Origin of the sequence: Streptococcus oralis subsp. tigurinus (assembly GCF_002096275.1) — a bacterium.
Taxonomy (GTDB): Bacteria; Bacillota; Bacilli; order Lactobacillales; family Streptococcaceae; genus Streptococcus; species Streptococcus oralis_CN.
Genome location: NZ_NCUG01000018.1, coordinates 461,372 through 517,959 on the forward strand (window position 1 = coordinate 461,372; position 56,588 = coordinate 517,959).

Below are 56,588 nucleotides of genomic sequence, written 5' to 3' on the forward strand. Positions count from 1 at the left end.
GCAGGTCTGTTGTTTGAGCTACTTGTCGGATGAGTTTGAGGGCTACTGGAAAAACTGCTGGACCTGACATTCCACCAGTTCCATTGGCTAGGATTGGTTTTTTGGTTTTAAGGTCAAATCGCATACCGACTAGAGTATTGATCATGGTTAAGCCACTTGCTCCTGCATCTTCTGCGGCTTTGGCGACGGTGACAATATCTGTTACACTAGGAGTAAGCTTGACATAGACTGGCACATCAGAGGCTTCCACAGCTGCCTTTACCACTTCATAAGCCAAGTCAGGATCTTGCCCAATCAAAAGTCCATGATTGCCGTGATCCACATTCGGACAAGAGATATTAAGCTCGATAGCTTTTACATTTGCTGCCTTGGAAATTCCTCGAGAAACAGCAGCGTACTCTTGTTTTGAAAAGCCTGCAACATTTGCGATGATGGGAAGCGTAGGATACTCTCTTTCCAGCCAAGGCAACTTTTCAGCTAAAACAGCTTCTAAACCAGGATTTTGCAAGCCGATTGCATTGATCATACCAGCAGGCGTCTCTGCAACTCTTGGAGTAGGATTGCCAAAACGGGGTTCAAGTGTCGTCGCCTTGATCATAATAGAGCCTAAAAGGTCTAAATCATAGTACTTGGCATATTCCTGACCAAAACCAAAACAGCCTGATGCTGGTATGATAGGATTTTTCAAATCTAAACCAGGGAGAGAAACTTGTAAACGATTTGTAGTCATGACTTTCTCCTTATAATACAACTGTTCCTGTGCGGAAAACAGGGCCATCTTCACAGACGCGTTGGCTGACGGTCTCACTATCTGGCACTTTTAGGACACAGGCATAGCAAGCCCCCATCCCACAAGCCATACGAGATTCCAGAGATAGGTAGGCTCTTGGGTGGTCATAAAAGGTTTGATTGATGTACTTCATCATTCCAGGTGCCCCACATGAGTAAACAGCATCAAATTGACTGTCTAAATCATTGATGACAACAGAAACATTTCCCTTGATGCTATAAGAACCATCATCTGTCGTTACAAATACCTGACCATATTGGGCCAATTCGGTTTCGAGAATAACAGCATCCTTAGTCGCAAAACCGAGGACTGTCACTACTGTCACCCCACGCGCATGCAATTCCTTGGCCACCTCAAGCAAGGGTGGAACACCAATCCCCCCACCAACGAGGAGAACTTGGCTCTGATTGTCTAAATCAGACAAGTCAAACCCATTTCCCTGAGGCCCCATCACATCAAGAGTATCTCCCTGACCTAATGTTGAAAAAATAGCTGTCCCAGCCCCCTCAATCCGATAAATAAGGTGACACTGCTTGTTTGCTTTGTCAATAGACGAAATTGAAATAGGGCGGCGCAAGAGATGGGCGTCATCAGGCACACGCAGATGAAGAAATTGGCCGGCTCGCATGGCTTCAACCATCTCCCCTTCTAGGACTAATTCAAAGATTGCTGGCGCAATTTCCTCCTGAGCGACCACCTTCATGGTCTCCAAACGAATGGCACCAAAACGCTTCTTACACGTGGGATTCATGACTTTTCCTCCTTAAATTTAAGGGGACCAGATAAAGAAAAGGCCTTGCTAATGCAAGGCCTCAGTTAGGTTAGGCTAGAACTCATGCGCACACTTAAAAAGTCTCCACAGAGAGTCCCCTATCCCTTTTATCTGACACCTTGTGAGTCTCTCTGGACTCCCCTTAAAGGTTAAATTTGTATTAGTATACTCTTTCAAAGAAAAAAAGTCAAGTAGAAAACGAACATTCTACTTGACTGTACTGGATTATTTTTCACGAATGACTTCGACCTTGTAGCCATCAGGATCCTTGACAAAGTAATAGTTTGGTGGGGTTCCTGGTAGGCCTTTTGGCTCTGTAACCTCATAGCCTTTAGCACTATGTTCTTGATGAAGAGCTTCAAGATCAGGTGTACTGAGGGCGATATGGGCGAAGCCATCTCCTACCACGTAAGGGCCGTGGTCATAGTTATAGGTCAATTCCAACTCGTAGTCATCACCCTCAAGTCCTAGATAGACAATGGTAAAGGCATAATCTGGAAAATCCTTGCGACGTAATTCTTTAAAACCAAAAGCGTCTTGATAAAATGCGATTGATTTTTCAAGATTTTCTACTCGCAAACACGTATGTAGCATTTTTGAAGCCATCTTTCTCTCCTTTATGTCAAAAAAGACTGGGACAATCCTGTACCAGTCTTAAAAGTGATTATTTACCAAGTTTTGCTTTCGCTGCATCTGCAAGAGCTGTGAAAGCTGCTGCATCGTTAACAGCCAAGTCAGCAAGCATTTTACGGTTAACTTCGATCTCAGCCAATTTCAAACCATGCATCAATTGTGAGTATGAAAGTCCGTTCAAACGAGCTGCCGCATTGATACGAGTGATCCATAATTTACGGAAGTCACGTTTTTTCTGACGACGGTCACGGTATGCATAGTAGTAAGAGTTCATTACTTGTTCTTTTGCAGTACGGAACAAGATGTGTTTAGCTCCATAGTAACCTTTTGCTAATTTAAGAATACGTTTACGACGTTTGCGTGATACAACGCCACCTTTAACACGTGCCATGTTTTATTTCCTCCAAATATTTCCTAGAATTGTTTACTTACTGTTAGGCTATTATTTCAAGCGAGTAAGCATTGCTTTGATACGTTTGAAATCTCCTGAATGCACCATAGATGCTTTACGAAGATGACGACGTTGTTTCTTAGTTTTTCCGTGGAAACGGTGAGAAGTGTAAGCACGGAAACGTTTAAGTCCACCAGAACCTGTACGTTTGAAACGTTTAGCTGATGCGCGGTGTGTTTTTTGTTTTGGCATGATTTTTTCTCCTTTATTTAACTTTCTGACAATTATTTTTTGTCAGTTGCTGGCGCCAACTGCATGAACATTTGGCGTCCATCCATCTTAGCTCGTTGTTCAATGATCGCAATATCTTGTGTTGCTTCAGCAAACTCGGCTAAAACTTTTGCACCAATCTCTTTATGGGTGATCATACGCCCTTTAAAGCGAATGGATACCTTAACTTTATTTCCTTTTTCAAGGAACTTGCGTGCATTGCGAAGTTTTGTGTCAAAGTCACCCTTGTCAATAGTTGGACTCAGACGAACTTCTTTCACAGTAACAACACTTTGTTTTTTACGTTGTTCTTTTTGCTTTTTCTGATACTCAAATTTGAACTTACCGTAGTCCATAATTTTAGCAACAGGTGGTTTTGCTTGGGGTTGAATCAATACTAAGTCAACATTTGCACTATCAGCCAATGCTTGCGCTTCACTGAGTGGCTTAATGCCTAGCTGTTCTCCCTCAAGACCGATCAAGCGAACTTCACGTACACGAATTTCATCATTGATGAATAAGTCTTGCTTTGCTATGGTTTTCACCTCTTTTTTATTATTAGAGAAAAACAAGAGCGGACTCGTAATGATACAAGCCCGCACGTTATGATAGCGTTTCTTAGAAACTTTTCATCCGTAGGGCCAGGCAACTTAATGTCACAAGGCGAGAAGCTCTCACTTCTGCTTTTCTCAACTTTTATATGATACCAAGTTTTCTATCCCTTGTCAAGATAAAAAGTCATTTTTTCAAAAAACTTTCTGTTTTCTTCTTGATGTCCGCATCAAAAAGAGAGAACCTAGTTGGTTCCCTCCCTCTGTTAGTTTTTTCCTCACCTTCCGTATAGGAATGCTAAGACCTATTAAAACCTTCCTTTTTACGTGAACTTCCCCATCTTTCGATAAATAGAATACCCACTAACAAAAGGATAATCAGGCAAGGAAGTAAGACAATCCCCATGCTCCAATTTAGATCTACATTATCAATCTGCTTAGGTAATCTTCCAGATAAAATCTCTACTGAACGCAAGTAAGTAAAGGGAATCAGATGTGCAATACTCTGAAGAGGCTGAATGGTTTGGATACCAAACAACAAGCCAACAATCCCAATGAGGGAAAGAAAGAGAACAGGCATTTTTTGCTTGAAAAAGTAAGCAATCAAGTAGACGACTTCCACAATGACGATAAAAGCTAAGAAAGTTAAGAGCAAGCTAGGAAATAACACATCTTGTATCTTCCCAATAGTTACCTCTTGATTCGTTAAGCTATAGAACGGGTAGGGATAATCTAACTGTCCAAAACCACTTATCAGACTTCCCACTAGAAAAGAAAATCCACAGATTCCGATAAACAGCACGGTTACATAGCTCACCCCAACTCCAAGAGAGGACATGGCAAATGTCACTTTTGAAAAGGGATATAACTGAGCTGTATCGAGATTATTTTGATATCTTTCTGCGAACAGTTGTGTTAGCATGAAAATAATAGCAATCACAAACAAGCTTGGGATGATAGCCTCTAAAATCCAGACAATCTGATCAATCCCATGTGTCGGATAATCTAAACTGTGTGCCCTTATATTCAAGGGATACAGGGCTTGGTAAATCTTTCGTTCGCGGTCAACCGCCATTTTTAAGTCAGAGCTAGAAGTCGGTTCCTTTGATACAATTTCATAACTTTTTTCTTCACTTTGCCACTGTAAATAGTAGGCTTCTTTCCAGCGTCCTTCTTTTAACAAAGCCAGAATTTCTTTCTTTTGAGTCAAAAGATTTTTTTGTATGTCTAAATTTCTTTTAACACTCTGGTATTCCTCCGAGCTGGTGTCAGAGATTTGGGAGAGTTTCACTTCATTTTCATTGATGATTCTCTCTTGTTTTACAAGACGGGTTTCCAACTCGCTCTCCAAGCTGTGTGAGTTTGCAGTCTGACTATTTAAATAAAAGGTAACACCGAGTACAGATGCAAATAAAAGTAAGATAATCCAGTTTAAACGACTTTTGAAAACTTTCTTTAACAAAAATAGGCTAATATCTTTCATAACGGAACCTCTTCTATCTGCCCCTGATGAATGGTTACGATGCTATCGCAAATCTCCATTAACTCCTCTTTGTAGTGGGAACTCAAAAGAACCAGCTGTTCTTTTCTATCGATTTGTGCCAGCCTATCAAAAAACTTCTGTCGATAATACTCATCTAAGCCATTTGTTATCTCATCCATGAGCCAGCATTTCGCCTGACTGAGAAAATATGGCAATCACCAAGCGTTGCTTCATCCCTAGGGAATACTTACGGATAGGAAGGCTGATATAGTCAGACATTTCCCAATAGGCGATTTCGTCCCCCAAGTTTAGGTCTGACTTCCAGATATTTTTTATGAGACGAAGGTAGTCCATCCCACTTAAGTTTCCATCCAGCCATTCAACGCTCTCATAATAAAATAAAGAAGGAGAGACTGCGATATGTCCACTACTGAGGGGAAGCAGCTTGCTCATAGCTCGGAACAGGGTCGTCTTTCCAGATCCATTGATAGCAAGAAGACCATAAATCCTACCTTTTTTAAAGGTGAAATCAACATCTTGCAAGATGACTTGTCGCGTTTTTAAGGTAACATGAGTAAGAGTTATCATATACAGCCCTCCTTTTTCTCACTCTTTAACGATTGATAGTTTCCTGTTTAGTAGTTAATGACCACATAGCGAACATAATACCAATCAGACCAACTTTATAGTCGTCGTAGAGTAATAAGCAGATCATCTTGGAATGTTTTCATATTTACGTCCGTGGTAATTCATACTAAACTTCCAAGCGGTATTTCAATCATACCGATAAGTTTTAAGAACACTCACAGCAGATACACTGGACTGAAAAAGACCAATAGATAACAAACTAGCTAATAAAGCGACTTTTGCTGATTTTTCATGTTTTCATTGCATTTATATCTTTACTATTGGAAACACTTTCATTATATCGTTTTTCTCAGTATTATGCAACAGATTTTTTGTTTATTTTACTAATATATAACATCTTTTCTTCCTAACGAATGCTTTCAATTTGCCAACTATTCCATCCTTTAAAGCGAATAGCTCCGTTCTGGTCAGTTCGGTAAACTTTACTATTGATAGTTTCCAGTCGTGTCAAGGTTTCCTGATGGGGAAGCTTCACACGATTGTTCTTTCCAACTGAGATGAGTGTAATTTCTGGTTTGAGTTTTTCTAGAAAAGCTGGATTTGATGAGGTTTTAGAACCATGTTGACCGACTTTCAAGACATCCACCTCTAAGTCAGGATATTGCTTTAAAAGATCCTTCTCTCCCTTCTCCTTCAAGTTTCCAGTAAAGAGAAAGTGCTTATCCAAAAGTTTCCCATAAAGAAGGAGAGAATCATCACGATCCCCATCTCCAATCTTCCTTAGAGATAGGACTTCTAAGTAACCGCCAAAAATCGGTAAACTCTCCCCTACTGTCACACTGCGTACCTTAGTTTGGCTTACTTCTAATTCTGCCACAAATTCCTTCTGTGTCAGACTTCCTTTTGATACTAAAATCTCTCCGACATGGAAAGCCTTGGTCACCTCCAGTAAATCTCCAACATGTTCCCTATCTGTGTTGGTCAAAATCAGCTTATCAATCTTATCTACTCCTCGACTTTTTAGATAGGGAATCAAGGTTCGCTGGGCATTGCTAGTCGTTGCCTTTTCTTGCCAAGCCTCGATTTTCTTATCAGATTCTGCCTTGCCCCCCACATCTATAAGCATAGTTTTACCAGTTACATCCCGTAGAAAAATGCTTTCACCTTGCCCCACATCCAGCATGGTGATTTCATTTTCCAGTGGATGCTTGGTCAGGAAAAAGAGCCCCACAATAAAGAGACTGAATCCTGCTAGTCTTTTGATGTTTTTCCTCATATCATAGACCAAGGCTAATGAAACTAAGAGAAGAATCAAAAGCCATGCGTTGGGTTGTCCAAAGACCAAGGGCCTGCTTGCCATCTGCGATACCAAGCGAATGATGTCCTCCAACCATTCAAAGACAAGGTTAAGCTGAGTGACTGGGTAAACAAAAGACAGGATAAATAAGATGGACAAAAGTGGTAAGAATACCAAGTCAAACAGAAAGGAAAAGACAAGGGTTAAGAGAATTGACCAAGGTTGAAATTCTGCAAAATAGAAGGATAAAAGGGGCAATATTCCTAAAGAAATGGCCAGACTTTCTCTGGCAACAGCCTTGAGCCCCTCCCCTTCTTTGCTGGTCATGGTCAAGATAAAGGCGTAGGCACAGGACAAAACCCCTCCAGCTGTCAAGAAAAAGTTGGGCATGATGATAAAGAGGGCAAGGACTGTTAAGGCAAAATTATCCAAGCCCTTGTAGCCATGTTGGGCCAGTAACTTTTGCAAGAGACTGCGAATGACCGATGCTGAAAATCCTGTCAGACCAGCATAGATAAGAGAAAAGGGATAAGTCAGCCACTTCAACTTTTCTTGGGTCAAGCCCAATCGTAAGAGGAGTTTCTTAAAGGCATCCATGAAAAAGCCCACCTGCATACCCGACAAGGCAAAGAGATGGATAATTCCTAGACTGGAATAAAGCTCATTCATCTCCTCAAAGTCCGTGTCCAAATGTCCCAGCAAGAGCCCCGTCATATAGTTGCGCATGGGGTCTGGAAAGTGCGTCTTGATCCAAACTACAGCCCTTCGACGTAAAGCCGACAAATTTTCACCTATATCCCAACTGCTAACTTTTTTAAGTGACTGGATGCTCTTGATAGTCAGTGTCTGGTAAATCCCTTGAGTTTTCAGATAGGCTTGGTAGTCAAATCCACCAAAATTCCTCTGCCCTTCTGGCTCGGACAGTTTTCCTTCTAGTTCAATCTCATGAAGATCTGTTAAGGCCTGAAAGTGCTCTTTCTCTTCCTCGGACTGGAGTTTATAGTAAACTTGGAAGGTGAGGCCTTCAGCCTTGCCCCGAAAGGACAGACTATCTCCATTGACCTTAATAGTGTCAGGCAAAATCCGTACCCTCTCAACAGAATCCACTAGATTTTGACTAGCTTGTGTCTGTTGCCAAGTTTGAAACAGAAACCAAAATCCAAAAACTCCACAAATAGCTAGAACTTTTCTAGCCGATTTCCAAGGAAATTGGAAAAAGAGACAGACAAGCAAAAAAACAAAACCTAGCAGTGCGAGATAGGACGCTCCAAAAATGGCATAGTAAAGCCAGAGTAACAGAAAACTCAGATAGATTAGGGGGATAGGGGAATTCTTAATCCACTGTGACATAATCTTTTAGCTTTTCTATGGTCTTAGCGCCAATGCCAGAGACTTTCTTGAGTTCATCTACCGACTTGAATTTGCCATTTGCCTCACGATGGTCAATAATATCCTGAGCTCGTTTGCCACCCAGTCCCTTGACCTGCTTGAGTTCTTCCAGACTAGCTTTATTGAGGTTGACCTTCTTTCCTTTACTTGTCGAGGGAGTCGTTTCAGAGGCAGCCTGCTGACTAGCTGCTTCTTCTCCCTTAGTTGGAACATAGACAAGAGCCTCATCACTGACTTTCTGAGCGAGATTTAGCGATTTGCTATCTGCCCCCTCTGTCAATCCACCAGCTTTCTGAACGGCATCATGAACCCGACTCCCTACTGGCAAATCATAAATCCCTGGCGATTTAACAGCACCTTTGACATCTACTGTAATCAAATCTTGTTCAGGAGACTCTTCCTTTTCTTCCTTCTTCACTTCTTTTTCAGAAGTTGAATCCTTTGAAACAGATGCAACTTCTGCCTGTAAATTTGTTTCTTTCACAGGTGTTTGTGAAGTTGGTTTTAACAAGAAAAAGCCGCCTAAGGCCAGACCCAAACCTGCACAGATGACAATGATTTTATACTCTTTGATTTTCTCGATAATTGCTTCCATATTTTCTCCTCTCTTATGTTATTCGTAAGAGTAAGAAAAAACAGTCGAAAATTTCTTTTCAACTGCTTATTTATTTGCAAAATAATCTTCCTTGGTCAAGACATAATGAACTCTTGTAACGATTCGTCCTTTTTCATGCTGGTCCATACAAGCATAAGCTTCTTCGTGGGAAAAGCGCATGCCTGATTTCTCCATGACCTTTCCTGACGCCGGATTATCCTTATCGTATAAAGCAACTAACTTGTTCATCCCAATCTTCTCAAAAGCCAGCTCAATCACGGCTCGATTGGCTTCTGTTGTCAATCCTTGATTCCAATACTTTTTATTGATAATGTAGCCAATAGCTGCTTTTTTAAGAACAGGATCAATCTTGTGCAGGTCAATGGTACCGATAAACTGACCATTGCTTTTTAGTTCGATTCCCCATCGTCCCAAGGGATTGGCCAAGTAGAACTGAGCGATGTTATTCTTGGTTTCTTCCAAGCTTTGATTGGTTGGAAAAGTGTAGCGCGTATTTTCTCTGTCTGAGGCATACTGAAACATAGCATCCGCATCATCCAAGGTTACAGGTCGGAGCAACAAACGCTCTGTTTCTATAGACGGATACTGGGCAAATTTCACAAATATTGATTCCATACTTTTCCCTCCATTAAAGCTTGATTCCCACTAGTCTAGCATAAATAAATTTTGATAACAAGTTTTTCTTGATTTTTGAAGCGGTTTCATATAAAATATAACCATCACATTTTTGATTTATGAAATGGAATGTGACATGACAACTATAATAATCCCGTCAATTGAAAGGTAGGTTATCTCTATGTTAATCGGAATTCCAAAAGAAATTAAAAATAACGAAAATCGTGTTGCCTTGACCCCCGCTGGTGTTCATAGTTTAGTTGGTCGTGGTCATCGTGTCCTCATCGAAACAAACGCTGGACTCGGTTCAGGCTTTACTGATGCTGACTACCAAAAGCAAGGTGCAGAAATTGTCGCTACTGCTGGTGAAGCTTGGGCAGCAGAGTTAGTCGTGAAAGTAAAAGAACCACTAGCTTCTGAATATGGTTACTTGCGTGATGATCTTCTCCTCTTCACTTACTTGCACATGGCCGCTGCTCCAGAATTAGCAGATGCTATGTTAGCAGCCAAAACAACAGGAATTGCCTATGAAACGGTCCGTGACAATCAAGGACAACTACCACTCCTCGTTCCTATGAGTGAAGTTGCAGGTCGTATGGCCGTTCAAATCGGAGCTCACTTCCTTACTAAGCAAGCTGGTGGCTCTGGTGTCCTACTAGGTGGTGTACCAGGTGTTTCAAAAGGAAAAGTAACCATCATCGGTGGTGGTGTCGTCGGTACACATGCTGCCCGCATTGCCCTTGGACTCGGTGCTCAAGTGACTATTTTAGATATCAGTGCCAAACGACTCTCAGTTCTAGAAGAAGTCTTTGGAAACCAAATCCAAACTCTTATGTCCAATTCATTCAACATCGAAGCAAGTGTGAGAGATGCTGATGTGGTGATTGGTGCAGTTCTCATCCCTGGTGCCAAGGCTCCGAAATTAGTGACAGATGAGATGGTCAAACAAATGCGTCCAGGCTCTGTCATCGTTGACGTTGCCGTTGACCAAGGTGGCGTTATCGAGACAGCTGACCGTGTGACAACGCACGATGAACCTGTCTATGAGAAACACGGTGTTCTCCACTATGCCGTTGCCAATATCCCTGGTGCGGTTGCCCGTACTTCTACTATCGCCCTAACAAATGTCACTCTTCCTTATATCGAAGCTCTGGCTGGCAAAGGATTCGCACAAGCAATTGCTGAAGATGAGGGCTTGCGTCAAGGTGTGACCACTTATCAAGGTTACTTGACCAGCCTCCCAGTTGCTCAAGGCCTCGATAAAGATCATACGTCTATCGACGAACTTGTTTAAATCTAGACACTCATTAAAAAGAAGAAGAGCAGTTCAAATGGAACTGCTCTTCTTTTGTTATTCTGTCTCTTCCTTCTTTTCTTCATTTTTAAGTGGAGCTGGTTCATAAGCTCGGATAATCTGAGAGACAACTGGATGACGAACCACATCCTTAGCTGAAAAATGAACAAAGTCGATTTGGTGAATATTCTTAAGCTTTTCTTGGGCATCAATCAAACCGGACTTGACATTACGCGGCAGGTCAATCTGACTGATATCTCCATTGACAATCATCTTAGAATTAAATCCTAAACGAGTCAGGAACATCTTCATCTGCATGATGGTCGTATTTTGTGCCTCATCGAGAATAACAAAAGCATCGTCCAAGGTCCGTCCACGCATGTAGGCAAGGGGCGCAATCTCGATAATTTCACGCTCCATAAGACGAGTCGTCTGGTCTTTTCCTAAAATCTGATACAAGGCATCGTAAACAGGTCGAAGGTAAGGGTCCACCTTTTCCTTGAGATCACCCGGAAGAAATCCAAGACTCTCACCAGCTTCCACTGCTGGACGAGTTAGGATAATTCGCTTGACCTGCCCACGTTTAAGGGCAGTTACTGCCAAAGTCACTGCAAGAAAGGTCTTCCCTGTCCCTGCTGGTCCGATTCCAAAGGTCACATCATGCTGTTTGACACTGTCCACATAAAGTTTTTGACCCAGTGTTTTGACACGGATAGGCTTCCCAGTATTATCCTTGATGATTTCTTCTTCGTAAAGGGCGACAAACTTATCAATTTCATCATTTTTGACCATGGTAATAGCCGTCACCACATCTGGCGTGCCAATGGTCATTCCTCGATTCACCAAGACCATCAAAGCCTGAATAACCTGACGGGCTTCCTCACAGGCAGGCTCTTCTCCGATAACCTGGACAATCTCCGTACGGGCATGAATCACCACATCGAGCTCTTCTTCCATCAAACGAAGATGGCGTTCATTGGAACCAAAAAGATGGAACAAGTCATCTGGGTGACTCAGTTGAATGTCTATTGAATGTTCCTTCAAATAAAGAACCTCTCTAATCCGTTTATTTCTTTTTATTATAGCAAAGAGAACAATAAAATACTAGCCTCATCTCATTGTCTCTAGTGTTCTGAGTATTCTTGCCAGATGGCGTCAAAGTCTCCTAGGTTAAAAGAGAAACTGGCATGCTCCTCCAAAAATCGACTCACCTCATCAAAATCATCCGTGTGTTTTGGAAAAGCTGACTCCTCAAAAGCAAGATCTGCCAAGATGGCTTTGGGGCTATTACTTTTAGGATTGCGCTCGGTCATGAGCCAAGTGTAAAATGATTTTCTCAATTCTTTCTCCTATCAAGACTTTTTTGATAAAATTTTTCTGATTCTTGAAAATTACTGGACTTAGCCTCTGAAACGTAGTGGTTTATAAAATCCGTTTTCGCATCAGTATAGGCGTCTCGATTGTGTTCAAATTTTTTCCATAAACTTAGTTTTAATTCCTGATACGCTTGGGCAATATCTGGATGCTGGCAGAGATAATCTCTAAAATAAATCTCATCATGATCTCCCGTCATTCGCAAATGTAGATGAAAGACTTTCTCAGCAAATCCCTGCTCTGTATATCCTTTATTTAGCGAAATCCTGTTAGGACTCTCCGACATCACTAGCCACCCATTCTTCACCAATAAATCCCTAACTCTTGCTAAATCCTCTTTTCTACCTACTTCTAACAGAATATCAACGATATTTTTGGCCCAAATATTAGAGATAGCAGTGCTACCGATATGTTCTATTCTTTTAATAACATTTGCACCCAATATTTTTTTCAGATTTGCTTTTTCCGATTCATACCAGTCTTTCCACTCTGACTTGTGCTCTACTAGAAAAATAGGAAAAAGTTGCCAGAGTTCCTCTAAACTCATTTCTTCAAGTTTCTTTTTCATGTCTATAAGACCTAAATCAACTCTGTACCAAACTGATCCTGCTTGATTTTGCCAGCCTTCATCAAGCCTCCGAGTGCTTTCTTGAACTGACCTTTAGAAATGCCAAAGGTTGCCTTGATGTCCTCAGGAGATGACTTATCATTCAAGGTCATAAAACCGCCATTGCTTTCCAAGTAAGTCAAAATCATCTGGGCATCATTTTCTAGCATTTCAAAAGAACGCGGTTTAAGGGAGAGGTTCAGAGTGCGATCAACCTCACGGAAACCAATGACACGCGCATCTAACACTTGCCCCAAACGTGGCTCTGCATAGCGCTCACTAGGATGGATAAAACCAAGCATGTTATTCTCTGGCAGATAGACAAAGGTTCCTGATAGCTTGAGGCGGTATACAATGGCTGGCCAGTTTTGGTTCTGCATGTTATTGTAGGCAGGACGAGCCAGACGTTGGAAGTCTTCTTGATAAGCCAAGAGTCCCCAGATACGGTCTTTCTTGTCCACTTCAAGACGGATGTAGAGTTTATCCCCCTTCTTTGGCCAGAGTTCCTTGAGTTCAGGGAGGATATCGAGTGACACAACGATTTCTTTATCAGGTAGACCTGTATCCACAAAGACACCCAAGTCTTTACGAACTTCTGTTACGGTTCCCCAACCAAATTGGTCCTGAGTTGCAGTCACTTCTAAGGTTGTCAGGCGGAGTTTTTGCTTCATATCTGTGTAGGCAAAACCTTTGACCGTATCCCCTACTATATGTTGACCTTCTTCCTTGGCAAGAGCATAGGTCTGACCATCCTTTTGCACAAAGTAAAAACGGTCATTTTCATCGATGATAAGTCCAACGATAAAACTTGCAAGATTTGTATTCATATTTCCTTCTTTCGAATAAAACTCAGCCAGCAATGCCAACTGAGTTTTTCTGTTTATTTTTAGACTTCCAAAAGTTCCTTTTCTTTATTGGCAGTCATGTCGTCGATGTGTTTCACAGCATCGTCTGTTACTTTTTGAATATCTTTTTCAAGAGTCTTCAATTCGTCTTCAGTGATTTCTTTTGCTTTTTCTTGCTTTTTAGCTTCATCCATAGCATCACGACGGATGTTACGAATAGCTACTTTAGCATTTTCACCGACCTTCTTCACTTCTTTAGCAAGGTCACGACGAGTTTCTTCTGTAAGGGCAGGGATAACCAAGCGGATCACAGAGCCGTCATTAGCTGGTGTAATACCAAGATCAGAAGCGTTCAAGGCACGTTCGATGTCTTTCAATGAAGACTTGTCAAATGGTGTCACTAACAAGACACGCGCTTCTGGAATGGTAATTGAAGCGATTTGGTTAAGAGGAGTTTCTACTCCATAGTATTCTACGTGGATACGGTCAAGCAAGCTTGCATTGGCACGGCCGGCACGGATACCACCAAATTCACGAGCAAGTGAGTGGTGAGACTGGGTCATTCTTTCTTTCGCTTTTTCAATAATTGCGTTAGTCATAATCTTTCCTATTCCTTTTCTTCGATATTGTTTGAAACTGTTGTTCCGATATTTTCACCAAATACGACACGTTTGATGTTGCCTGGTTGGTTCATGTTAAAGACAACCAAGTCAATGTCGTTGTCCATTGAGAGGGTTGAAGCAGTTGAGTCCATGATACGAAGACCTTTATTGATAACGTCACGATGGGTCAATTCTTCAAACTTAACGGCTGTCTTGTCTTTCTTAGGATCGGCATTGTAAACACCGTCAACGCCATTTTTAGCCATGAGAATGGCATCTGCTTCGATTTCAGCTGCACGAAGAGCCGCTGTTGTATCTGTTGAGAAGTAAGGTGAACCAATTCCGGCACCAAAGATAACGATACGGCCTTTTTCAAGGTGACGAAGGGCACGTCCACGTACGTAAGGCTCAGCTACTTGTTGCATCGCAATGGCTGTTTGCACTCGCGTATCAACACCAACTTGTTGCAATGAATCTGCCATCACAAGAGCATTCATAACGGTCCCAAGCATTCCAGTGTAATCTGCCTGAACACGGTCCATTCCTGCTTCTGCAGCAGGTTCTCCACGCCAGAGATTTCCTCCACCAATTACAAGGGCAATTTCGATCCCTAGACTATGAACTTCTTGAATCTCTTTTGCAATTGTTTGAACTGTTTGGATATCAATCCCTACGCCACGTTCACCAGCAAGGGCTTCACCTGATAACTTGATTAAAATACGTTTATACTTGGGGTTCGCCATTTTTACTCTCCTTTTTTCATCCTACCTATTTTATCACAATTTCTAAGATTTTTATAGTACCATGAGCAATTCTTTGAAAAAAATTAGACAGTTAAAAATTCCTCTAAGTCAGTAAGGGCACGCTCTGCAATTTTTTCATAACGAGCCTTTTTATCACGGATACGCTCGCCTTCCAATTCCTTGATAATCCCAAAATTGACATTCATGGGTTGGAAATGTTTACTGTCCGCATGGGTGATGTAATGCGCCAGACTTCCAATCGCTGTGGTCTCTGGGAAGATAGCTTCACTTTCACCCTTGAAGAGTCGAGCCGCGTTAATACCCGCAACTAAGCCTGAAGCTGCTGACTCAACATAGCCTTCCACACCCGTCATTTGACCTGCAAAGAAGAGGTTGGGCTGTTTCTTAGAACGGTAAGTCTGTTCAAGGAGATTGGGTGAATCCATGTAAGAATTGCGGTGCATGACCCCATAACGGACAAACTCAGCATTTTCAAGACCCGGGATCATTTGGAAAACACGCTTTTGCTCCCCCCATTTGAGATGGGTCTGGAATCCAACGATATTGTAGAGACTACCAGCCGCATTATCCTGACGAAGCTGGACGACCGCATAAGGTGTTTTAAATTCTCCATCACGAGGGCCAGTGTAGTCCTCTGGGTACTCCAGACCAACTGGTTTCATAGGACCATAGAGCATGGTTTTAATGCCACGCTTAGCCATGACTTCGATAGGCATACAACCTTCAAAGTACTTTTCTTTTTCAAAAGAATTGAGCGGAGCTTCCTCCGCATGAACCAAGGCTTCATGGAAATCCATAAACTCTTGCTTGGTCATAGGAGCATTGAGATAGGCTGCTTCTCCCTTATCATAACGGGACTTGAGATAGACCTTGCTCATATCAATAGTATTGACATCAATAATAGGCGCTGCCGCATCATAGAAATAGAAGCCATCACCGTCATTAAGGGCATGAATCTTTTCAGCCAGAGCATCGCTGGTCAAAGGACCAGTAGCGACAACCGTAATAACATCTGTCGGCAATTCTGTAATTTCATCACGAACCACTTCAATTAAGGGATGATTAGCTACTTTCTCAGTCACCATTTGAGAGAAACCCTCACGGTCCACCGCAAGCGCTCCACCAGCAGGAACACGTGTAGCCTCAGCAGATTTCAAGATAACAGAACCCAAGCGACGCATTTCTTCCTTGAGGAGCCCAACAGCATTTGTCAGGGCATCCCCACGCAAGGAATTAGAACAAACCAACTCTGCAAAATTGTCTGTTTTGTGCTGAGGTGTTGACTTGACACCACGCATTTCATAGAGTTTAACTGGAATACCACGTTCTGCGATTTGGTAGGCTGCTTCAGAACCTGCCAAACCTGCACCGATAACATTGATATAAGATTGAGACACGACACTAATACCTCTTTGGGAGTGTGAAGACAAGATTCACATTGAAAAGCCAACTGAACTTACGAGATTTCGAATTTCTTGGCTCAGGCTGAAAAAGTTCCCCGAACTTTTTCACTCCCACAAATCTTTCTAATTTTTCTTTTACTAGTATAACAAAAAAAGGGAAGAAGGCAAACTTCCCTGTTTAGTCATTTTCTTGATTTTCTTCCCAGTCGTGGTAGGCAGCGTAGAGCTGGCTTTTATTCCACTGGTAGAGTTTCGCAACTTCCTTAATAGCTTGATTTTTCTTCATGCCTTGCTGGATACGGGATTGGATTTCTAAAAACAAATCCTCCTCATCCTTCTCCTCCTCATCCTGACTGGCACCTTCAACGATGAGAAGGCACTCGCCCTTAAGTGGCGTTTCAGCGATGTTTTCTAATAACTCAGAGATGGTACCTCGTTGGTATTCTTCATAGATTTTGGTCAATTCTCTGACCAAGACCACCGAGCGGTCGCCATAAACTGCTAGCATATTTTCCAAAGTATCTGCCACACGATGGGGCGATTCGTAGAAAATTTGAGTTTCTGGATAGTCTTTTTTGGCTTGAAAAAATTGCTTTTGCTGGCCTGATTTTCTCGGTAAGAAACCGTAAAAGATATGTGGCTGTGGCGCCAATCCGCTAGCAATCAAGGCAGAAATCCCTGCAGAGGCACCCGGAACTGTGACAACTGCAATCTCTTCTTCGATGGCTGCCTTGACTAAATCGTGACCAGGGTCCGAGATGCTAGGCAGACCCGCATCAGAAACCTGAGCAATACTTTGCCCCGCCTTCAATAAACCGATCAAATCAGGAATTTTTTCCTTGGCATTGTGCTCATGAAAACTGATCTGTTTGGTCGGAATGTCAAAATGCTTGAGCAAAAGACCCGTATTGCGCGTGTCCTCAGCCGCAATCCAGTCCACTTCTTTTAGAGTCTGGATGGCACGAAAGGTCATGTCATCTAGATTGCCAATTGGCGTTGCCACTAGGTAAAGCTTGCCATAGGGAGACTGCCCCTTAAAACTTTTTTGAATCTGCATGCCTACTCCCTGTACAACAACTCGTCACAGAACATACATTCCTCGTCCTGTTCTCGGCGTTGTCCATAAAAATCATTACAAACGTGAAACCCGTCTTTATAGATTCGACGGACGCTTTCACGAACATGCTTGGCCTTAACAGGTGTATCTGCTTCTACCTCGCCTAAGCGTTCGCGCAACTTACTATTTTCCAAGCGAAGAGCTGTATTTTCCTCTACCAGGCTCTTGAGATTTTTCTTGATGGCTTCCACATCAGCCAAGGTCACCAATAACTGTTGGGAAAAATCGTCCAGCGCATCAAATAATTCTTTCTTGTCCATAAACCAGCCCTTTCCTTTCTTTATCCTTCATTGAGTTTATATTTCTTTCAAGACCAGATATTCCATAGCATTTTGAAAGCTGACATTAGCCTGCCACATTTTTCTAGCTTCTAGCAAATCTTGTAGAATCTGTCGAATCCTTGCTTGCAAGAGATCCTGTCCACAGAGCACTTCGAGGATTCGCAAGACCTGATCTTGTTTTTCCTTGTCATCAGCCAAGCTGGCTAATTTAGCAACTTGGAGATAACTTTCTTTTTTCTTGGCTACTAACCAAGTCAGCAGACGCTCACTTTCATCCACCAAGGTCCAAAAACTTGCTTGATTGACCAACTTTTCAGCTTCAGCTCGTGATTGACAGAACTGGGCTAAGAGAGTCGCTTTTTTCTTGACCAGACCTGCTTGTTCTAATTGATGAATGAGCTTCTCTTCTTGCTTTTTAAAGTGGAAAATCTGGGTCCGACTACGGATGGTCGGCAAAATCTTTTCCTCATCGCTGGTCAAGAAAAAAATGTAAACCTCACTCTGAGGTTCTTCGATGACCTTAAGCAGAGAATTGGCTGCGTTGGGATGCATTTTCTCCGCCTGCTCGATGATAAAGACCTGTTGCTGGCTTTCAATCCCTGCTTGGGAAAACTGAGCCACCAATTCCCGAATGCGTTCTGTCTTGATGACCTGATTGACTGGCTTAATCAAAGTGACATCGGGAAATTCTTCCTGCTCAATCAGCTTGCAGTTTCGGCATTTCTCACATGGTAAAACGCCTACCTTATCCCTACAAAAGAGGCTCTTAGCCAAAAATTGCGCCATTTCCAAGCTTCCAAAGAAACCTGAAAAAAGATAGGCGTGATTGAGCTGGTCTTGTTCTAGGATACGGACAAAGCGGTCAAACTGGTCTGGTTGCCAAGCCTTTAGTTGATCTTGTTTCATTTAGCCAAGCCCATTCTGTCAAACAAGACAGCCTTGGTAATTTCCACAACTTGGTCCAAAGGAAGACTGGCATCAATCTTGACAATACGACTTCCTTCTTTTTCCAGAAGAGAGAGGTAGCCTTGACGGACTTTTTTGTGCAAGTCCAAACCTTCCAAGTCCAAACGATTGACCTCGCGATTGCTATTAGCAGCAATGCGAGCCAGTCCTTCTTCCACCTCGATGTCAAAATAGAGTGTCAAGTCGGGTTTGAGGCCATCTGTCGCAAAGTGATTGAGCCAATCAATGGCATTGATATCTAAACCACGGCCAAATCCCTGATAAGCAAGGGAACTATCGATGAAGCGGTCCATAATGACCAACTTGCCAGCTTTAAGGGCTGGAAGAACTTTTTCCACCAAGTGCTGTCTGCGACTGGCGATATAGAGAAGGAGTTCTGTTTTAGGATCCATCTGCGTATGACTTGGGTCCAAAATCACTTCCCGAATCTTCTCTCCAATCAAGACTCCACCTGGCTCACGGGTCGTCAGCACCTCTACTCCTTTTTCCTCTAAAATTGGGAGAAGTGCCTCTAAAACACTGGTCTTTCCTGCTCCCTCCGGTCCCTCAAGAGAGACTAAAAATCCTTTTGACATGTCTAACTCATTTCTTTTTTTCTACCTTCTATTCTATCAAAAAAATAGGTTTTTGTGACAATCTTTTTGTGTCTTCTCCATTCAATCGACCATAAAAGAGGCTGGGAGTCATCCAACCTCTTATTTACCTAGTTCTTGTGTTCGTTTATAGGATTGATGAACTGCGTCCATGACTGTGCCTCTAAAGGCATGTTCTTCCAGACTTGCCACACCCGCGATAGTCGAACCTCCTGGGCTGCAAACTTGGTCTTTCAAAACTCCAGGATGTTGCTGGCTTTCGAGAACCATTTGTCCAGCACCGACTACTGTTTGGGCTGCCATTTTCAAAGCCGTTTCTCGTAGCAATCCTATCTGTACACCCGCGTCTGCCAAAGCCTCGATAAAGAGATAGACAAAAGCTGGTCCACAGCCTGCAAGACCTGTCGCCGCATCGATTAAGCCATCTCCCAGCTCAACCAAGAGACCGGCCTTAGCCAATAATTGACAAAAAAGACTATTGTCCTCAGCACGACAGTTTTCTGACATGGCGTAACTAATCACTCCTTGTCCGATAGCAACTGGTGTATTGGGCATGATGCGAATGATTCGGTGGTGACTTGGAAGAAGTCTAGCCAGTTTTTCCAAGGTCAATCCAGCTGCCATGGAAATCAAAAGAAGACTCTCTCTCTTTTCAAGGATGGTCTGATATTGAAAAAGTAAGTCTGAGAACTGAGCAGGCTTTACTCCTAGAAAAATCACATCTGCTTCTGCAAAAATTTCTTCATTACTAGAAGCCTGACCACCGAAGTTGGCAATGAAAGCATCTACTTTCGCTTGACTGCGATTGGCAAGGAGAATCTGAGCACCCGTCTTGGCCTGCAAAACAGCCTTAGCCAAGCTAGCACCCATATTTCCCAAACCGATAAATCCAATTTTCATCTCTTACTCCCTTATCTGTCCGTCACCAATAACCACATACTTGTAGCTAGTTAATTCCTTCAAGCCCATTGGACCACGCGCATGCAGTTTCTGAGTAGAAATCCCCATTTCACATCCAAGACCAAATTGCCCACCATCAGTGAAACGCGTTGAGGCATTGACATAAACTGCTGCAGAGTCCACTTGATCTGTAAAGTAGGCTGCAGTTTCGGCATTTTCCGTCACAATCGCATCCGAATGATGAGTACTATGGGCTTCAATATGCGCAACCGCTTCTTCTAAACTGCTCACGACCTTAACCGCTAGGATATAGTCTAAAAACTCGGTGTCAAAGTCTTGAGCCTCAGCTACTCGACCTGAAAGAAACTGACTTGCTTTGCTATCCAGACGGAATTGAATTGGTTCCAGTTCAGCTTCTTTTCGATCTGCAACCAGAACTTGCTCCAAGCGAGGAAGGAAGCTTGCTGCCTTGTCTTCATAAACGAGGAGAACCTCCATGGCATTACAAACAGAAGGACGACTGGTTTTAGCATTGTTGATGATAGATAGAGCCTTGTCTTCATCGGCATCCTTGTCCACATAGACATGAACAATTCCAGTTCTTGTCTCGATAACAGGTACAATAGCATTTTCAACCACGGCATTAATCAAGCCAGCACCTCCACGAGGAATAAGAAGGTCTAGATAACCCTTGGCCTTCATCATAGCATAGCTACTTTCTCGGCTGGTATCTTCCACCAGTTGAATCACATCTGCATGAATGGTAGTCGTCTCCAAACCCTTCTTCAAAGCTGTGACAATAGCATGAGCGGTTTGGTAGGCGTCCTTACCACTACGAAGAACGACTGCATTGCCACTCTTGAGAGCCAAGGCAGCCGCATCAGACGTCACATTTGGACGGCTTTCATAGATAATACCGATAACCCCCATAGCCACACGTTTCTTGGTGATAATCAAGCCATTTTCAAGATGATTGGTTTCTAAAACTTCACCGATAGGATCTGGTAAAGCAACCACTTCACGAATCCCTCTTGCCATCGCTTCTATACGTTCCGCATCCAAATAAAGACGGTCTAGCATAACATCTGAGATTTTCCCCTTGGCCACTTCCATATCGAGGGCATTGGCCGCTAAAATCTCCTCAGTAGCAGCCACTAAGTGATTAGCCATGGCTAGTAAGGCTTGGTTTTTCACTGCTTCACTGGCAGTATTGATTGATTTTTTAACAGCCTGTACCTGTTCAAATTGTTCTTGTGTACTTACCATCGTTCACCTCTAAAATTCTGTAAAGAGCAGCTGGATTTCAGGAGTGATAGAAATCCAGTCATCACGGTGAATCAAGACTCCCTTGACTTTTTGAGAACGGAGCATATCTTCTAGGGCTGAGACGCCAAATTGGACACGTCCCTTTCCAAGAGATTGACCTGTTTCTTTATCTGCTACTGTGACAATATCATGGTAAGAGAAGTTCCCTTCCACTTCTACCACACCTGATAAAAGGAGACTTTTTCCGTTTTTTGAAAGTGCTTCTGCAGCTCCACCATCTACCCAAATCGTTCCTTGACTTTGAGCATAGAAGGCTAGCCATTGTTTCTGGGTACGAAGTCCCTTCTCTTGCGCAACAAAGAAAGAACCATCCTTGGTCTCTTCCGCTGCCTCAATCAGGGCATCTGATTTCAAAGAGGAGCAAATATAGACTGACACCCCCGACTCCGTTGCGATCGTAGCCGCCTTGATCTTAGTCAACATCCCACCTGTACCATTAGACGAACCTGCTCCACCAGCCATATCAATAATCTCACGATTGATGGTCTCGATTTTATCAAGACGTTTAGCTCTTGGATCTGAATTGGGATTTCCAGTATAGAGACCGTCCACATCCGTCAAGAGAACCAAAAGATCCGCTTGAACCATAGCTGCTACCTGGGCACTCAGAGTGTCATTATCCCCCACCTTGAGTTCGTCAATGACGACACTGTCATTTTCATTGATGATGGGGATTGCCCCACGATGAAGCAATACAGACAAGGCCTGATGAGCATTCTTATAGCGACGTTTATCTACAAAATCATCCTGTGTCAGCAAAATTTGCGCAGAAACGATCTGGCGCATGAGGAGGTTGGTTGTGTATTCCTCCAACAAAAGTCCCTGACCAACTGCAGCCGAAGCTTGTTTATCTGCAATCTTGGTCGGACGTTTTTTAAAACCCAAAGCTCCAAATCCAGCGGCTACTGCCCCAGATGACACCAAAATCAACTCATGTCCAGCTTCATGTAGCATAGCTAATTGTTGGGTAATTACCTTTACTTTACTTCTTGATAAACTCCCGTCTTCATTTGTCAAGGAAGATGTCCCTACCTTAAAGACGATTCGTTTGTACTTCATATTCTCACTCCGATTCTTCATATTTATCCATTATAACATGAATGTTTTAAAATAGAAAAGACTTGAAATAAAAAAGGTTGAGACAAGGCATCTCAACTCTTTTATCACGTCTAATTCTTTCTTAATCTCTCCAAGGTTTCTTTAAAAATATCTGGAATATCTGCCGTAAACTCCAAGGTTTCACCTGTTTTCGGATGGGTAAATCCTAGAGTTTTAGCATGGAGAAACTGTCCATGTCCTTTCAGCGTTTTTCGAGGACCATAGACCTCATCCCCAGCGACTGGATGACCAATATAAGCCATGTGAACACGAATTTGGTGGGTACGCCCTGTTTCCAGTTGCAACTCCACTAAGGTATAATCACCAAAACGTTCCAAGACGTGAAAACGCGTCACTGCCGGTTTCCCTTTAGCAGTCACAGCCTGTTTCTTACGGTCTTTTTCGCTCCGACCAATCGGTGCTTCAATCACACCACGATCATTGGGAAGATTGCCATGAACAATCGCCCAGTACTTACGTAGAGACTTCTTGTCCTTGAGTTCTTGGGCAAGCGCCAAGTGGGCCTCATCATTTTTTGCAATCATGAGGAGACCAGACGTATCCTTGTCAATACGGTGAACAATTCCTGGACGAAGAACCCCATTGATACCCGACAAGTCTTTGATATGGTACATGAGGGCATTGACCAAGGTTCCGCTAGTATGACCGGCACTCGGATGGACCACCATCCCTTGAGGTTTGTTGACGACGGCTACATGCTCATCTTGGTAGATAATTTCCAGAGGAAGTTCCTCAGCAACATACTCTAAAACCTCTGGTTCTGGCACATGGTAGGTGACGATATCCCCCTCTTGGACAGTGTATTTTGCTTTCTTGGCTTGCCCATTAACCAAGACTTGTCCAGCCTTGATTTGTTCATTAGCGAGACTGCGTGACAATTCTGTCAGATCAGACAGAGCCTTGTCTAAACGTTGCCCACCAGTTTCAATTTTTATTTCCATTTACTTCCTCTTTAAGCATTGCAATCAATAAAACAATGACACCAACTGTCAAATAGCTGTCAGCCACATTGAAAATCGCAAAGTTGATAAAGTCTAGGTGAAACATATCCACCACAAAACCTTGACTCATTCTGTCGATAAAGTTGCCCAGACCTCCCGCGATAATTAGAGTCAATCCAAAAACCAACCAGAGAGAGTCCTCCATGTGCTTATGTAGATACCAAATAGCACCCGCCATGACGACCAGTGTAATGACAGCAAAAAACCACTGCTGGTCTTGCAGCATGGAAAAGGCTGCTCCTCTATTTTGCAGATAGGTCAAGCTAACGAGATTAGGTATCCACGAACGCACTTCACCCAGTGGAATCTGCTGGACAACATAATTTTTGACCAACTGATCCAGCCCAATCAAAAGCAGTACAATGACTGCCACTATTCCTCTTTTTTTCATGATTTCCTCTTTTGATCAAAATATTCTTGCATAACCTCAACGAAAAGGGTACCAGCTTGGCTAAGCTCCACTTCTTCCCGTTTGACATAGACCATGCGGTTATCTAGATTATCCTTGAGACGAATAACTGTGATTCCATTAACACTGTCACTATCTAAAAATCCAGATCCAGTCGCATAAGCATCCGTCCTCTCCAAAATACCATTCAAAGTAGCACGGTCCGTCACATTGAACATCTGGGAGCTCGCGCTGGTGTCGACAAAGTTCTCTGAATAGTATAAGTACTCATCCTTTTCCTGAGTGAAACGAACTGTTGGTAAATCCGCTAGGTCCTCCATGACCAATTCCTCTTTCTGTGCTAAAGGATGCCCTTCACGAAGATAAATGTGAGTCTGGAAAGGAATTAGTTCGATAACTTCTAAACCAAGCTTTTCAACCCGTTGCATAATTCCCTTTTGATTTTGATTATTAAGGTAGATAATCCCAATCTCACTGTGACCCTGAGCTACTTCATCTAGGATTTGAACGGTAGTGGACTCAAAAATACGGAAGTTTTTGTAGTCAGGATAGCGCTCTGAAAAGGCCGTAATGGTTGGTGGCAAGAAGTCATAGTGCTGGCTGGCAATGGAAAATTCATCCTTTTCTTCCTCAGGATTTGCATACTGATTTTGAAAAACATCAAAGCCTTTGACCAATTCTTGCGCTTTCTCATAAAATTCCATACCGCGACGTGTCAAAAACGTTCCTGAACTCGTCCGACGGAAAATCTTAAAACCCAGCTCTTTTTCCAAATCGCGCACAGAAATAGACAGACTTGGCTGACTAACATACATCTTTTCTGCAGCTTCACGGAAAGTACCACTATTGGCAATGGCCACAACATAGCGTAATTGTTGAATGTTCATCTTTTACCCCCAACTTCTCTATCTGTTCATTATACCATATTTCAGAATTTTTCCAAAAAAGAAAAAAGTGTCCATCGCAAGTTTAAATCTAACTATTCTTTATTAAATTCAATATGGGTACCAAAACAAAAAATAGGCTCTCCGAAAACTCGGAAAGCCTTATTTAATGCTACTTCTAGCTTCCTTGCCTTGTCATTTCAAGGCTCGGGATAAAAAGGTTCCCTGGACCTTTTTATTTTGCGATTGGGTAAACAGAAACTTGTTTTTTATCACGTCCTTTACGTTCAAAGCGTACTACGCCTTCAACTTTAGCGAACAAAGTATCGTCTCCACCACGTCCAACGTTTACACCTGGGTAGATGTGTGTACCACGTTGACGGTAAAGGATTGATCCACCTGTTACAGTTTGTCCGTCAGCTGCTTTAGCTCCAAGACGTTTCGCTTGTGAATCACGTCCGTTTGATGTAGAACCTCCACCTTTTTTGTGGGCGAAAAGTTGCAAGTTGTTAAGAGTCATTTTTAACATAATGTTTTCCTCCGTGTTAGTTTTCTGTGATAACTCTGGTTTGGACGAACTCAGAAGAGTTCTCCGATAAGTTTGCCATACCTAAGAAAAATGATTCGAAGAATAACTGGGTCATTTCTCTCTGGTGCGAAGGAAGATCCGCTGGTATTTCAACCTTTAGATAGCCACCTTCATCTTCGTTTAATTCTAAGATTGGTTCATAGCCTGCAAATTTCTCAATGGAATTGATAAAGTTAATGGCAAGCGTAGAAACCGATGCACACACGACATCTAAGCCGTATTCGCCACTTTCGGCGTGTCCAGTAATTTCCGCACTCCTCAGCTCGCCATCTTCGGCTCTCTCAAAGACTGCTTGTATCATGTGTTCTCCTTAAAATTAAGCGTTGATCGCGTTGATGACAACTTTTGTATATGGTTGACGGTGACCTTGTTTACGGTGGCTACCTTTTTTAGGTTTGTACTTGTAAGTAACAACTTTCTTTTGTTTTCCTTGTTTTTCAACAGTTCCAACTACAGTAGCTCCAGCAACAAGTGGAGTTCCGACAACAGTGTTTTCACCACCAACAAGAACAACTTCGTTAAAAGTAACTTCTTGACCAGCTTCAACGTTCAATTTTTCAACGTAAACTGCTTGACCAACTTCAACTTTAACTTGTTTTCCGCCAGTTTTGATAATTGCGTATGTGCTCATTATGCACCTCCTATGATTTTTAGGGTTTCCCCGTATTTTTGTGAAGACTCGCCTAGCATCGTGGGACGAACCACTTAAAAGAAAGGCTCTAAGTATAACAAAGAATAAACTAGGAATTGAGCCGAAGGCATAACTTGTGTTAGGCAAGGCGATTATGTCGAAGTTTAAATTTTGTATACGACGAGCAAACGATGTTCGTGCGGTTGCACAGGATTGTGCATAGTCAACTCTTCAATTATAGCATATCTTCTTTTTTCTTACAAGTAAAATCAATTAAAATTAAGATTTTCTTTCCCTTTTTTTCTCCAAGAAGCAAAAAGCATGCTGAAGTAAAAGATACTCATCATAAGAGGAATACCTAGAATTGTCTTCTCCTGATAGTAAATCGTCAAATAAGCTGAAAAAATAACTCCGAAGACAAAACTGCTAAGTAAGCTAACAAAAATCAAGCCCTCTCGTAGGAAAGGCGTATGCTTGGTCCGGCAATAATCACCAAAAGCCAACATAGTTCGTTTGATATTTCCTGTCATAAAAGCATTATTATAGGCAATCCCTGACACTTCTCCAAAAGCAGTTGTCACCAATCCCATACAAAAGGCCAATGGCGGTACGAGATAGATATTCTCTACAGTTTGCGGCACAAACCCTATAATTAGGGACAGGACTGCAAGTGGAATTACGGACAAAATTGGCTTTTTAACAATTCTCAATTTTTCCTTATAAATAGTTAATAAAAGGACTCCCATCATAAAAGCTAGCAAGGTCATTACTTTAGCACTGGCATCTGACACATTGTGTTGAATGAGTCCTACTGATAGAAAAACCACATTCCCAGTCTGTCCTGCCACCAGGGTATTTCCTCGCACGATAAAGGTATAGGCATCTACATATCCTGCGCAAAAAGTCAAAAAAAGCGCTAGTCTCTTAGACTGACGTGATATTTTTCTTATTGGTAATAATCTCATTTTCTCCCCCTTTTCATTTCATCTACTTATCTAAACATTGTACCACTTTCTCCAAGAAATGCGTAGTTCATTTGAAAATTTTTACCATCTGTTGGATAGTCCTTCTTTTCTATGATATAATGAAGGAAGGAATTGAAGTCGGAAAAGGAGTATCTATGCTTAAATTAGGTGTCATCGGAACTAGCGCTATCAGCCATCATTTCATAGAAGCTGCCCATGCTAGCGGAGAATACCAGCTGGTCGCAGTCTATTCTAGAAAACGAGAAACTGCTGCAACCTTTGCTTCTCGCTATCAGAATATCCAACTCTTTGATCAATTAGAAGACTTCTTTAAGTCTTCCTTTGATGTAGTCTATATCGCCAGTCCAAACTCCTTGCATTTTGTTCAAGCCAAGGCTGCCTTGTCTGCTGGTAAGCACGTCATTCTTGAAAAACCAGCTGTCACTCAGCCACAAGAATGGCTGAATCTAATTCAAACAGCTGAGAAAAATAATTGTTTTATCTTTGAGGCGGCTCGTAATTACCACGAGGAAGCTTTTACCACTATTAAGAATTTTTTGGCAGACAAGCAAATCTTGGGAGCAGATTTCAATTATGCCAAGTATTCTTCCAAGATGCCTGATTTGTTGGCTGGACAGACGCCAAATGTCTTTTCAGACCGTTTTGCTGGCGGAGCTCTTATGGACTTGGGGATTTATCCTCTCTACGCTGCCGTTCGCCTCTTTGGAAAAGCTCAGGACCCGACCTATCAGGCTCAACAGCTTGACAATAGCATTGACCTAAATGGTGATGGTATCCTCTTCTACCCAGACTTTCAAGTTCACATCAAGGCTGGGAAAAACATCACTTCCAATCTTCCTTGTGAGATTTACACAGCAGATGGAACCTTGACACTCAACACGATTGAGCATGTACGCTCAGCTATTTTTACCGACCACCAAGGAAATCAAGTCCAGCTCCCTATCCAACAAGCTCCTCATACGATGGCTGAGGAAGCCGCTGCATTTGCACACATGATTCAGCAACCAGACCAGACACTTTACCAGAACTGGCTGGATGATGCAGGTTCTGTTCATGACCTATTATATACCATGCGCCAGACTGCTGGCATTAGATTTGAGGCAGAAAAATGAAAACCAAACTACCTACTGAATGGCAAGAACTAAGTGACCAACTTGGTTTCCAAGAATTCACCCCCATTCAAACTCAACTATTTGAGCCTATACTTGCTAGAGAAAACCTTCTGGGAGTGAGCCCAACAGGAACTGGTAAGACCCTCGCTTACCTCCTGCCAAGTCTTCTCAGACTACAAAAGAAAAAAGCCCAACAACTCTTGATTCTAGCACCGAATACAGAACTTGCTGGACAGATTTTTGATGTATGTAAAACGTGGTCAGAGGCTATCGGCTTGACTGCTCAGCTCTTCTTATCAGGTTCGAGTCAGAAACGCCAGATTGAACGCCTAAAAAAAGGACCAGAAATTCTGATTGGAACTCCTGGCCGTATCTTTGAGTTGATTAAATTGAAAAAAATCAAGATGATGAATGTGGAAACTGTCATTCTGGATGAATTTGACCAATTGCTCGATGATTCTCAGATTCACTTTGTCGAGAAAATTACCCACTACGCACCTCGTGACCACCAACTCATCTACATGAGTGCGACGACCAAGTTTGACCAAGAAAAGATTGCTCCAAACACGCGCACCATCGACCTTTCTGACCAAAAGTTAGACAACATCCAACACTTCTACATGCAGGTTGACCAACGTCACCGAGTGGATATGCTACGAAAACTAGCTCATGTTGAGGATTTCCGCGGTCTGATCTTCTTTAATGGCCTCTCAGACCTTGGAAGTGCTGAGGAAAAACTACAGTATCGGGATATCTTGGCTGTTTCCCTCGCTAGTGATGTCAATGTCAAGTTTAGAAAAGTTATCTTGGAAAAGTTTAAGGACAAGCAGCTAACCTTGCTCCTTGCAACAGACCTTCTGGCTCGTGGAATTGATATTGATAGCCTAGAATGCGTCGTAAACTTTGATATTCCTAGAGACATCGAAACTTACACCCACCGCGCTGGCCGTACAGGTCGCATGGGCAAAGAGGGCTACGTAATCACTCTCGTAACCCATCCTGAAGAACTTAAAAAACTCAAGAAATTCGCAAGTGTACGTGAAATTGTCCTAAAAAATCAAGAACTCTATATCAAATAAGGTTGGCATTCGCCAACCTTTTTCTTATCCCCAAGTAATTTCCAATTGATAGCTGGCAAAGGGATGCCCCTCTTGGTTTTGTAGTTGATAGGCTAGCTCAATCTTTTGCCCATCCAATTTGTAATGACTCGTTTGAATAATAAACTCCTGCATCCCCATTGGAGTAGGAATATAGGCCAAACTATCACTATCCTTTAGAAAGCGCATGATGGTCTTAGGACTCGAGAAACGGGTCATCACCAGTTCTTCTTGATGAAACTTGAGTACCACTTTTTCCTTTTCCTCATTGTAAAAGAGTAAATAGCCATAATCTCCTTTTTCACGTACTTCCACGTCATAGAGTTGATCGATGACCTCCAACTCTTCATCAAACTGAATCGTATTTCGCATCCGAATCTTCACATCAAATCCTCTTTCTGTCTCTTGTCCTACTATTTTACCAAAAAGAGCAGGATTTTGCTATAATAGTCATATGAACGAAAAAGTATTCCGTGACCCAGTTCACAACTACATTCATGTCAATAATCAAATCATCTATGACTTGATCAATACAAAGGAATTTCAACGTCTGCGCCGTATTAAGCAACTAGGAACTTCCAGTTATACCTTCCACGGTGGGGAGCACAGCCGCTTTTCCCACTGTTTGGGGGTCTATGAGATTGCACGTCGTATCACGGAGATTTTTGAAGAAAAATATCCTGAAGAATGGGATCCTGCTGAGTCTCTCTTGACCATGACCGCTGCTCTCCTACACGACCTAGGACACGGTGCCTACTCCCATACTTTTGAAAATCTCTTTGATACAGATCATGAGGCCATTACTCAGGAAATTATCCAAAGTCCTGAGACAGAGATTCACCAAGTCCTACTTCAAGTAGCGCCAGATTTTCCAGAAAAAGTAGCCAGTGTCATCGACCATACCTATCCTAACAAGCAGGTCGTACAGCTCATTTCCAGTCAGATTGATGCAGACCGCATGGACTATCTCTTGCGCGACTCCTATTTTACAGGAGCATCTTATGGGGAATTTGACCTGACACGGATCCTCCGAGTCATTCGTCCTGTCGAAAATGGCATCGCCTTTCAGCGCAACGGCATGCACGCTATCGAAGACTATGTCCTCAGTCGCTATCAGATGTATATGCAGGTTTATTTCCACCCAGCAACTCGGGCTATGGAAGTTCTCCTACAGAATCTCCTCAAACGCGCTAAGGAACTCTATCCTAAAGACAAGGACTTCTTTGCACGAACTTCTCCACATCTCCTTCCTTTCTTTGAAAAAAATGTGACCTTGCCTGACTATCTAGCTCTGGATGATGGCGTGATGAATACCTACTTCCAGCTCTGGATGACTAGTCCAGATAAGATACTAGCCGACTTGTCGCAGCGCTTTGTCAACCGCAAGGTCTTTAAATCCATTACTTTTTCACAAGAAGACCAAGACCAACTCGCAACCATGAGACAACTGGTTGAAGAAATCGGTTTTGATCCCGACTACTATACTGCTATTCATAAGAATTTTGACCTCCCTTATGATATCTATCGTCCCGAATCTGAAAATCCACGAACACAGATTGAGATTCTACAGAAAAATGGAGAACTGGCAGAACTCTCTTGCTTATCTCCTATCGTTCAATCCCTTGCTGGCAGTCGCCACGGAGACAATCGTTTCTATTTTCCGAAAGAAATGTTGGACCAAAACAGCATCTTCGCAAGCATTACCCAGCAATTTTTACACTTGATTGAGAACGATCATTTTACCCCAAATAAAAACTAGAAGAGGAAATTTATGAGTATTAAACTAATCGCCGTCGATATCGATGGTACCCTAGTCAACAGTAAAAGAGAAATCACTCCTGAAGTCTTTTCTGCCATCCAAGACGCCAAACAAGCCGGTGTCAAAATCGTGATTGCAACAGGTCGTCCCATCGCAGGTGTTGCCAAACTTCTGGACGACTTGCAGTTGAGAGATGAGGGTGACTATGTGGTGACCTTCAACGGTGGCCTTGTCCAAGAAACTGCTACTGGCCATGAGATTATCAGCGAATCCTTGACCTATGAGGATTATTTGGATATGGAATTTCTCAGCCGTAAGCTCGGTGTCCACATGCACGCTATTACCAAGGATGGTATCTATACTGCCAATCGCAATATCGGAAAATACACGGTACACGAATCAACCCTCGTCAGCATGCCAATCTTCTATCGTACACCTGAAGAAATGGCTGATAAAGAAATCGTCAAATGTATGTTTATCGATGAACCAGAAATTCTGGATGCTGCGATTGAAAAAATCCCAGCAGAATTTTACGAACGCTACTCTATCAACAAATCTGCTCCTTTCTACCTAGAACTACTTAAAAAGAATGTAGACAAGGGCTCAGCCATCACTCACTTAGCTGAAAAACTCGGATTAACCAAAGATGAAACTATGGCGATTGGTGACGAAGAAAATGACCGTGCCATGCTGGAAGTCGTGGGTAATCCCGTTGTTATGGAAAATGGAAATCCAGAACTCAAAAAAATCGCCAAATACATCACTAAAACAAATGACGAATCTGGCGTAGCCCATGCTATCCGTACATGGGTATTGTAAAGTATGATAAAATACGAAAACCGCTCAGCAGAGCGGTTTTTTCTATTTCATCTTAGAATTAGCAACAATTTCAAAAAATCAATCAGTTTTCTTTGATAACTCTATTGAGTAATTCGTCCAGCCAACTAGATTATCATCAAACGATTCTATCGCAAATAAAAGCAAATTTCTTGCAAATTCTTGAGTGATTAAATCTTTCGGTATTACAACACTGTTATTTTTTCTATCACAATAAATTGCTTTTTCTCTTAAATCTTTTAATTCACCAGAATAAATAAATCGAAAAATTTTTCCAAATTTTCATTAGAAATTGCATTTTTAATCCTTTCGCCCATACAAATAGTGTAGCTCGCTCCTACAATTTGTTTGGACTTATGAACTCTTAATTTGTCTTTTCTCACATAAGAATCTGAACCTTTAATAAATATTCCCATTTGAATTTTTCCAACCTCTTCTAGCACACTAATGGCTAAAAAAGAGGAGGAGGTGTATGAATTATTTATATATAAAACATATGAATCCGAAATCAACTGAACAACATGATCTAAACATTTATTCAACTCTTCATTTGAAGAAATATAAAAATTGCTAGTTCCGTTTAAGATAACTTTTACCTTATCAAAAGAACAATCTTTATTAACCATTAGTACTCCAAAGTTTATAATTCGTGATAATATGTTAAACTGATTCTAGCGATTTCTTATCGAACCTATGTCGGTACTTCATATAATTCTTGTAATTAGAAGTTAATTTGGGGCGAAATACCTCAAACCCTAGTAAAATCAATAGTTTATATGCCCCCTGCAGGAATCGAACCTGCAACTACTCCTTAGGAGGGAGTTGTTATATCCATTGAACTAAGGGAGCTAGAGAAAAACTCTGCTGGGTAAGCAGAGTTTTTTAGTCGAATTAACGACGGATTTCTTTGATACGAGCTGCTTTACCTTGAAGAGCACGCAAGTAGTACAATTTCGCACGACGTACTTTACCATAACGAACAACTTCGATCTTTTCAACACGTGGAGTGTGGATTGGGAAGATACGCTCAACACCTACACCGTTAGAGATTTTACGAACTGTGTAGTTTTCTGAGATGCCAGCACCTTTACGTGCGATAACAACACCTTCAAAAATCTGGATACGTTCACGGTTACCTTCGACAACTTTCGCGTGTACACGAACAGTGTCACCAGGACGGAATGATGGGATATCTGTACGAAGTTGACCTTCAGTCAAACTTTGGATTAATGGATTCATTTTATTCTCCTATCTTTGTCAATCTTGAGGAACCTTCCTCAGCGGATAAACTGTATTTTTGTGCGTCCATTACGCACAAGATACAGTTTACCAAATTTCCACCTAAAAGTAAAGAAATTTATAGCAAAATTCCTAAAAAAATCGCAACAAAACCGCCTATGTAAGTTAAGAGGAAATAGCTATAAAATACCTTCTTGTCACTTAACAGTCTTTGCAGCTCGTCATTTAGAGTTGAAAAGGTCGTCAACCCACCACAGAAACCTGTCGCTAGGACGGCATAAACTTCCTTGGACTCCACATGGTTGTAGAGCAAGCCAATCAAAAAACAGCCTAGAAGATTGGCTATGAGAGTCCCTAAAGGCAATTTAGAATCTTGATTATAGCGAGAAAAGATATACCGTACTAGGGCCCCAAGCCCGCAGGCGATTGCAAGATAGATCATTACCATTTCTTCCTCCCTAGAAAATAAGCCAAGAACAGGCCTCCTCCAATGCTCAAAAGCAAATACAGGACCAAACTAAGATAACGCCCGGCATCCAGTAGTTTCACAGCATCCAAGAGCAGGCTAGAGAAGGTTGTTAAACCACCACAAAAGCCTGTACCCAGCGCCAAAACCAAGCCCTTACTGCTTCCCTTATAGACCAGATAACCTTTTACCAGATAGACCAAGCAGAAAATTCCCAGATAGTTGACAAGGAGGGTGCCCCAAGGAAAGTCTGGACTGGCTGGTAACCAAGTGGAAACCAGATAGCGGCCAAGGCCTCCCAACATAGCAGCTAAAAATATCCCTAGCGGATAGAATTGTTCTTTTTTCATTTGATGTTTTGATCCTGATAATCACGCGAACGTTTGAGAATATCTGAAAAAGTCGCAACAATGGTTTCTTGGTAACTCTTATTGGTTACACGACTCCTTACCTTTTCAAAAATGACTTCTTCTCGCTTACTATCTAAAATAGGTTTTCCTGAGGCTTTCTTATAGGCAACTACTCCCTCAACCAAATGCATTCGTTCTTCTAGGAGCTTGACAATTTGGTCGTCGATTTGATCAATTTCTTGGCGAATAATATCTAAATTCATACAGTCTCCTCCTTTATTTGAATTATTGTATCAAAAAGCCTCTAAATAGGCTAGTAAAATCCAAAAAACTAATAAAAAAACTGCACCGACTCCTTCCAGTCAGCGCAGTTTGATTCTTATCCTACTTTTGCAGCCAATTCTTCTGCGAATTGTTCCAAACGTTCGATGTCTTCTTCTTCGGCAGAAAGATCAACTTTAACACACTCTGAACCTTTTTCTGCTCCTGTCGCTACGAAAACGCGATCAAAGTCATCGACAGCCTTACAGAATTCGTCGTAGAAGGTATCACCTGAACCGACCACTCCATAGATTTTACCATTCAAGTTGAGGTCTGCTAGGTCTTCGTAGAAGTCCATCATCTCATCTGGCAATTCTCCATCTCCGTAGGTGTAAGTAGCAACGATTGCGATATCCGCTTCCAAGAAGTCTGAAGCGTCAACAGTCGTACATTCATCCACATCGACATCCAAGCCCAAGTCACGTAATTTGTCTGCTACAATATCTGCAATTTCTTCGGTATTACCGGTCATACTGGCAAATACAATTTTTGCTAATGCCATATCGTCCTCCTCAATTTATCTTTCTCCATTATATCATATCTTTTTCATTTTAAAAATAAAAATTCTTGTGCTACAATGAAATGAGAAAGAATTGAGGTTATTTATGGAAATTTGCCAGCAAATATTAGAGAAAATCAAAGAATACGATACTATTATCATTCATCGTCATATGAAACCAGATCCTGATGCCTTAGGGAGTCAAGTGGGCTTGAAAGCTCTTCTCACACACCATTTTCCAGAAAAGACTATCAAAGCAGTCGGTTATAACGAACCAACTCTAACCTGGATGGCGGAAATGGATCTTGTTGAAGATAGTGACTACCAAGGAGCTCTTGCTATTATTTGTGATACAGCAAATCGTCCTCGTATCGATGATAAACGTTATGAACAAGCTGATTTTACCATCAAAATCGATCACCATCCAAATGATGATGTTTATGGTGACCTATCTTGGGTGGATACAAGTTCAAGCAGTGCCAGTGAGATGATTACTCTATTTGCTCAAGAAAATCAGCTGGCTTTGTCTAGTGAAGCGGCACGACTTCTCTATGCAGGAATTGTCGGGGACACAGGGCGTTTTCTTTACCCGTCAACTAGTGCTCGTACCTTTAGAATAGCTGCCCAGCTCCGAGAAGTTGATTTTGACTTTGCTGGATTGTCTCGTCAAATGGATACCATGAGCTTCAAGATTGCAAAACTTCAAGGCTATGTCTATGATCACTTAGAAGTTGATGAGAACGGAGCCGCACGCGTTCTGCTTACTCAAGAAATCTTGAAAGAATATAAGGTTACGGATGCTGAAACAGCTGCGATTGTAGGAGCACCTGGTCGAATTGATACTGTTAAGGCTTGGGCTATCTTTGTTGAACAAGCTGATGGTCACTTCCGTGTGCGTATGCGCAGTAAAATCACTCCCATCAATGAGATTGCCAAACGTCACGATGGGGGCGGACATCCATTAGCTAGTGGCGCCAATTCCTATAGTCTAGAAGAAAACGAAATCATCTACCAAAAATTAAAAAACTTGCTTAAAAACTGATAAAATACTTGCCAAACTTTTCAGAATCTGATAGACTAGTAAGGTAACAATCTATGGCTCGCAAAGAGACCATGGCAGAAAGGAAATATTGCAAAATGAAAAAAGATATCCATCCAGAATATCGCCCAGTTGTCTTCATGGACACAACTACTGGTTACAAATTCCTTAGCGGTTCAACAAAACGCTCTAACGAAACTGTTGAGTTCGAAGGCGAAACTTACCCATTGATCCGTGTGGAAATTTCATCAGACTCACACCCATTCTACACTGGACGTCAAAAGTTCACTCAAGCAGATGGACGCGTGGATCGTTTCAACAAAAAATACGGTCTCAAATAATCATAAAAAGAACAGTTACCACTGTTCTTTTTTTTACTTCTTTTTATGTTTTAATGAACCAACCACTACTATTATCTCAATATCAAGCTTCAAGCTAGTACCGAAAACTAATTTGAACAAGTTTAAAAAATATCAAAAAGAAGTTTGATATTAAGAATGGTTAAGATAATGGAAACTGCGTAACCTAAGATTGTGTTCCACTTGGCATTGGTGAATTCTCCCATCAGTGACTTTTTAGAGGTTAGATAAATCAAGGGGAAAATTGAAAACGGAAGAGCGATTGAAAGAAAGACCTGTGAATAGACCAATAACTGATCCAAGGTTTTTTCTTGATACCCAAATAAAACGGCGACTATAATCACAGGTAGCAAGGCAAAAATACGGGTACCGATACGGATAAGCCACTGAGGCAATCTTAGATGTAAGAAACCTTCCATGACAATCTGTCCTGTCAAAGTGCCTGTAATGGTCGAATTTTGACCACTTGCTAAGAGGGCTAGAGCAAATAAAGTTGACAAGGTTGAGCTGGCTATCGCTCCTGCTATTGTCGAATCCTGTAAAGCATTGTACATTTGGGAGAAAGCTGAAATTTCAGATGCATGACCAAAAAAGAGGGAGGCACCTAAAATGAGAAGTAAGGAATTGACAATAAAGGCTAGGGACAACTGAAGATTTGAATCCCAGGTCATAAAGCGAACTGCTTTTCGAACATCCTTCTTATCTTTGTGATTGATTTTCCTTGTTTGGGATAGAGAGGAATGGAGATAGAGATTATGGGGCATGACTGTCGCTCCTACAATCCCTAGAGCCAAGGTCAATTGACTTTCATGACCCGGTAACGGTGTTTCAAATAAAGTTGAAGTTGGCAAATAACCACCAATGATCCCCTGGATACTTGGATTGGATAAGGCCACAAGATAGGTAAAGATGGCTAATATGGTTAAAATAAGGGTCGTAACAATAGATTCAATTTTTTTGAAACCAAATTTCATCAATAAAAGTAACAAAAATACATCTAAAACGGTTAGGAGGATAGCGACCATAATCGGTATTTTAAACAAAAGATTTAAGGCAATCGCTGAACCTAGAACCTCAGCCAAGTCTGTCGCCATTAAAGCTAATTCTAAAATCACCCACAAACTATAGCGAAGCCACTTGGGAGCATGATGAGCTGTTGCCTGTGCTAGGTCCATCCTAGTCACGATACCGAGCTTCCCAGCCATCTGTTGTAGCTGCATGGCGATGATGGATGAAATTAAAATAACAAATAAAAGGCTGTACTTGTAGGAGGCGCCACCAACCACACTGGTGATCCAATTTCCAGGATCCATGTAGCCAACTGCCACAAGTGCACCAGGTCCTAAGAATGCTTTTAGATTTTGCCAAAAATGATTGTTATTTGGAGTCTCAATAGATTGATTGATCTCAGAAAGAGAGACTTTTTCATAAGAGGACATAGGGATTTCCCACTTTCTAATCTGTCTTTACATATTTCTTAATAGAATATTTTTTTGAAAGAATGATGAAAATAGTTTACCTATTTCCAATTCACCCTTATTATATCACATTTTAGAATGATTCCTAATAAAAGAAATGATAGTTGAAATAAACAATATCAGTATTGTAAAAGCCAGCGTTTTTTGACGCTGGCTTTAAAACTGTGAAAAATATTTCTCAACTAGATCGCTTCTGTGACAAAACTACGGCTTTCAAGCACCTTAAGCATGGCATTAGCTGTATCTAGGGCTGTAAAGAGTGGCACACCGTGTTCAATGGCTGAACGACGGATTTGCTCACCATCTTCGTCAGCAGTTCGTTTGGTTCCGACAGTATTGATGATCGCTTGGATTTTTCCTTTACGGACATAGCTTGGGATATCCTGTTCATCGTCACCAATCTTACCAACAGGTTGGGCTTCTAGTCCATGACTGGCAAAGAAGGTTGCTGTCCCTTCTGTTGCGAGGATACCATAGCCAATATTTTGGAAACGGCGAGCCAAGTCCAAGGCTTCATCTTTAGCATCATCTGCAATAGTGAATACAACATTCCCGAAGGTTGGTAAGTGAAGATAAGAAGCTTCAAAGGCCTTATAGAGAGCTTTTTCAAGAGTAGTATCAGAACCCATGACTTCACCTGTTGACTTCATTTCAGGACCGAGCAAGCTATCTACCTTAGCTAGTTTCGTAAAGGAGAAGACAGGCGCCTTGATATGAACGCGAGTGCTTTCTGGATAAAGGCCATCTTGGTAGCCAAGTTCTTCAAGACTTTGACCAAGAATGAGCTTAGTCGCTACCTGAGCCATAGGAATATTAGTTACCTTAGAAAGGAATGGCACCGTACGGCTGGCACGTGGATTGACCTCAATAACATAGACTTTTTCGTCCTTGATGACAAACTGGATGTTCATCATCCCAAGACAATTAAGACCGATTGCTAGACGTTTGGTATAGTCTGCGATGGTTTCCTGCACCTTTTGAGACAAGGTTTGTGGTGGGTAAACGGCCATTGAGTCACCTGAGTGGACACCGGCACGTTCGATGTGCTCCATGATACCAGGGATAAGGACATTTTCTCCGTCTGAAATAGCATCGACTTCGCACTCTTGCCCAACGATGTAAGAGTCAACAAGGACTGGATGGTCTGGACTTGCCTTAACTGCAGTACGCATGTAAGAACGAAGATCATCTTCATTCTCTACGATTTCCATAGCACGTCCACCCAGGACATAGGATGGGCGAACGAGGACTGGGAAGCCAATCTTGCGAGCTGCAAGCACTGCTTCTTCTTCATTGGTAGCCGTTTGTCCTGGTGGCTGTGGAATATCCAAGTCTTTAAGAGCTTGCTCGAAGAGGTCGCGGTCTTCGGCACGGTCTAAGTCAGCGACTTGCGTACCAAGGATAGTCACCCCTGCTTTTGCCAATGGCTCCGCAAGGTTGATGGCTGTTTGACCACCGAACTGAACGATAACCCCTTTTGGTTGCTCCAAGTCAATAACATTCATAACATCTTCAAAAGTTAATGGCTCAAAGTAGAGCTTATCAGATACCGAGAAGTCGGTTGAAACAGTCTCTGGGTTTGAGTTCATGATGATGGCCTCATAACCAGCTGCCTGGATAGCCTTCACCGAGTGAACTGTTGCGTAGTCAAACTCAACCCCTTGTCCGATACGGATTGGACCTGAACCTAAGACTAGGACGGATTCCTTATCAGACTTGATAGACTCATTTTCCCATCCATAAGTTGAATAGAAATATGGTGTTTCAGAGTCAAATTCTGCCGCACAAGTATCGACCATCTTGTAAACTGGGATAATCTTGTTTTCCAAGCGAAGTTGGCGAACTTGGTCGGCAGTCGTTTCCCAAAGCTCCGCAATCTTGCGGTCTGAAAATCCATTGAGTTTAGCTGTTTTCAAGACTTCTAGATCTTGTGGATGGGCACCTAATTCTTGCTCAATTTCAAAGATGTGCAAGAGTTTATCAAGATAAAAGATATCAATTTTCGTAAGCTCAGCGATTTCTTCTGGTGTGTAACCACGGCGAATAGCTTCTGATACGTAGAAGAGACGGTCATCTTGGGCCTTGACAACCTTTTCAATCAAGGCATCATCAGAAACGGTTGCCAATTCAGGCATTTCATTGTGGTGAACCCCAATTTCAAGTGAACGACAGGCTTTTAGAAGAGATTCCTCGATGTTACGACCAATGGCCATGACTTCCCCAGTCGCTTTCATCTGAGTTCCGAGACGACGCTCACCTTTTTCAAACTTGTCAAATGGGAAACGTGGAATCTTAGCAACGACGTAGTCAAGAGCTGGTTCAAACATAGCATAAGTTGAACCTGTAACTGGGTTGATGACCTCATCCAGAGTCAAACCAACGGCAATCTTGGCAGCCAATTTGGCAATCGGATAACCCGTCGCCTTAGAAGCAAGAGCTGACGAACGCGATACACGAGGGTTTACTTCGATAACATAGTACTTGAAGCTATGCGGATCAAGGGCCAGCTGAACGTTACACCCACCTTCAATCTTGAGTGCGCGGATAATGCTCAAGCTCGCGTCACGTAGCATTTGGTTTTCATAGTCTGACATGGTTTGCGCAGGAGCAAATACGATAGAATCCCCTGTATGAATCCCAACTGGGTCAAAGTTTTCCATGTTACAAACAACCAAAGCATTGTCAGCTGAATCGCGCATGACTTCGTATTCGATTTCTTTGAAACCTGCGATTGAACGTTCAATCAAACATTGGGTAACAGGTGACAGTTTCAACCCATTTTCAGCGATTTCACGCAATTCTTCCTCGTTGGAACACATACCACCACCAGTACCACCTAGGGTAAAGGCTGGACGGACAATGACTGGATAGCCGATTGATGCCGCAAAAGCAACTGCTTCTTCCACTGTGTTGACAATTTCAGATTCTGGAATTGGTTGCTCAAGCTCTTCCATCAATTGTTTAAAGAGGTCACGGTCCTCAGCTTGGTCAATAGCAGACAGTTTAGTACCCAGAAGCTCTACTCCGAGCTCATCTAGGATACCATTTTTAGATAATTCCATGGCCATATTGAGCCCTGTCTGACCTCCAAGAGTTGGAAGTAAAGCATCTGGGCGTTCCTTACGGAGAATACGTGTCACAAACTCCAGTGTAATCGGTTCGATGTAGACCTTGTCCGCAATCTCCTTGTCCGTCATGATAGTGGCAGGGTTTGAGTTCACCAAGACAACTTCATAACCTTCCTCTTTCAAAGACAAGCAGGCCTGGGTCCCAGCGTAGTCAAACTCAGCAGCCTGACCAATAATAATCGGACCAGAACCAATCACCATAATTTTTTGAATATCAGTACGTTTAGGCATTTTTAAGATATTAAGGGCGTCAAGCGGACAAAGCTAAAATAGGAGTTATGACGAAGAACTATCAGTTCCAGAAATAACTATCTTTTTAGCGCCGTCCGTAGCCCGTATTCAGTTCAGCAAATACGGACCACCCTTCTCCTTTCTATTCGGCAACTCTCTGGTTGCCATTAAATAAATTCTCCGACGATTTTTTAGAGAAACGATATTTTTCGATAAAAAATCTAGTGCAGGGAGTTTTTAGTTCGCCCAATAGCGACTAAAAGAAACGACCTGTCTTTCTATTCGTCGCCTCACAGAGCGACATTAAATAAGATACAAAGGACGAATAGAAAGCGATTGAATTTTAGGAAACCAAGGAAGGATTGACAATCCAAGTTGGTTTCTCTAAATTCCGAGCTCTCCGTCCGTGTTCAGTTACATAAATTCTCCGACGAGCTTTTACTCGTTCTTAGTTTGCTTGTTTAAAGGCTTCCATCATCTCGATAAATTCATCAAATAGGTAGCTTGCGTCGTGTGGACCAGGAGCTGCGTCTGGGTGGAATTGTACAGAAAAACCTGGTTGGTATCTGTGGCGAACTCCTTCAACTGATTTATCATTGATTTCTTCGTGGGTAATGATCAAATGATCTGGCAAGTCCTCACGGCTAACTGCATAACCGTGGTTCTGGCTGGTGAAGTCTATACGGCCTGTAGCAATCTCACGTACCGCGTGGTTAAATCCACGGTGACCAAATTTCATCTTGTAGGTCTTAGCCCCATTTGCCATGGCAAAGAGTTGGTGTCCCATACAAATTCCGAAAATTGGAATTTTCCCTTGCACACCACGAATCATGTCCAGTGCTTCTGGAACGTCTTCTGGGTTTCCTGGACCATTTGACAACATAACTCCGTCAGGATTGAGGTGGAGAATTTCTTCAGCCGTTGTTGAATACGGAACAACCGTCACGTTACAGTTGCGTTTGGAAAGTTCACGTAAAATTGAGTGCTTAAGACCAAAATCCACTAGCACCACGCTCAAACCAACTCCAGGAGCTGGATATGATGTTTTAGTAGAAACCTGCTTGATATTGTCTGTCGGCAGGACTGTTGCTTGAAGCTGGTCAGTTACATGGTCCATACTGTCTCCAACATGAGTCAAGGTTGCACGCATAGTACCGTGCTTACGAATAATCTTGGTAAGTGCACGCGTATCAATTCCTGAAATCCCTGGAATTTTCTTGGCTTTCAAAAATTCATCCAAGGTCATTTGGTTGCGCCAGTTGCTAGCTCGACGTGCTTCTTCAAAAACGACAACTCCCTTACAAGTCGGAATAATGGATTCGTAGTCATCACGATTAATTCCATAATTTCCCACCAAAGGATAAGTAAAGGTCAAGATTTGTCCATTATAAGACTGGTCTGTAATGGACTCTTGGTAGCCGGTCATCCCTGTGTTAAAGACGATTTCGCCTGTTACATCAATATCTGCTCCGAAGGCCTTGCCTTCAAAAACTGTGCCATCTTCTAATACTAGAAGTCTTTTTGTCATATTTTCACCTCTCGTGGACGCTCACTGGCGTCTTTTAACGTCTTGTGTTTTAATTGGCGTTTCTACTCGCCAATACGGATTCTAAGATTGCCATTCGAACAAAGACACCGTTGGTCATTTGTTGGACAATGCGTGATTTTGGAGCTTCAACCAAGTGGTCAGCAATTTCCACATCTCGATTAACTGGAGCTGGGTGCATGATTATTGCTGTTTCTTTTAAGCGATCATAACGTTCTTGAGTCAAACCATGTTGGGCATGGTAGTCTTCTTTTGAAAAGACTGCACCACTATCATGGCGTTCATGTTGAACGCGGAGCAACATCAAAACATCCACCTGATCAACAATCTCATCAATAGTTACAAACTGTCCATAGTCCGCAAACTCTTGACTTCTCCATTCCTCAGGTCCTGCAAAGAAAAGTTCAGCTCCCAAGCGTTTCAAAATTTGCATATTGGATTTGGCAACACGTGAATGATCCAAGTCACCTGCAATAGCAACCTTGAGACCCTCAAAGTGACCAAATTCTTCATAAATGGTCATCAAATCAAGCAAGCTCTGACTAGGATGTTGACCTGAACCATCTCCACCATTGATGATGGAAGTCGTAATGGTTGGACTCGTAATCAATTCTTTGTAATAATCGACCTCTGGGTGGCGAATCACGCAGACATCTACACCAAGCGCAGACAAGGTTAGGATTGTGTCATACAGTGTCTCACCCTTGTTTACTGAGCTGGTCTTCACATCAAAGTCCAGTCGCTCCAGCCCTAGCTTAATCTCTGCCACTTCAAAGGACTTATGTGTCCGTGTAGAATCCTCAAAGAAAAGATTTGAAACAATCGGATGGTCTTCATAAGGAAGCTGGGCTCCATTTTTAAACTCAATTCCTCGCTTAATCAATTTCATCACTTGATCGACAGTGAGGTCTTCCATGGACACCACATGGTTCAATGCTTGTTGATTTTCTGACATGGCTACTCCTTCAGCTTTCTAAGCTTCTTCAGTAATCAGAACTCTGTCTTGGCCATCAAGTTCTGTCATCTCTACGATGATCTCTTCAGAACGGCTGGTTGGGATATTTTTCCCAACGTAATCTGGACGGATTGGCAATTCTCTATGTCCACGATCTACTAGCACCGCAAGACTCACGCGCGCAGGACGACCATGTCCGACAATGTTATCGATAGCAGCACGGATGGTACGACCTGTATAAAGCACATCATCCACCAAGATAACTTCACGGTCTGTCACATCAACAGAAATCAAAGAAGTATCTTCTCCGCTTTTAACATCATCACGGAAAGGTTTGGTATCCAATTCCACAACAGGAACAGTGATATTTTCCAACTGCTCCAAGCGTTCTTTGATACGATGAGCGATGAAAACACCACGCGTTTTTATCCCAGCTAGGATAATCTTATTCAAATCTTTATTGCGCTCAATAATCTCATAAGTAATTCGCGTAATCGCTCGTTTGACAGTCAATTCGTCTACAACTTCTTTTGTCTTCATGACAAACCTCCAAAAAGAAAAGTCTCCTTCTACAAGGAGACTTGAAATGTATAGCCAAGCGAGCCCTACTATAAATAGTATAGACTTCACCCTTCTACTTTATCGCGCTCCTTGCCTGCCTCACGGGACAGGTTTAAAGGACTATTTAGTTATCATTTACTATAGCACAAAGCACCCTTAAAATCAAGCAAAAACTTTTTCAGAGCCCCCTCAAACATTACTAAAATCATATAATTGGGGATAGTGGTCACATTCTGGATTTTTGGGATGGCAAATAGCTCGTCCAAAGTAAATCATGGCCTGGTGGGCTGCTAACCACTCTTCTGGTGGTAGAACGTCCATGACACGTTTTTCTACTTCAAGTGGCGTAGCTGATTTTTTAACGATATCGTGATGCTTACAGATACGCTCCACATGGGTGTCCACTGCAAAAGCAGGAATTCCAAACCCCACACTCAGTACTACATTTGCTGTTTTACGACCAACACCAGCTAGACTTTCTAATTCCTCTCGAGTCTGAGGCACTTGACCATCAAAATCGTCTAGTAACTGTTGGGCACATTTTTTAAGAAATTTAGCCTTATTTCGATAAAGTCCTAGGCGGGAAATGTGTGAGGCAATTTCACTTTCAGTCGCGACAGACATGGCTTGAGGCGTTGGAAAGGCTGCAAAGAGAGCTGGCGTAGCCTTGTTGACTGCGGCATCTGTTGTCTGAGCTGACAACATCACTGCAACCAAGAGTTCAAAATGATTAGTAAAATCAAGGCTGGGTTTGGCGTCTGGGAAGAGGGCAATGATTTCTTCAATGACATAACGGGCACGTTTCTTGGATAAAACCATCTACTCGTCTCCGTCAAATAGTCCTTGCAAGCCAGCAAATGGACTGTTTTCTTCTTTCTTGGCTGCTTGTTGGGCTTGGTACTCTTCCTCTGTCATGATTTGCCAGTCATTTCCAGAAACAAAACCTTGACCAGCTTCTTCTTCTGCTGTTAAGACCTTGATTGGAATGTTTAGCAAGATATTATCGGAAACGCTCTCAGCAAGGTCGATTTCCCCATTTTCGATAGGCAAGACCAAGTCATCATCTAAAACTTCCTGATCTAGTTGGTTGGTTGCGCCTTCCATGAAAACCTCTGTCACTGGATAAGACTCTGCCAACTCAACTGGCTCCATACTGCGACTGGAAGCAAGGACAATGGTGTAAGATAGTTGATAATCTAAGAAATACATACGGTCTTCGTATTGGACCTTCCCTACCGTAAGGATATCTTTGACATCTATAATTTCTTGATTACGGTTACGTAAGTCTGATGCCAGGTCTAAAGCTTGTTCAAAATGTAGGCCTTCTGGCTGCTTACGGATTTCTTGAATGTTTAACTTCATATTTCCTCCATAAAGATTTACTCACTTGATTATACCATGAAAAGGCTACAAGTCAGCCTTAGAAACCTTGATATTAAAATCTCCTTTTTAACATATTTACTATGACATATTTTCTGTTTAGTGCTATACTATAGGCAAGAATACATCAGAGCAAGGAGGATGCTCATATGGAAGACAAAGCACTAATCAACCAAGCTTACCAACTCCTTTCCGAGTTAAATCAAAGTTTCCAAAATTGCAAACAAGGTACAGCCGATGATTTTCGTCTACAAGAACTGCTGAACACCACTCTCAAGGAACTTAAAAAAGCGGAAAGGCTTGACAACAGTATCTTAATCGACCTTGAGAAATTTTACCAACGTACCAGTCTACTGATTGGACTTGGTAACCTAAAACTGAATGAGCAAGCACGTACCGCTTGGCGCAACTATGACAAGTTCCATTACGAGCATGTCAAACACGTATTAACTCTCTATGGACCTGTTTTCGGTTTTTAGAGCTTGAAATTACTTGTTTTCTATTGACAAAATTTCCTGAAAGGTATAGGATAGAGGTACTAATACTCGGAGGTAAGGGAGACATGAACAACTAAGTCTATCAAATAAAGAACCTTTATTTAGTAGATCTTGTTTTTGTCTCTTTTTGTGTGCTCTTTTTGTACTGGATTTTCTGGTACTTTATCCACTTTGAAAATAAAAAACTAGAAAGCTGACCATCTGCTCCTCCTGGGTTGGGGTAGGCAGCTCCAAGCTAGTTTGACGAGTTTTTCAACGAGGATAATAGAGTTTTTGACAGTGACTTTGGGCTCTACTAGATAAAGTAGAGCTTTTTGTTATGCACTATCGACATTCTAGAAAGGGTAACAATATGATAAAAATCAATCATCTGACCATCACACAAAACAAAGATTTACGAGACCTTGTATCTGACTTAAGCATGACTATCCAAGACGGGGAAAAGGTTGCTATTATTGGTGAAGAAGGAAATGGTAAATCGACTTTACTACGAGCTTTAATGGGAGAAGCATTACCTGATTTTACTATCAAGGGCGACATCCAGTCTGACCTTCAGTCACTGGCCTACATTCCTCAAAAGTTACCTGAGGTGCTAAAAAATAGGACTCTACACGATTACTTCTTTTTAGATTCCGCTGATTTAGACTACGGTATCCTCTATCGCTTGGCTGATGAGTTGCATTTTGATAGCGACCGTTTTGCTAGCGACCAAGAAATTGGCAGTCTATCAGGGGGCGAAGCTTTGAAAATTCAGCTCATCCACGAGTTAGCAAAGCCTTTTGAGATTCTATTTTTAGATGAACCTTCAAATGACCTAGATCTTGAGACGGTTGATTGGCTAAAAAATCAGATTCGCAAGATTAGACAAACTGTTATTTTCATTTCCCATGATGAAGACTTTCTTTCTCATACGGCAGATACTATTGTCCACTTGCGACTGGTCAAGCATCGGAAAGAAGCAGAAACGCTAGTCGAGCATTTAGACTATGATCTCTATAGTGAGCAGAGAAAGGCTAATTTTGCCAGACAAAGCCAGCAAGCTGCTAACGACCAGAGAGCCTATGACAAAACCATGGAAAAACATCGCCGCGTCAAGCAAAATGTAGAAACTGCACTTCGAGCTACCAAAGACAGTACTGCCGGTCGCCTATTGGCTAAAAAGATGAAAACTGTTCTTTCTCAAGAAAAACGCTTTGAAAAGGAAACTCAGTCCATGACCCAAAAGCCACTTGAAGAGGAACAAATCCAACTTTTCTTTTCAGACATCCAGCCATTAGCGGCTTCTAAAGTCTTAATCCAACTGGAAAAAGAAAATTTGTCCATTGGCGAGCGCATTTTAGCTCAGGAGTTACGACTAACGGTCCGTGGCCAAGATAAAATCGGTATCATCGGGCCTAATGGTATTGGGAAATCGACTCTGCTAGCCAAGTTGCAACAACTGCTCAGCGACAAAAGAGAAATTTCTCTTGGTTTTATGCCACAAGATTACCATAAAAAACTGCAATTGGATTTATCTCCAGTAGCCTATCTCAGCAAAACTGGGGAAAAAGAGGAACTACAGAAAATCCAATCTCACTTAGCCAGTCTCAATTTCAGCTATCCAGAAATGCAGCACCAAATTCGCTCCTTATCTGGTGGTCAACAGGGCAAACTCCTACTTTTGGATTTAGTGTTACGCAAACCAAACTTTCTCCTTCTGGATGAGCCTACACGAAATTTTTCTCCTACTTCTCAACCTGAAATCAGAAAACTCTTTGCCTCTTATCCCGGCGGTCTGATCACTGTTTCGCATGACAGACGCTTCTTAAAAGAGGTCTGTACGAGTCTCTATCGTTTGACAGAAAATGGTTTGGAAGTCGTTGATTTACAAGATTTATAAATGTTGAACATAGCAAAAATCCAGAGACTTCTCTGGATTCTTTTTACATTTGTTTCAAGCGTTCGATTCGTTCTGAGATAGGTGGGTGGGTATAAAAGAGTTTTTGAAGTCCGCCACCTTTCTTGGGATCATTGATATAAAGAGCGCTGCTGGCATCATCGACATGGTGATGCATCGGCTCGCTATCCTCCAACTTACGCAAGGCATTGATCATCCCTTGAGGATTGCGAGTCAGCTCCACACTGGATGCATCCGCCAGAAATTCCCTCTGACGGGAAATGGCAAGTTGCACCAAAGTTGCTGCCAAGGGAGCCAAAACAATGGCTAAGAGGGAGATAACAAGCATGATAATCTCCAAACCATTTCCATCACGATCATTATCACTCCGTCTGCGGCCTGCGCCACCCCACCACATCATCCGACCAGCCATACTAGATAGCAGGGTAATGGCACTAGCAAGGGCAACAGCAATGGTCGAAATGCGGATATCGTAGTTCCGGATATGACTGACTTCATGACCCATAACAGCTTCTAGCTCCTCACGATTCATGATTGCCAGAAGACCCGATGTTGCTGCGACTGCTGCATTCTGCGGGTTTGAACCTGTTGCAAAGGCATTTAAAGAAGAATCCTCAATGATGAAAACACGTGGCATAGGGATCTGAGCGACCATGGCCATATCCTCCACTACATGGTAGAGGTCTGGTGCCGTTTGCTCATCAACCTCACGCGCCCCATTCATAGACATGACAATCTCTGTTGATTGAAAGATCATGGTTAAGGCATAGACAAGACCAATGATTAGGGCTATAATCATCCCCCCAAGACCTGATCGCATGAAGAGATAGCCAACGGCATAACCAACCAAGGCCAAGAGTAGGAAGAAAACCAGCAACAAAACCCATGTTTTTCGTTTATTGCTCGCGATTTGATCAAACAACATCTTAGTCACCTAAACCGCTAAAGTCAACTTTAGGAACTGCCTTTTCCTCTTCAGGTGTTTGAAGGAAGTCCGCAGCTTTAAAGCCAAATAGGCCTGCGATGACATTGCTTGGGAAGCTTTCAAGTTTTACATTGTAGTTGCTGACAACACTGTTGTAGAGTTGGCGTGAGTAGGAAATTTTATTTTCTGTATTGGTCAACTCTTCTTGTAATTTGATAAAGTTAGCACTAGCTTTCAAGTCTGGGTAATTCTCTGCTACTGCAAAGATACCGGAAATCTGGCGGGTAAGGGCATCACTGGCCTTCATCGCTTCAGCTGGCGAGGTTGCTGTGGCTACTTGTCTACGAAGTTCTGTCACTTTTTCCAAGGTAGAACCTTCATATTTGGCATAGCCTTTTACAGTCTCAATCAAGTTTGGCAAGAGATCATTTCGACGTTTCAACTGAACATCGATCTGGCTCCAAGCCTCCTTGGTTTGCATACGATTTTTCACCAAACCGTTATAGCTAACAATCACAAAAATAACAACAAGAGCCAAAACTCCAAGAATAATCCAAGTCATAATCTTATTCCTTTCTACTTTTAGATTAATACCAGTATATCAAAATTTTAATGAATATGGTAAAATAAGATGATACTAGAGAAGGAAACTACTATGAAACCAGAAACATTTTACAGCCTACTAGCTGAGCAAAATCTTCCACTTTCTGACCAGCAAAAGAACCAATTTGAACGCTATTTTGAACTCTTGGTCGAGTGGAATGAAAAGATTAACCTGACCGCTATTACAGACAAAGAAGAAGTCTACCTTAAACACTTTTATGATTCGATTGCTCCCATCCTACAAGGCTTGATCCAAAATGAGAATATCAAACTTCTTGATATCGGAGCTGGGGCAGGATTCCCAAGTCTTCCTATGAAGATCCTCTATCCTCAGTTAGATGTGACTATCATTGATTCGCTCAATAAGCGCATCAACTTCCTCCAACTATTGGCTCAGGAGTTGGATTTGGATGGTGTTCACTTCTACCATGGACGGGCAGAAGACTTTGCTCAAGACAAGAACTTCCGTGCCCAGTTTGATGTGGTGACGGCTCGTGCGGTTGCCCGTATGCAGGTTTTGTCTGAGCTGACCATTCCCTATCTTAAAGTCGGCGGAAAACTATTGGCACTCAAGGCCAGCAATGCCCCTGAGGAATTATCTGAAGCCAAGAATGCTCTCAATCTCCTCTTTAGCAAGGTAGAGGACAACCTCAGCTACGCCCTTCCAAATGGAGATCCCCGTTATATCACAGTGGTCGAAAAGAAAAAGGAGACGCCTAACAAGTACCCAAGAAAGGCTGGCATGCCCAACAAACGCCCACTTTAATTTTTTTAGTAAAATAATTATTTACAAAATCTGCCTCGCTTTCTTATTTCTGGGCTCGGGAAAAAATGATTTACAAAATCTGCCTCGCTTTCTTATTTCTGGGCTCGGGAAAAAATGATTTACAAAATCATTTTTTTCTGCTATACTATCACAAGCAAAGGTTTTTAATGTCATCCTGTGAGGTGACGAAGGCGCAGATTTATATAAATTTTTAAAAGATAGCTATTTTTTAAAAAGTCTTACTCTGAGGGCCTATTGCTGTAAAATAATGGGCTCTTTTTTGGTGCCCAAAAGTGAGGTTTTTATGAAACAGGAATCAACTGTTGACTTGTTACTAGACGTTGATCAACGTCCTTCTGCTGGTAAAGGTATTCTTCTCAGCTTCCAGCACGTATTTGCCATGTTTGGTGCAACCATTCTCGTTCCCTTAATTTTGGGAATGCCCGTATCGGTTGCTCTCTTTGCTTCTGGTATTGGAACACTTATCTACATGATTTCTACTGGCTTTAAGGTTCCAGTTTATCTAGGTTCTTCATTCGCCTTTATCACGGCTATGTCTCTAGCCATGAAAGAAATGGGGGGCGATGTATCTGCCGCTCAAACTGGAGTTATCCTGACTGGTTTGGTCTATGTCCTTGTAGCAGCAAGTGTTCGTTTTGCAGGTACGAAATGGATTGACAAACTCTTGCCACCAATTATTATCGGACCTATGATTATCGTTATCGGTCTTGGACTTGCTGGTTCAGCTGTAACGAATGCTGGACTTGTAGCAGATGGAAACTGGAAAAATGCCCTTGTAGCCGTTGTTACGTTCTTGATTGCAGCCTTTATCAATACAAAAGGAAAAGGTTTCCTCCGTATCATTCCTTTCCTCTTTGCCATCATCGGTGGATACCTATTTGCCCTAGTTCTTGGATTAGTTAACTTCACTCCTGTTCTTCAAGCCAACTGGTTTGAAATCCCTGGTTTCTACTTGCCATTTAATACGGGTGGTGCCTTTAAAGAGTACAACTTGTACTTCGGTCCTGAAACCATCGCCATCTTGCCAATCGCAATTGTAACCATTTCAGAACACATCGGTGACCACACAGTTTTGAGCCAAATCTGTGGCCGTCAATTCCTGAAAGAACCAGGACTTCACCGTACGCTTCTCGGTGACGGTATCGCGACATCTGTATCTGCCTTCCTCGGTGGACCAGCTAATACGACCTACGGAGAAAATACAGGGGTTATCGGGATGACTCGTATCGCTTCTGTCTCTGTTATCCGTAACGCGGCCTTTATCGCGATTGCTCTGAGCTTCCTAGGTAAATTCACTGCCTTGATTTCAACCATTCCAAATGCTGTGCTTGGTGGCATGTCCATCCTTCTCTACGGAGTTATCGCCAGCAACGGTCTAAAAGTTTTGATTAAAGAGCGCGTTGACTTCAGCCAGATGCGTAATCTCATCATTGCAAGTGCCATGTTAGTACTTGGACTTGGTGGAGCTATCCTCAAACTTGGCCCAGTTACACTTTCAGGTACTGCTCTATCAGCCATGACAGGAATTATCTTAAACTTGATTTTGCCACACGAAAATAAAGACTAATCATCTATACACACAAAATCCACTCGATTGAGTGGATTTTTTAATTACTTACTCTTTATTTCCAGCAGTAAATCTTTCAAAGAAATAATGGTCACAGCTAGTAAAATCATAGCCATACCGACAAAATCAATCGCATAAAACTGTTCCTTCATAATCAGAAAGGCAAAGAAAACGGCTGAAATTGGCTCTATAGAAGCTAATAAACTAGACTTAACAGGGCCTATCAGACTAGCCCCTTTTAGAAAAGCTGTATAGGCAAAGACCGTTCCGATGATGATAATCCCAGCAAATGCAAAGAGAAAATCTAAGCTAGTCGGTATGCTGGCCTGTAAGACTCCTGTGAAAGGAATAGCCACTACACCAGAAATAACCATCCCGACACCAATCACCAAAATACTGCCCCACTTCTTAATCAAAGCAATGGGAAGGATGATATAGAGGGCATAGGTCAAGGCTGAAAATAGGCCCCAGAAAAGACCAGCAGGTGTGACAGACAACTGGTCAACTTTCCCGTGCGTCGCAATCAGAAAAGTTCCTCCTATAGCCAATCCAATCGAAATAAGCTCAGCCAGAGTAGGCGCCACCTTGTCCTTGATACAAGTATAAACCAAGATCCCAACGGGGCATACATACTGGAGAACTGTCGCCGTGCCAGCATTGGTTTCCTGAATGGCAGAAAGATAGGCAAACTGGTTTAAAAAAAGTCCAAACAAGGCAAACAACAGCAGAGATAAAAGACTTTTTCTGTCTTTTAAAAAAGCATAGAGTTTATCCTTTGCAGTCATATAGGATAAGACTACCAGTGCCAAACCTGCAATGATAAGCCGCAGATTGGTCAAGACTAGAGCAGAAATCCCGTGTGCCATCAGGTATTGGCCACTGGTTCCAGACAAGCCCCAAGCAATCCCTGCCACTACTGTATACAGAGTTCCTTTTACGGTTTTTGACATGCTTCTCCCTACTCCTCTTGACGAATCATTTCCATCACTTGATTTCGATCGACTATCCACTGGGCACGCTCATCCTTTTCATACGTTCGATTGGACAGAAAGATGGCAGCTTCCTGCTTCTCCCGATTCCACATAATAAAGGTACCTGTATAACCCGTATGGTCGAACCAAGCTCCTTCCAGATTCCAGGCTAGAGAACGCTCCTTATCATCTAAGGGAGAAAAATTTTGGTTCAAATCTGCTGCAAAATCATCTTTCAAGTAATGTTCCAGAAAGATTTGCAGATCCCTAACAGTTGAAAACAGACCTGCACTCCCAGCATGTTTCCCTAAAAGACGGGCTTTGGGATCGTGGATCTTTCCAGCCTCTACTCCTCTCACTGTTGGTACAGCTCGCTCAACGGGGCCAAACATGGTTTCCTTCATCCCCCATGGTTCCAAAACTTGCTCTTCTATAATCTGATCCAGGTCTTGGTTAAAGATTTTTTCCAAAACAAAGCCCAAGAGTAAAAAGTGGACATCCGAGTATAGGAAGGCTGGCTGATTTCGCTTATTGAGGTGAAACATGGCTTCTTTTAATTCAGGGGCAGTCAAGAGATCCCGATTTGGAATAAAGGGGTCTAAGTCTGTTGCATGAGTCAGAAGTTGCCGTATAGTGATATCAGGATAATCACACTCCGGTAAAAAATCCGTCACCGGTCGATTAATATCTAATTTGCCCTGCTGCCACAAGAAGGTAAAAACCGTCCCCACTCCCACAACCTTACTCACACTAGCCAGATCATAAATCAAACCGCTTTCTGTCTTCACCCCCCGTTCTGGATCACTCAATCCTAGATAAGACTCTTTCCATTCACCATCCTTATAATACGCAAAAGAGGCCCCGGGATAAATCCCTGCCTCGATTTGATTTTCTATTTTTCTTAGAATTTTTTCCAACTTCATGCTTCTTCAAACCACAATTCAATGTTATTGGTATCTTTACCGAGGAAGAATTTTTCAGACTTAGGGACAAAATAGCCTGTCTTTTCAAATTTCTGACGAAGACTGGTTAGATCAAAATTTCTTACTAAAAATTTCAACATCGTCAAGTCCCAAGTAACATTGTTTTCAACAACCAAATCTAGTCCTTGCCCTTTAGTAAAGGTGATTACTTGCGCTACTCCTTCAGGATCAAGTAAGCTCTCTGTCCCTTCAGGCAAACGCAACTCCATAGAAACCTCAAATTGGCTCAAGTATTTTATACTTGTATTTGAATAAAATTCAGGAACAGTCTCCAGTGGAACCAAATCTCTTATATCATTTTCTGCATGAACAAGGATCACATCCTCTTCAGGAGAAACAATCTCAAAAGCATATCCACGACTTCCTTTAAACAAGCGAGGAAGAGACTTCATTTGAGAAAGAAGGGCCTTGATTTCGGAAGGATCCTCAACCTTTATCAAGAGCCTAGCTAGCTTCTTAAGTCCTTCAACTCTGCGAGTTCGCATGCTTGGAGCCTCTTCTAAAATCAATCTCTCCGTACCCGTCTGGTCGCCTAATGAAAGAAAGGCAGACTCTTCTAGTAAGGGTTTCATTCCTAGAGTTTCAATATAAAATATCTCATTTAATTTTCGATTATTAACTTTCAAAGTCGGAATGATCCGAACAATCTCATTCACATCCATAAGTTCCTCCAACTCTTTTATTTTAAAGGATTTTAGAATATTTTACAAGCCATATTTGTTTAAATTAGAAAATTTTCCAAGAAAAAAACTGGGTTTCCCCAGTTTCGTTTCTTATAGGTAAAGTAGTTTGAATAGTGCTACTGCTGCAATTCCCGCTGCAATTGGAGCTACAACCGGAACCCATGCATACCACCATTTTGAATCACCCTTGTGTTGACCAAGAACTGATTTTGGAAGGAGTTCGTGAAGAAGACGTGGTCCAAAGTCACGAGCTGGGTTCAAACCAGGTCCAGTAGGTCCACCGAGTGAAGTTACCAAGGCCATTACTAGGAAACCAAGTCCTAAATGAGCAACTGAAAGACCTGCTGCTGTGTGTGGTGCTATTTGAGCCTTAATAGCTAATTCAGAAAAGTCAACTGTTTGATTGGCCTGCGTTGCCATTTGCTTCATGTATTGCATTACTTCCGCACCAAAAAAGTTTTTAGTCATTCCTAGGGCTGCAAAGAACAGAACAAACGAACCGACAAACTCATTGATAAAACCATTTACACTTGCTGCGAAACGTGATTCTTTTGTACCGTGATCAACATTTGAAATCGTTGAGAAAGTACCCAAAATGTTATTAGAATTCTCTGTTTTCAAGTAGTAAGGACGGTGAGTTGCAACAACCATAGCTTGACCAAAAATCGCTCCTAAAACTTGCGCAAGGATATAATATGGTACTTGTTCCCAAGGGAAAAGTCCACTCACAGCAAGTCCAAGTGTGAAGGCTGGGTTGATGTGGTTCCCAGATACATTACCGAACATCAAGGCTGGGATCATAACCCCCATACCGTAACCAACCGCGATAACGAGCCAGCCACTTTGGTGACCTTTCGTACCTTTAAGTTCAACGTTAGCAACTGCACCATTACCAAGAATGATCAGAATGGCAGTTCCCAAAAATTCAGTGGCATATTTAATAGCCCATGTAAAATCCATTTGATAGATTCTCCTTAATTTTTTTAGACAATCCTTATTCTATCAATTTTTAGGCCTTTTAGCAATATCTTTTCTAAAAGAATCTCTGGAAAACGCTTTATTTAACTTATCTTTAAGAAAAGGACAAAAGAAGTCAAACTCCTTTCATCCTATTCATTACTCTTGACGTTGACCAAAGTCTGCTATCATCTGATCCAGCTCCTCACGGCTTGGAGTTGTCAACATATAGAGAATATCTCCTTGTAGCTCTGCAAAGGCTGCTGGCATGATTTTCTTAGCCTTAAAACCTCCTTGGTATTTAGCTAGTAACTCCTCTTCTGAGTAAACATAATGAGAACTTAAACGCCGAGCAGTCGCCAAACAATAGAGGGGTTCAAAATATGAACCAGGGAATGGCTCTCCTGCTACGATAGCCGCATAACCTCGGTAGAGGTCAAAAGAGTGGGCATAATTGTAAACATCAATGGTAAAACCACCTGCCGGACGGTTATTATACTCAATAGCGATATAGTCATCTCCCTCACGAAAGAATTCAATATGGAAGAAACGCTCCCTCATACCAAATTCTTTGATGATGGCTTCGCCGTACTTCCGTAATTTTGGATCCATATCCTTGAGAACATAATAGGCATTATCCATCTTGTAAAGCATAAGATCCAGTGGTGTGTGAGCATAGTTGAAAGTTGTCGAAAAGACAATCTTACCGTCCTTGTCCACTAGTCCGTCAAAGGTACAGATTTCGCTAGAAGTAACAAATTTCTCAAAGAAATAAACGGTCGAATGATCCCATTCTTGCTTGAACCGGTCCACATCTTCCTGACTTTCCAGCTTAAAGGTTGCTGCTGCCCCCACCCCATTATCAGGTTTGGCAATCAATGGTAAACCGATCTCCTCCACAGCCTGAGCTACATCGGTCTCTGTTTTAATCACTGCTCCTGGAACAACAGGTACTCCTGCCTTTTGGAAATGTTTTTTCATTTCAGACTTAAACTTGGTCTTTTTGAGATCCTCTGGTTTGACACCAAAGACATTGAATTGTTCTCTGAGTGTTGCATCCAGCTCTAACCAGTATTCATTGTGCGATTCGATGCGGTCGATTGGTCCGTGTTTGTAAATAAGAAAAGCAACCGCGCGTTTGACTTCGTCTATGTTCTCAAGATTGTCCACACGGAAATACTCGGTTAGGCTATTGCGCAGAGGCTCATCCAGTTGCTCATAAGGCTCCTGACCAATACCCAAGACTGTGATGCCTTTATTAGCTAGCTCGATGGT

62 protein-coding genes, 1 tRNA gene, 3 pseudogenes and 1 other annotated feature (2 of these 67 running past the window's edge) are annotated in these 56,588 nt (G+C 42.1%); of the genes and pseudogenes, 12 read left to right on the forward strand and 54 right to left on the reverse strand.

The window, feature by feature from the left end; genetic code table 11:
- The 11 genes and pseudogenes from B7725_RS07365 to B7725_RS07420 all read right to left on the reverse strand — a co-directional run.
- A protein-coding gene (locus tag B7725_RS07365; RefSeq protein WP_162279021.1) for a dihydroorotate dehydrogenase crosses the window boundary here: on the reverse strand, positions 1-778 show its 5' portion. Its footprint begins 209 nt before the window's first position; the window shows 778 of its 987 coding nt (coding positions 1-778); its start codon is at positions 776-778; the stop codon falls past the left edge of the window.
- Positions 741-1,541 (reverse strand): dihydroorotate dehydrogenase electron transfer subunit, encoded by an 801-nt coding sequence (locus tag B7725_RS07370; protein WP_084875433.1) that lies wholly within the window; start codon positions 1,539-1,541, stop codon positions 741-743. Before B7725_RS07370 ends, B7725_RS07365 begins: the two co-directional genes overlap by 38 nt.
- A gap of 246 nt (positions 1,542-1,787) precedes the next feature.
- Positions 1,788-2,168, reverse strand: coding sequence for a lactoylglutathione lyase (gene gloA / locus B7725_RS07375; protein WP_000157143.1), 381 nt, complete (start codon positions 2,166-2,168; stop codon positions 1,788-1,790).
- A gap of 58 nt (positions 2,169-2,226) precedes the next feature.
- Entirely contained in the window at positions 2,227-2,586 is a 360-nt protein-coding gene (rplT, locus tag B7725_RS07380) for a 50S ribosomal protein L20 (protein ID WP_000124830.1), read from the reverse strand.
- 51 nt (positions 2,587-2,637) lie between these two features.
- Positions 2,638-2,838: a 50S ribosomal protein L35 gene (gene rpmI / locus B7725_RS07385; protein WP_001125942.1), complete on the reverse strand. Its 201-nt coding sequence runs from the start codon at positions 2,836-2,838 to the stop codon at positions 2,638-2,640.
- Between the two features lie 32 nt (positions 2,839-2,870).
- Positions 2,871-3,401 carry a translation initiation factor IF-3 gene (gene infC, locus B7725_RS07390; RefSeq protein ID WP_000848184.1) on the reverse strand — a complete coding sequence of 177 codons (531 nt, stop codon included), beginning with the start codon at positions 3,399-3,401 and terminating at the stop codon, positions 2,871-2,873.
- Positions 3,402-3,416: 15 nt separating this feature from the next.
- Positions 3,417-3,548 (reverse strand) — a sequence feature (ribosomal protein L20 leader region).
- Positions 3,549-3,705: 157 nt separating this feature from the next.
- Complete coding sequence (locus B7725_RS07395) at positions 3,706-4,890, reverse strand: hypothetical protein (protein WP_084875434.1); 1,185 nt, start codon at positions 4,888-4,890, stop codon at positions 3,706-3,708.
- Positions 4,887-5,478, reverse strand: a pseudogene (locus B7725_RS07400) (ATP-binding cassette domain-containing protein). Before B7725_RS07400 ends, B7725_RS07395 begins: the two are co-directional and overlap by 4 nt.
- Positions 5,479-5,884: 406 nt before the next feature.
- The gene (locus B7725_RS07410) at positions 5,885-8,125 is read right to left on the reverse strand and encodes a DNA internalization-related competence protein ComEC/Rec2 (RefSeq protein ID WP_084875436.1); all 2,241 of its coding nucleotides are present in this window, start codon (positions 8,123-8,125) and stop codon (positions 5,885-5,887) included.
- A complete protein-coding gene (locus tag B7725_RS07415; protein WP_000387314.1) occupies positions 8,109-8,759 on the reverse strand; it encodes a helix-hairpin-helix domain-containing protein in 651 nt (216 codons plus the stop codon). Before B7725_RS07415 ends, B7725_RS07410 begins: the two co-directional genes overlap by 17 nt.
- Before the next feature lie 66 nt (positions 8,760-8,825).
- Positions 8,826-9,395 (reverse strand): GNAT family N-acetyltransferase, encoded by a 570-nt coding sequence (locus B7725_RS07420; RefSeq protein WP_084875437.1) that lies wholly within the window; start codon positions 9,393-9,395, stop codon positions 8,826-8,828.
- Between the two features lie 181 nt (positions 9,396-9,576).
- Between B7725_RS07420 and ald the strand changes: the two genes are divergently transcribed.
- Positions 9,577-10,689, forward strand: a complete 1,113-nt coding sequence (ald, locus tag B7725_RS07425; RefSeq protein ID WP_061598587.1) for an alanine dehydrogenase — start codon at positions 9,577-9,579, stop codon at positions 10,687-10,689.
- A 57-nt stretch (positions 10,690-10,746) separates the two neighbouring features.
- Here the strand turns inward: ald and B7725_RS07430 are convergent, their stop codons facing one another.
- The 17 genes from B7725_RS07430 to B7725_RS07510 form a co-directional block, all read right to left on the reverse strand.
- A complete protein-coding gene (locus B7725_RS07430; protein WP_061598588.1) occupies positions 10,747-11,733 on the reverse strand; it encodes a PhoH family protein in 987 nt (328 codons plus the stop codon).
- An 80-nt stretch (positions 11,734-11,813) separates the two neighbouring features.
- Complete coding sequence (locus tag B7725_RS07435; RefSeq protein WP_061598591.1) at positions 11,814-12,029, reverse strand: YozE family protein; 216 nt, start codon at positions 12,027-12,029, stop codon at positions 11,814-11,816.
- Positions 12,026-12,631 carry a GrpB family protein gene (locus B7725_RS07440; protein WP_084875439.1) on the reverse strand — a complete coding sequence of 202 codons (606 nt, stop codon included), beginning with the start codon at positions 12,629-12,631 and terminating at the stop codon, positions 12,026-12,028. The genes B7725_RS07435 and B7725_RS07440 overlap by 4 nt, the downstream gene beginning before the upstream one ends.
- An 11-nt stretch (positions 12,632-12,642) precedes the next feature.
- Entirely contained in the window at positions 12,643-13,497 is an 855-nt protein-coding gene (gene cvfB / locus B7725_RS07445) for an RNA-binding virulence regulatory protein CvfB (RefSeq protein WP_084875440.1), read from the reverse strand.
- A gap of 59 nt (positions 13,498-13,556) precedes the next feature.
- The gene (gene frr, locus B7725_RS07450; RefSeq protein WP_009730016.1) at positions 13,557-14,114 is read right to left on the reverse strand and encodes a ribosome recycling factor; all 558 of its coding nucleotides are present in this window, start codon (positions 14,112-14,114) and stop codon (positions 13,557-13,559) included.
- A gap of 8 nt (positions 14,115-14,122) precedes the next feature.
- Complete coding sequence (pyrH, locus tag B7725_RS07455) at positions 14,123-14,860, reverse strand: UMP kinase (protein WP_000002996.1); 738 nt, start codon at positions 14,858-14,860, stop codon at positions 14,123-14,125.
- Positions 14,861-14,943: 83 nt separating this feature from the next.
- Positions 14,944-16,278 carry a methylenetetrahydrofolate--tRNA-(uracil(54)-C(5))-methyltransferase (FADH(2)-oxidizing) TrmFO gene (gene trmFO, locus B7725_RS07460; protein WP_061598595.1) on the reverse strand — a complete coding sequence of 445 codons (1,335 nt, stop codon included), beginning with the start codon at positions 16,276-16,278 and terminating at the stop codon, positions 14,944-14,946.
- A gap of 184 nt (positions 16,279-16,462) precedes the next feature.
- The gene (gene rsmI, locus B7725_RS07465; protein WP_061598597.1) at positions 16,463-17,341 is read right to left on the reverse strand and encodes a 16S rRNA (cytidine(1402)-2'-O)-methyltransferase; all 879 of its coding nucleotides are present in this window, start codon (positions 17,339-17,341) and stop codon (positions 16,463-16,465) included.
- A gap of 2 nt (positions 17,342-17,343) precedes the next feature.
- Positions 17,344-17,661 carry a DNA replication initiation control protein YabA gene (gene yabA, locus B7725_RS07470; RefSeq protein ID WP_000358229.1) on the reverse strand — a complete coding sequence of 106 codons (318 nt, stop codon included), beginning with the start codon at positions 17,659-17,661 and terminating at the stop codon, positions 17,344-17,346.
- Positions 17,662-17,697: 36 nt separating this feature from the next.
- Entirely contained in the window at positions 17,698-18,588 is an 891-nt protein-coding gene (locus B7725_RS07475) for a DNA polymerase III subunit delta' (protein ID WP_084875442.1), read from the reverse strand.
- Entirely contained in the window at positions 18,585-19,223 is a 639-nt protein-coding gene (gene tmk, locus B7725_RS07480) for a dTMP kinase (protein ID WP_084875443.1), read from the reverse strand. Before tmk ends, B7725_RS07475 begins: the two co-directional genes overlap by 4 nt.
- A gap of 120 nt (positions 19,224-19,343) precedes the next feature.
- Positions 19,344-20,141, reverse strand: a complete 798-nt coding sequence (proC, locus tag B7725_RS07485) for a pyrroline-5-carboxylate reductase (protein WP_084875445.1) — start codon at positions 20,139-20,141, stop codon at positions 19,344-19,346.
- Between the two features lie 3 nt (positions 20,142-20,144).
- On the reverse strand, positions 20,145-21,407 hold the full coding sequence (locus B7725_RS07490; protein WP_084875446.1) for a glutamate-5-semialdehyde dehydrogenase: 1,263 nt from the start codon (positions 21,405-21,407) through the stop codon (positions 20,145-20,147).
- Between the two features lie 9 nt (positions 21,408-21,416).
- Positions 21,417-22,526, reverse strand: coding sequence for a glutamate 5-kinase (gene proB / locus B7725_RS07495; RefSeq protein WP_239823782.1), 1,110 nt, complete (start codon positions 22,524-22,526; stop codon positions 21,417-21,419).
- Between the two features lie 110 nt (positions 22,527-22,636).
- A complete protein-coding gene (locus tag B7725_RS07500) occupies positions 22,637-23,527 on the reverse strand; it encodes an RluA family pseudouridine synthase (protein WP_084875449.1) in 891 nt (296 codons plus the stop codon).
- The gene (gene lspA / locus B7725_RS07505) at positions 23,511-23,978 is read right to left on the reverse strand and encodes a signal peptidase II (protein ID WP_084875451.1); all 468 of its coding nucleotides are present in this window, start codon (positions 23,976-23,978) and stop codon (positions 23,511-23,513) included. The genes B7725_RS07500 and lspA overlap by 17 nt, the downstream gene beginning before the upstream one ends.
- The gene (locus B7725_RS07510; protein ID WP_001025723.1) at positions 23,975-24,883 is read right to left on the reverse strand and encodes a LysR family transcriptional regulator; all 909 of its coding nucleotides are present in this window, start codon (positions 24,881-24,883) and stop codon (positions 23,975-23,977) included. Before B7725_RS07510 ends, lspA begins: the two co-directional genes overlap by 4 nt.
- On the opposite strand from B7725_RS07510, the pseudogene B7725_RS10150 reads away from it, so the two are divergent.
- Positions 24,876-24,971: pseudogene (locus B7725_RS10150) on the forward strand (AraC family transcriptional regulator); the annotation flags it as partial. The gene B7725_RS07510 and the pseudogene B7725_RS10150 sit on opposite strands and share 8 nt — an antisense overlap.
- 144 nt (positions 24,972-25,115) lie before the next feature.
- Here B7725_RS10150 and rpmA read toward each other — a convergent pair.
- The 4 genes from rpmA to B7725_RS07530 all read right to left on the reverse strand — a co-directional run bounded on the left by rpmA (position 25,116) and on the right by B7725_RS07530 (position 27,065).
- Positions 25,116-25,409, reverse strand: a complete 294-nt coding sequence (rpmA, locus tag B7725_RS07515) for a 50S ribosomal protein L27 (protein ID WP_000916509.1) — start codon at positions 25,407-25,409, stop codon at positions 25,116-25,118.
- 16 nt (positions 25,410-25,425) lie between these two features.
- Positions 25,426-25,770, reverse strand: coding sequence for a ribosomal-processing cysteine protease Prp (locus B7725_RS07520; protein ID WP_000613697.1), 345 nt, complete (start codon positions 25,768-25,770; stop codon positions 25,426-25,428).
- Positions 25,771-25,785: 15 nt separating this feature from the next.
- Entirely contained in the window at positions 25,786-26,100 is a 315-nt protein-coding gene (gene rplU, locus B7725_RS07525) for a 50S ribosomal protein L21 (protein WP_000109141.1), read from the reverse strand.
- Between the two features lie 269 nt (positions 26,101-26,369).
- On the reverse strand, positions 26,370-27,065 hold the full coding sequence (locus B7725_RS07530) for a YoaK family protein (RefSeq protein ID WP_084875452.1): 696 nt from the start codon (positions 27,063-27,065) through the stop codon (positions 26,370-26,372).
- 155 nt (positions 27,066-27,220) lie between these two features.
- Between B7725_RS07530 and B7725_RS07535 the strand changes: the two genes are divergently transcribed.
- Positions 27,221-28,198 carry a Gfo/Idh/MocA family protein gene (locus B7725_RS07535; protein ID WP_084875453.1) on the forward strand — a complete coding sequence of 326 codons (978 nt, stop codon included), beginning with the start codon at positions 27,221-27,223 and terminating at the stop codon, positions 28,196-28,198.
- Entirely contained in the window at positions 28,195-29,277 is a 1,083-nt protein-coding gene (locus tag B7725_RS07540) for a DEAD/DEAH box helicase (protein ID WP_007521532.1), read from the forward strand. Before B7725_RS07535 ends, B7725_RS07540 begins: the two co-directional genes overlap by 4 nt.
- Before the next feature lie 24 nt (positions 29,278-29,301).
- Here B7725_RS07540 and B7725_RS07545 read toward each other — a convergent pair whose 3' ends face one another.
- On the reverse strand, positions 29,302-29,679 hold the full coding sequence (locus B7725_RS07545) for a YwiB family protein (protein ID WP_084875455.1): 378 nt from the start codon (positions 29,677-29,679) through the stop codon (positions 29,302-29,304).
- Between the two features lie 70 nt (positions 29,680-29,749).
- Between B7725_RS07545 and B7725_RS07550 the strand changes: the two genes are divergently transcribed.
- Both B7725_RS07550 and yidA read left to right on the forward strand, forming a co-directional pair.
- Positions 29,750-31,054: an HD domain-containing protein gene (locus tag B7725_RS07550; protein WP_084875456.1), complete on the forward strand. Its 1,305-nt coding sequence runs from the start codon at positions 29,750-29,752 to the stop codon at positions 31,052-31,054.
- Positions 31,055-31,066: 12 nt separating this feature from the next.
- Entirely contained in the window at positions 31,067-31,873 is an 807-nt protein-coding gene (gene yidA, locus B7725_RS07555) for a sugar-phosphatase (RefSeq protein WP_084875458.1), read from the forward strand.
- Between the two features lie 78 nt (positions 31,874-31,951).
- On the opposite strand, the pseudogene B7725_RS07560 reads toward yidA, so the two are convergent.
- The 7 genes and pseudogenes from B7725_RS07560 to B7725_RS07590 form a co-directional block, all read right to left on the reverse strand.
- A pseudogene (locus tag B7725_RS07560) lies at positions 31,952-32,517 on the reverse strand (AbiV family abortive infection protein).
- Between the two features lie 151 nt (positions 32,518-32,668).
- Positions 32,669-32,740, reverse strand: a tRNA-Arg gene (locus tag B7725_RS07565).
- 42 nt (positions 32,741-32,782) lie between these two features.
- The gene (gene rplS, locus B7725_RS07570; RefSeq protein WP_001068669.1) at positions 32,783-33,130 is read right to left on the reverse strand and encodes a 50S ribosomal protein L19; all 348 of its coding nucleotides are present in this window, start codon (positions 33,128-33,130) and stop codon (positions 32,783-32,785) included.
- Between the two features lie 118 nt (positions 33,131-33,248).
- Positions 33,249-33,578 carry a fluoride efflux transporter CrcB gene (crcB, locus tag B7725_RS07575; protein ID WP_084875460.1) on the reverse strand — a complete coding sequence of 110 codons (330 nt, stop codon included), beginning with the start codon at positions 33,576-33,578 and terminating at the stop codon, positions 33,249-33,251.
- Complete coding sequence (gene crcB / locus B7725_RS07580; protein ID WP_084875461.1) at positions 33,572-33,946, reverse strand: fluoride efflux transporter CrcB; 375 nt, start codon at positions 33,944-33,946, stop codon at positions 33,572-33,574. The genes crcB (B7725_RS07575) and crcB (B7725_RS07580) overlap by 7 nt, the downstream gene beginning before the upstream one ends.
- Positions 33,943-34,209, reverse strand: a complete 267-nt coding sequence (locus B7725_RS07585; protein ID WP_001046956.1) for a chorismate mutase — start codon at positions 34,207-34,209, stop codon at positions 33,943-33,945. The genes crcB (B7725_RS07580) and B7725_RS07585 overlap by 4 nt, the downstream gene beginning before the upstream one ends.
- Positions 34,210-34,325: 116 nt before the next feature.
- On the reverse strand, positions 34,326-34,769 hold the full coding sequence (locus tag B7725_RS07590) for a flavodoxin (RefSeq protein ID WP_001162125.1): 444 nt from the start codon (positions 34,767-34,769) through the stop codon (positions 34,326-34,328).
- 103 nt (positions 34,770-34,872) lie between these two features.
- Here B7725_RS07590 and B7725_RS07595 point away from each other — a divergent pair, with 103 nt between their 5' ends.
- Positions 34,873-35,808, forward strand: a complete 936-nt coding sequence (locus tag B7725_RS07595; RefSeq protein ID WP_084875463.1) for a DHH family phosphoesterase — start codon at positions 34,873-34,875, stop codon at positions 35,806-35,808.
- Positions 35,809-35,903: 95 nt separating this feature from the next.
- The gene (locus tag B7725_RS07600) at positions 35,904-36,146 is read left to right on the forward strand and encodes a type B 50S ribosomal protein L31 (RefSeq protein WP_000710762.1); all 243 of its coding nucleotides are present in this window, start codon (positions 35,904-35,906) and stop codon (positions 36,144-36,146) included.
- A gap of 122 nt (positions 36,147-36,268) precedes the next feature.
- On the opposite strand, the gene B7725_RS07605 is transcribed toward B7725_RS07600, so the two are convergent.
- The 7 genes from B7725_RS07605 to B7725_RS07635 all read right to left on the reverse strand — a co-directional run bounded on the left by B7725_RS07605 (position 36,269) and on the right by B7725_RS07635 (position 45,425).
- Complete coding sequence (locus B7725_RS07605; RefSeq protein WP_084875465.1) at positions 36,269-37,603, reverse strand: Nramp family divalent metal transporter; 1,335 nt, start codon at positions 37,601-37,603, stop codon at positions 36,269-36,271.
- A gap of 221 nt (positions 37,604-37,824) precedes the next feature.
- Positions 37,825-41,001 carry a carbamoyl-phosphate synthase large subunit gene (gene carB, locus B7725_RS07610; RefSeq protein ID WP_084875466.1) on the reverse strand — a complete coding sequence of 1,059 codons (3,177 nt, stop codon included), beginning with the start codon at positions 40,999-41,001 and terminating at the stop codon, positions 37,825-37,827.
- Positions 41,002-41,449: 448 nt separating this feature from the next.
- Entirely contained in the window at positions 41,450-42,529 is a 1,080-nt protein-coding gene (locus tag B7725_RS07615; RefSeq protein WP_000166844.1) for a carbamoyl phosphate synthase small subunit, read from the reverse strand.
- Positions 42,530-42,578: 49 nt separating this feature from the next.
- Positions 42,579-43,502: an aspartate carbamoyltransferase catalytic subunit gene (locus B7725_RS07620; protein WP_001293828.1), complete on the reverse strand. Its 924-nt coding sequence runs from the start codon at positions 43,500-43,502 to the stop codon at positions 42,579-42,581.
- Positions 43,503-43,520: 18 nt separating this feature from the next.
- Entirely contained in the window at positions 43,521-44,042 is a 522-nt protein-coding gene (gene pyrR / locus B7725_RS07625; protein WP_000850018.1) for a bifunctional pyr operon transcriptional regulator/uracil phosphoribosyltransferase PyrR, read from the reverse strand.
- A 210-nt stretch (positions 44,043-44,252) separates the two neighbouring features.
- Positions 44,253-44,882 carry an endonuclease III gene (gene nth, locus B7725_RS07630; RefSeq protein WP_084875468.1) on the reverse strand — a complete coding sequence of 210 codons (630 nt, stop codon included), beginning with the start codon at positions 44,880-44,882 and terminating at the stop codon, positions 44,253-44,255.
- Positions 44,883-45,425, reverse strand: a complete 543-nt coding sequence (locus B7725_RS07635; RefSeq protein ID WP_084875469.1) for a YceD family protein — start codon at positions 45,423-45,425, stop codon at positions 44,883-44,885.
- Between the two features lie 167 nt (positions 45,426-45,592).
- On the opposite strand from B7725_RS07635, the gene B7725_RS07640 reads away from it, so the two are divergent.
- Together B7725_RS07640 and B7725_RS07645 are read left to right on the forward strand one after the other, a co-directional pair.
- Entirely contained in the window at positions 45,593-45,922 is a 330-nt protein-coding gene (locus B7725_RS07640; protein ID WP_084875471.1) for a helicase BlpT, read from the forward strand.
- 337 nt (positions 45,923-46,259) lie between these two features.
- Positions 46,260-47,819 carry an ATP-binding cassette domain-containing protein gene (locus tag B7725_RS07645; protein WP_084875472.1) on the forward strand — a complete coding sequence of 520 codons (1,560 nt, stop codon included), beginning with the start codon at positions 46,260-46,262 and terminating at the stop codon, positions 47,817-47,819.
- Between the two features lie 43 nt (positions 47,820-47,862).
- On the opposite strand, the gene htpX is transcribed toward B7725_RS07645, so the two are convergent.
- Positions 47,863-48,762, reverse strand: coding sequence for a zinc metalloprotease HtpX (gene htpX, locus B7725_RS07650; protein WP_084875474.1), 900 nt, complete (start codon positions 48,760-48,762; stop codon positions 47,863-47,865).
- A gap of 1 nt (position 48,763) precedes the next feature.
- The gene (locus tag B7725_RS07655; RefSeq protein WP_084875475.1) at positions 48,764-49,324 is read right to left on the reverse strand and encodes a LemA family protein; all 561 of its coding nucleotides are present in this window, start codon (positions 49,322-49,324) and stop codon (positions 48,764-48,766) included.
- A 93-nt stretch (positions 49,325-49,417) separates the two neighbouring features.
- Between B7725_RS07655 and rsmG the strand changes: the two genes are divergently transcribed.
- Positions 49,418-50,131 (forward strand): 16S rRNA (guanine(527)-N(7))-methyltransferase RsmG, encoded by a 714-nt coding sequence (gene rsmG, locus B7725_RS07660; RefSeq protein ID WP_084875477.1) that lies wholly within the window; start codon positions 49,418-49,420, stop codon positions 50,129-50,131.
- Positions 50,132-50,435: 304 nt separating this feature from the next.
- Positions 50,436-51,719 carry a uracil-xanthine permease family protein gene (locus B7725_RS07665; RefSeq protein ID WP_162279022.1) on the forward strand — a complete coding sequence of 428 codons (1,284 nt, stop codon included), beginning with the start codon at positions 50,436-50,438 and terminating at the stop codon, positions 51,717-51,719.
- A gap of 44 nt (positions 51,720-51,763) precedes the next feature.
- On the opposite strand, the gene B7725_RS07670 is transcribed toward B7725_RS07665, so the two are convergent.
- From B7725_RS07670 to B7725_RS07690, 5 genes are all read right to left on the reverse strand, one after another.
- Complete coding sequence (locus tag B7725_RS07670) at positions 51,764-52,669, reverse strand: DMT family transporter (protein WP_084875480.1); 906 nt, start codon at positions 52,667-52,669, stop codon at positions 51,764-51,766.
- 8 nt (positions 52,670-52,677) lie between these two features.
- Positions 52,678-53,613, reverse strand: a complete 936-nt coding sequence (locus B7725_RS07675; protein ID WP_084875481.1) for a serine hydrolase domain-containing protein — start codon at positions 53,611-53,613, stop codon at positions 52,678-52,680.
- Positions 53,610-54,335 carry a CppA N-terminal domain-containing protein gene (locus B7725_RS07680; protein ID WP_084875483.1) on the reverse strand — a complete coding sequence of 242 codons (726 nt, stop codon included), beginning with the start codon at positions 54,333-54,335 and terminating at the stop codon, positions 53,610-53,612. Before B7725_RS07680 ends, B7725_RS07675 begins: the two co-directional genes overlap by 4 nt.
- 111 nt (positions 54,336-54,446) lie before the next feature.
- Positions 54,447-55,316, reverse strand: coding sequence for an aquaglyceroporin Gla (gene gla, locus B7725_RS07685; protein WP_084875484.1), 870 nt, complete (start codon positions 55,314-55,316; stop codon positions 54,447-54,449).
- Between the two features lie 156 nt (positions 55,317-55,472).
- A protein-coding gene (locus B7725_RS07690; protein WP_084875486.1) for an ATP-grasp domain-containing protein crosses the window boundary here: on the reverse strand, positions 55,473-56,588 show its 3' portion. Its footprint extends 51 nt past the window's final position; the window shows 1,116 of its 1,167 coding nt (coding positions 52-1,167); its start codon lies beyond the right edge, outside the window; it ends in the stop codon at positions 55,473-55,475.

Bases quoted from the DNA above. Each gene is read 5' to 3' on its own strand.
- B7725_RS07590 (WP_001162125.1), bottom strand. From the start codon at position 34,769: ATGGCATTAGCAAAAATTGTATTTGCCAGTATGACCGGTAATACCGAA.
- htpX (WP_084875474.1), bottom strand. From the start codon at position 48,762: ATGTTGTTTGATCAAATCGCGAGCAATAAACGAAAAACATGGGTTTTG.
- B7725_RS07415 (WP_000387314.1), bottom strand. From the start codon at position 8,759: ATGGAAGCAATTATCGAGAAAATCAAAGAGTATAAAATCATTGTCATC.
- rsmI (WP_061598597.1), bottom strand. From the start codon at position 17,341: ATGCAGATTCAAAAAAGTTTTAAGGGGCAGTCTCCCTATGGCAAGCTT.
- B7725_RS07645 (WP_084875472.1), top strand. From the start codon at position 46,260: ATGCACTATCGACATTCTAGAAAGGGTAACAATATGATAAAAATCAAT.
- B7725_RS07550 (WP_084875456.1), top strand. From the start codon at position 29,750: ATGAACGAAAAAGTATTCCGTGACCCAGTTCACAACTACATTCATGTC.
- rplT (WP_000124830.1), bottom strand. From the start codon at position 2,586: ATGGCACGTGTTAAAGGTGGCGTTGTATCACGCAAACGTCGTAAACGT.
- rpmA (WP_000916509.1), bottom strand. From the start codon at position 25,409: ATGTTAAAAATGACTCTTAACAACTTGCAACTTTTCGCCCACAAAAAA.
- B7725_RS07605 (WP_084875465.1), bottom strand. From the start codon at position 37,603: ATGTCCTCTTATGAAAAAGTCTCTCTTTCTGAGATCAATCAATCTATT.
- ald (WP_061598587.1), top strand. From the start codon at position 9,577: ATGTTAATCGGAATTCCAAAAGAAATTAAAAATAACGAAAATCGTGTT.
- B7725_RS07635 (WP_084875469.1), bottom strand. From the start codon at position 45,425: ATGAAGTTAAACATTCAAGAAATCCGTAAGCAGCCAGAAGGCCTACAT.
- rsmG (WP_084875477.1), top strand. From the start codon at position 49,418: ATGAAACCAGAAACATTTTACAGCCTACTAGCTGAGCAAAATCTTCCA.
- B7725_RS07670 (WP_084875480.1), bottom strand. From the start codon at position 52,669: ATGTCAAAAACCGTAAAAGGAACTCTGTATACAGTAGTGGCAGGGATT.
- B7725_RS07640 (WP_084875471.1), top strand. From the start codon at position 45,593: ATGGAAGACAAAGCACTAATCAACCAAGCTTACCAACTCCTTTCCGAG.
- B7725_RS07500 (WP_084875449.1), bottom strand. From the start codon at position 23,527: ATGGAAATAAAAATTGAAACTGGTGGGCAACGTTTAGACAAGGCTCTG.
- pyrR (WP_000850018.1), bottom strand. From the start codon at position 44,042: ATGAAGACAAAAGAAGTTGTAGACGAATTGACTGTCAAACGAGCGATT.
- carB (WP_084875466.1), bottom strand. From the start codon at position 41,001: ATGCCTAAACGTACTGATATTCAAAAAATTATGGTGATTGGTTCTGGT.
- cvfB (WP_084875440.1), bottom strand. From the start codon at position 13,497: ATGAATACAAATCTTGCAAGTTTTATCGTTGGACTTATCATCGATGAA.
- proB (WP_239823782.1), bottom strand. From the start codon at position 22,526: ATGAAGTACAAACGAATCGTCTTTAAGGTAGGGACATCTTCCTTGACA.
- pyrH (WP_000002996.1), bottom strand. From the start codon at position 14,860: ATGGCGAACCCCAAGTATAAACGTATTTTAATCAAGTTATCAGGTGAA.
- yidA (WP_084875458.1), top strand. From the start codon at position 31,067: ATGAGTATTAAACTAATCGCCGTCGATATCGATGGTACCCTAGTCAAC.
- B7725_RS07530 (WP_084875452.1), bottom strand. From the start codon at position 27,065: ATGAGATTATTACCAATAAGAAAAATATCACGTCAGTCTAAGAGACTA.
- B7725_RS07680 (WP_084875483.1), bottom strand. From the start codon at position 54,335: ATGGATGTGAATGAGATTGTTCGGATCATTCCGACTTTGAAAGTTAAT.
- B7725_RS07475 (WP_084875442.1), bottom strand. From the start codon at position 18,588: ATGAAACAAGATCAACTAAAGGCTTGGCAACCAGACCAGTTTGACCGC.
- rplU (WP_000109141.1), bottom strand. From the start codon at position 26,100: ATGAGCACATACGCAATTATCAAAACTGGCGGAAAACAAGTTAAAGTT.
- B7725_RS07420 (WP_084875437.1), bottom strand. From the start codon at position 9,395: ATGGAATCAATATTTGTGAAATTTGCCCAGTATCCGTCTATAGAAACA.
- B7725_RS07675 (WP_084875481.1), bottom strand. From the start codon at position 53,613: ATGAAGTTGGAAAAAATTCTAAGAAAAATAGAAAATCAAATCGAGGCA.
- nth (WP_084875468.1), bottom strand. From the start codon at position 44,882: ATGGTTTTATCCAAGAAACGTGCCCGTTATGTCATTGAAGAAATCATT.
- rpmI (WP_001125942.1), bottom strand. From the start codon at position 2,838: ATGCCAAAACAAAAAACACACCGCGCATCAGCTAAACGTTTCAAACGT.
- tmk (WP_084875443.1), bottom strand. From the start codon at position 19,223: ATGTCAAAAGGATTTTTAGTCTCTCTTGAGGGACCGGAGGGAGCAGGA.
- crcB (WP_084875461.1), bottom strand. From the start codon at position 33,946: ATGAAAAAAGAACAATTCTATCCGCTAGGGATATTTTTAGCTGCTATG.
- B7725_RS07490 (WP_084875446.1), bottom strand. From the start codon at position 21,407: ATGGTAAGTACACAAGAACAATTTGAACAGGTACAGGCTGTTAAAAAA.
- B7725_RS07370 (WP_084875433.1), bottom strand. From the start codon at position 1,541: ATGAATCCCACGTGTAAGAAGCGTTTTGGTGCCATTCGTTTGGAGACC.
- gla (WP_084875484.1), bottom strand. From the start codon at position 55,316: ATGGATTTTACATGGGCTATTAAATATGCCACTGAATTTTTGGGAACT.
- B7725_RS07510 (WP_001025723.1), bottom strand. From the start codon at position 24,883: ATGAACATTCAACAATTACGCTATGTTGTGGCCATTGCCAATAGTGGT.
- B7725_RS07520 (WP_000613697.1), bottom strand. From the start codon at position 25,770: ATGATACAAGCAGTCTTTGAGAGAGCCGAAGATGGCGAGCTGAGGAGT.
- B7725_RS07540 (WP_007521532.1), top strand. From the start codon at position 28,195: ATGAAAACCAAACTACCTACTGAATGGCAAGAACTAAGTGACCAACTT.
- proC (WP_084875445.1), bottom strand. From the start codon at position 20,141: ATGAAAATTGGATTTATCGGTTTGGGAAATATGGGTGCTAGCTTGGCT.
- crcB (WP_084875460.1), bottom strand. From the start codon at position 33,578: ATGGTAATGATCTATCTTGCAATCGCCTGCGGGCTTGGGGCCCTAGTA.
- B7725_RS07615 (WP_000166844.1), bottom strand. From the start codon at position 42,529: ATGACAAAAAGACTTCTAGTATTAGAAGATGGCACAGTTTTTGAAGGC.
- lspA (WP_084875451.1), bottom strand. From the start codon at position 23,978: ATGAAAAAAAGAGGAATAGTGGCAGTCATTGTACTGCTTTTGATTGGG.
- frr (WP_009730016.1), bottom strand. From the start codon at position 14,114: ATGACTAACGCAATTATTGAAAAAGCGAAAGAAAGAATGACCCAGTCT.
- B7725_RS07665 (WP_162279022.1), top strand. From the start codon at position 50,436: ATGAAACAGGAATCAACTGTTGACTTGTTACTAGACGTTGATCAACGT.
- B7725_RS07440 (WP_084875439.1), bottom strand. From the start codon at position 12,631: ATGAAAAAGAAACTTGAAGAAATGAGTTTAGAGGAACTCTGGCAACTT.
- B7725_RS07655 (WP_084875475.1), bottom strand. From the start codon at position 49,324: ATGACTTGGATTATTCTTGGAGTTTTGGCTCTTGTTGTTATTTTTGTG.
- B7725_RS07620 (WP_001293828.1), bottom strand. From the start codon at position 43,502: ATGTCAGAAAATCAACAAGCATTGAACCATGTGGTGTCCATGGAAGAC.
- gloA (WP_000157143.1), bottom strand. From the start codon at position 2,168: ATGGCTTCAAAAATGCTACATACGTGTTTGCGAGTAGAAAATCTTGAA.
- rplS (WP_001068669.1), bottom strand. From the start codon at position 33,130: ATGAATCCATTAATCCAAAGTTTGACTGAAGGTCAACTTCGTACAGAT.
- B7725_RS07600 (WP_000710762.1), top strand. From the start codon at position 35,904: ATGAAAAAAGATATCCATCCAGAATATCGCCCAGTTGTCTTCATGGAC.
- yabA (WP_000358229.1), bottom strand. From the start codon at position 17,661: ATGGACAAGAAAGAATTATTTGATGCGCTGGACGATTTTTCCCAACAG.
- B7725_RS07585 (WP_001046956.1), bottom strand. From the start codon at position 34,209: ATGAATTTAGATATTATTCGCCAAGAAATTGATCAAATCGACGACCAA.
- B7725_RS07535 (WP_084875453.1), top strand. From the start codon at position 27,221: ATGCTTAAATTAGGTGTCATCGGAACTAGCGCTATCAGCCATCATTTC.
- B7725_RS07410 (WP_084875436.1), bottom strand. From the start codon at position 8,125: ATGTCACAGTGGATTAAGAATTCCCCTATCCCCCTAATCTATCTGAGT.
- B7725_RS07395 (WP_084875434.1), bottom strand. From the start codon at position 4,890: ATGAAAGATATTAGCCTATTTTTGTTAAAGAAAGTTTTCAAAAGTCGT.
- B7725_RS07595 (WP_084875463.1), top strand. From the start codon at position 34,873: ATGGAAATTTGCCAGCAAATATTAGAGAAAATCAAAGAATACGATACT.